The sequence below is a fragment of the Acidimicrobiales bacterium genome (genome assembly GCA_040219515.1).
Taxonomy (GTDB): domain Bacteria; phylum Actinomycetota; class Acidimicrobiia; order Acidimicrobiales; family Aldehydirespiratoraceae; genus JAJRXC01.
On sequence record JAVJSI010000009.1, the window covers coordinates 114,345 to 171,766 of the forward strand.

Sequence of the window (57,422 nt, forward strand, 5' to 3'; positions counted from 1 at the left end):
GGTGGAGCCGGTGGTGTCACAGAAGGGGGTGTCGGCATTGGGAGCGAACTTCGCACAGAGGATGTTCTCGGTGCCGATCCAGACGAACTCCCACGGCTCGGGGACCGGCCCGACCGGCGACGAACCCTCCGGGTAGCTCGGGATCCACCCGTGAAGTTTGGCATTGGCGAAGTTGTCCGCCGCCAACCACTGGTAGGTCCCCGAGTTGCGGAACGCGAAACCGCTCGCACTGGCCGACCTCACATCGACGGCGTAGCCGGTGTGGTGCTTCGAGTAACCGGGCACCGCCACAGTGCGCAACACCGTGTCGATGGAGCCGTCGCTCGTGCCCCCGAGCCGGCTGAGGAAGATGCCGACCTGGCTGGACTGGCTGCGATACGCGGACGTGAGCTGAAGCGAGTGACCGGCGGCGTTGGCGGCCGCCTGGAGGGACTCCCACGCGGCGGCCGCGCCGGCCTGGAGCTGGCGCCCGTCGACCGCGACCAGGCCCACGTTCGCCTGGGCTCGGCGCTTGTAGCCACGCCCTTCGCCGATGCCACGAATCCGCGCGTCGACCTCGGCGTTGCCGGTGATCGACGGTGGGGCGCCGATCGGACCCAGACCGGAGAGTTCGGCATTGTCGAACGCGGCGAGGAACTCGTCGGGCGTGAAGTTCGTCGCTCGAACCGCGGCGGCAACCTCGTCGACGTCGACGGCGGCGGCGGGCGAGGCCGCCATGAGGCTCGCCACCACGAGCACACTCAGCATCACTCCACTCAACCTGCGCACTGCTGTTCCTCCGTCGTCGACGGCGCCACGCTACTGGGGCTGCCGCCGAGCCGGTGAGATCCAGTCTTGCCACTGCCGCACTCGCCCTGCGATCCTCACGCATGCCCATCGACATCCGCAACCGCCTCGAGACCACCGGCGTGTGGTTCTTCACCGACACCCTGACGACCGAGCAGTCGCGCGAAACCGCGGCTCGGATCGAATCACTCGGCTATTCGACACTGTGGATCCCCGACACCCTCGGCCGCGATCCGTTCGTCAACGCCGCCACCCTGCTCGATGCCACGACCGAACTGCTCGTGGCCACCGGCATCGCCAACATCCACATGCGTCACCCCGGGATGATGAAGCAGGGAGCGTTCGCGCTCGCCGAGTTCTCCGGGGGCCGCTTCGTACTCGGACTCGGTGTGTCCCACGCGCCGATGGTCGAAGGACTCCGACAACTCCCCTACGAGAAGCCACTGTCGACCATGCGCACCTATGTCGACGCCATGAACGCCTCGATGTACATGGCCACACCACCGGCCGAGGAGCCGACCGTCGTACTCGCCGCCCTCGGACCCAAGATGCTCGCCATGGCGGCCGAGAAGACCGCCGGCGCCCACCCCTACTGGACCACCCCCGATCACACTGCCCAGGCCCGCGAGATCATGGGCCCCGACGCCCTGTTGTGCGTCGAGCAGAAGTGCGTGCTCACCACCGACAAGGAGGTGGCCCACCAGGCCACCAGGGACCAGCTGGGTCTCTACGCCGACCTGCCGAATTATCGCAACAACTGGCTCCGCCTCGGCTTCACCGAGGACGAGATCGAGTCCCGCGATCCCCGATTCCTCGATGCCGTGATGGCCTGGGGCGACGAATCCACCATCGCCGCTCGCGTGCAGGCCCACTACGACGCCGGCGCGACCCACGTGTGCATCCAGCCGGTCAACCCGGTTGACCGAACGCAGCCGGACTGGCGCCTCCTCGAGGCATTGAGCCCGAAGGGCTGACGAGGATGGACGCGCCGCGCGGCATCGATGCCGGTCCCGTCACCGCCTGGATCCTCGACCGACGACCCGATCTCACCACGCCGCTCACCTTCGAGATGATCACCGGGGGCGCGTCGAACCTGACGTTCCGGGTGACCGATGCGAAGGGAGTCCGGCTCGTGCTGCGCCGCCCGCCGACCGGGCACGTGCTCGCCAGCGCGCACGACATGGCCCGCGAGCACCGGATCATGGATGCCCTCCGCTCCACCGCAGTTCCCGTCCCATCGATGATCGGTCTCTGCCAGGACGACGCCGTCAACGGGGCCGACTTCTACGTGATGGATTTCGTCGAGGGTTCGATCGTGTTCGACCGGGCCGACGGCGAGGCCGTGGCGCCCGATCTTCGGCCGGTGATGACCAACTCGCTGACCGACACGCTGGCCGCCCTCCACGCCGTCGACCCCGACGAGGTCGGGCTCGGCGACCTCGGCCGCAAGGAGGATTACTGCGCCCGCCAGCTCCGCCGGTGGAAACGTCAGATCGACGAGGGATCCGACCGCGAGATGCCGCTCTTCCAGGATCTGCACGACCGCTTCGTCGCCGCGATCCCACCCCAGCAGGGTGCCGGCATCGTCCACGGCGACTATCGCATGGACAACTGCATGATGGCGGCCGACGGCCGAGTGGCCGCCGTGCTCGACTGGGAACTGTGCACCCTGGGCGACGTGCTCGCCGACGTGGCCGGCATGGCCATGTGGTGGGGTGACGACCCCGCCGCGTCCGGACGCCTGGCCGACGTGCCCACCCGGGCCGAGGGCTTCGGTACCCGCGTCGACATGCTCGAGCGCTACGCCACACACTCGGCGCGCGATGTCTCCGATCTGCCCTGGTACGTGGCCTTCCAGCACTGGCGTCTCGCGGCCATCAGCGAGGGCGTCCGGGTGCGATTCGCCGCCGGCGCGATGGGCGATCAGGTGGGCACGGCCGAGGCCGACGCCCGTGTCGCCGTCGACCGGCTGGTCGAGATGGCCGACCGCATCCTGCGGGCCGGCACACTGTGAGTCACTGGTCGTCGCGCCCTGAGGCGCCGACGCTCACAGCGACGCGGGAAGTCGCTTCACGCCGTTGATGAAGCTGCTGCGCAGCACGGCCGGCTCCGCCGTGGCGTGGATCGTGGGCACCTGGGTGAACAATTCGCGGAAGGCAACCGTGATCTCGCGACGAGCGAGATGGGCACCGAGGCAGAAGTGGGGACCTGGTGCCCCGAAACCGACATGCTCGTTGGGCGTCCGGGCGAGGTCGAAACGCAGCGGGTCGGTGAACACGGCCTCGTCGCGGTTCGCGGCCCAGTAGCTCAGGATCAGCTTGTCGCCCTCGTTCCAGGTGCGGCCACCGAGCTCGGCGCCGTCGCGGGTGACGGTGCGGCGCATCGAGATGACCGGCGACGCGAGACGGACGATCTCCTCGACCGCCGCCGGCGCCTTCGCGTCGAACTCGGCCATCCACGCATCTCGCTGGTCGGGGTTCTCGGTGAGGAAATGGAGGCCCCAGCTGATCGCATTGCGGGTGGTCTCGTTGCCGGCCACGAGCAACAGGATGAAGAACGACGCCAGCTCCTGTTCGGTGAGACGTTCGCCGTCGAGTTCGGCCGACATGAGGGCGGTGGTGAGGTCGTCGGTGGGATTCTCGACCCGGGCGGCGCCGAGCTCGCCCATCAGCTGCGAGAGCCCCAGCCCAGCACCCAGGATGAGCCCGAGGAAGTCGTCGCCTTCGGACGCAAAGTCGGGATCGCTGGCCCCGAGGATCAGGTTCGACTGCTCGAGCACGAAGCCGTACTGGCTCTCGGGAATGCCCATCATCTGGCAGATGATGCGCAGCGGTAGCGGCGCCGCGAAGTCGGCGACGAAGTCGAACTCCCCCTTGTCGCGCAGATCGGCGGCGAGTTCGATGCCGACCTGCTCGACGGCGTGCATGGCCCGTTCGAGCTGGCGGGGCGTGAACCCGGCCGCGACGAGTCCGCGTAGGCGCTTGTGTCGCGGATCGTCCATGTTGATCATCGAGCCGAAGAAGTCGTTGACCTCCGGCGACTGATCGAGTGGACCGGTGGCGCCCTTGCCACTGCAGAACAGCTCGGGGTTCTTGCTCGCCGCCACCACGTCGGAGTGGCGGGTGAGCACGTAGTAACCCGGTCCGTTGGGCCCCAGTGGGTTGTCGGGCTCCTCGAAGAACGGGAACGGGTTCTCGGTCCGGAAGCGACGGAAGACCTCGGCCCGCGTGCCCTGGTCGAGATCCCAGAACTCGAGCGTGGACAGGTCGATCTCGTCGAGGGGCGGAATCGTCGTCATCCCGTCAGGCTAACCGAGCGCGCTGATCGCGGCCGAGTAGTCGGGCTCCTGGGCGATCTCGGGTACGAGCTCGGCGTGGGCGACGTAGCCGTCGGCGCCGATGACGACGACCGCACGGGCCGCGAGGCCTTCGAGCTTGCCGTCGATGATGCGGACGCCGTAGTCGTCGAGCATCTCGGGGTTCTTGAAGGTGGACCCGGTCGACACGTTCTCGATGCCCTCGGCACCACAGAAGCGACCGGCTGCGGGAGGGAGGTCGGCCGACACGCAGAGCACGGTGGCGTCGAGGCCGGCCGCCTGCTCGTTGAAGGTGCGCACGCTCGTGGCGCACGTCGGCGTGTCGATCGACGGGAAGATGTTGAGGATGACCGGGCCACCGGCGAGATCGGTCGACGACACCGAGCTGAAGTCGGCCTTGGTGAGGGTGAAGGCCGGCGCCGGGGATCCGACCGCGGGCAGATCGCCGCTGGTGTGGACGGGGTTGCCTCCGAGTGTGATCTCAGCCATGGGGTGTACTCCTGGGGTCTTGGTGATCGAGCGTTCGTGCGTGAACCCGGCTCACGTTACCCACACCGGGTCGTCGACTTGGCAGGATGAGGAGATGACGCCGGCCATCGAGATGCTCCGTGAGCTCGGCATCGCCCACACCATCGCGGCGTACGACCACGATCCGGCCCGCGGCTCGTACGGCGACGAAGCAGTCGAGGCGCTGGGACTCGACCCCGAATCGGTCTTCAAGACCCTGATGGTCACGCTCGACGACGGCTCGTTTGCGATCGGCGTCGTCCCCGTCGGCGCACAACTCGATCTGAAGGCCATCGCCGCGGCCGCCGGTGCGAAGAAGGCGGTGATGACCGACTCGGCCGAGGCGCAGCGACGTTCCGGCTATGTGCTCGGCGGCATCAGCCCGTTCGGCCAGAAGCGACCCGCTCGGACCTTCGTCGACGAGTGGGCCGGTGCTCTCGCCATCGTGCACTGCAGCGGCGGTCGGCGGGGCCTCGAGATCGGCGTGGCACCGTCGGCCTTCGTCGACGCACTCGGTGCGACCTTCGCGGCGATCGCCGCGTGGTGAGCCGCTACCCTCGACGTATGGCCCATCGGATCGAAATCACCTATTGCGTCCCTTGAGACTATTCGAGCCGCGCCGTGAGCGCGACCGCTGATCTCCTGTCGAACTATCAGCACGTGATCGAGTCGTTGACACTGCGCACGGGCACCGCCGGGGTCTACGACGTGCGGGTCGACGATCAACTGATCTACTCGAAAGCCGAGACGGGACGCCACGCCGAACCCGGCGAAGTCCTCGAGCTGTTCACCGCCCTCGTTGGCGACATCCGTCGCTACGGCGAGACCTGATCACCGCACGACCCGCTCGCTGACCCGACGGACCGAACTGACTCAGCGGGGAGTGGCCGCCCGCAGCCGCCCGGCCAGACGCTCGATCTGGAGATCCTGATCGGCGGATTGGGGACCCGCCGCCGGGCGGGCCAGCCGCAGGTCGCGCAGCGCCATGTCGATCTCGGCGCCGGCCGCGCACATCACGAGGACGGCGATGACTCCCGCTCTCCCCCATCCGGCCCCGCAATGTACGATCACCCGCTCCCCGGTGCGCAACCGACGGTGGATGTCGACGACCAGTTCCCTCACCTCGGTGTCGGCGGCGACCAGATGGTCGGCTGTGGGCAGCCGCAACGCGGTGTGGGGCGCGGGGGCGGCCAGCCAGTCCACATAGGCAGGGAAACGGCGGCGCAGCTCCTCGTCGGTCTGGAGGCAGACGACCGTGTCGCCTTCGACCTTCGTCAGCAAGCCGACGGGATCGGGGCCGATCGCGTCGAGCCCACAGAGGACGAGTGTTCCTTCGACGCGTGCGACGGGCACCGCATGTACGCCACCCGTAGCGCGGTATTTATCGCCACCAATGTCCATGAGTTGCACAGAGTAGTCACGTCGGTCACGCAAGGTGGGGACTGCACTCGGGTGTGCGCGCCCGGGTCCGCCGGTCCAGACTGACGACATGCGCCTCGGAGAAACCGTCAACCCTCAGGACCCCGACCAGCCGAGCCCCCTCGCCGGGATACGGATCCTCGCGGCCGAGCAGATGGCGGCACTCCCGTACGCGACCCAGTTGTTGGCCCGGCTCGGCGCCGAGGTCGTCAAGGTCGAGCATCCCACCATGGGCGACAGCGGACGCGGCTCGGTTCCCTTCATCGAAGACCCGCAGGGGCGCAAGGTGGGCGCGACGTTCCTGCGCAACAACTTCAACAAGCGCAGCGTCGCACTGGACCTCAAGGCCCCCGAGGGGGTCGAGATCTTCCTCGACCTGTCGACCCGTTTCGACATCGTGTGCGAGAACTTCAAGGCCGGCACCGCCGACCGGCTCGGGATCGGCTACGACGCAGTGGCCGCCCGTCACCCCGAGGTCGTCTATCTCTCGGTCTCGGGCTTCGGCAACGACCCACGGTCGCCCTACATGCATCGCGCCGCCTACGCCGCGGTGGTCGAGGGAATGTCGGGCATCTACGAGTACAAGCGCCGCCCCGGTCGCCGCCCCACGGCCAATCCGGTCGGCGCACTGGGCGACATCAGCAGCGCGCTGTTCGGCGTGATCGGCATCCTCGCGGCGCTGCGCCATCGCGACCTCACGGGCCGAGGTCAGCACATCGACATCGCCATGCTCGACGCCACCATGGCGATGACCGACATCGTCTCCAACTTCTATTCGATGGGCATTCCCGACGAACAGTCGTCCGGCGTGGGCATCGTCGAGACGTTCTCCGCGGGCGAGGGCAGCTTCGTGCTCCAGATCGTCCGTGAGCCCCACTTCGAGAAGGTCGCCCGACTCACCGGCAACGAGGACTGGCTCACCGACGAACGCTTCGAGTCCCGCGCCGGTTGGCAGGAGCACTTCGACGACGTGATCCGGCCGGGAGTCGAGCGCTGGGCCGCGGACAAGACCAACCGCGAGGCGGTGGCGATCCTCTCCGGCGAGGGCATCGCCGCCGGCGAGTCCAACACCAGCAAGGACATCGTGGAGGACGAACACGTCGCCGTGCGCAACATGTTGGTCGAGGTTCCTCGCGCCGACGGCGGCGACCCGGTGCTGGTGCCCGGCAACCCGGTGAAGATGTCGCGCACCCAGGAGGGCCCCGAGACCCGTTTCCCGTGGCTGGGCGAGCACACCGACGAGGTGCTGGCCGAGGAACTCGGCCTCTCCCCCGACCGCCTCGCTGCCCTCCGGGACGCCGGCACCACCTCCTGACCGCTCGGTTGCGGATCGCATCGGGAGGTGTGCGTAGAATCTGACGGTCCGTCAGATCTGCAAGAGGCACCGACACATGGATTTCGAGTTCACCCCCGAGCAACAGCAGTTCGCGATCGATGTGCGGGAGTTCCTCGACGCCAACGACGACCCCGACGTCTTCGACGTCACCCGGGAGAACATGGCGCAGATCGTCGACACGCCGAAGCGCCGAGCGTTCATGAAGTCGCTCGGCCACAAGGGCTGGCTGGGCATCACCTGGCCCGAGGAGTACGGCGGCACCGACGGTGAGGGCGTCTACGAATACATCCTCAACGAGCAGTTGGCGGGCCGTGGCGGCCCCCAGATCGGCAAGGGCGTCGGCATCATCGGCAAGACGTTGATCGCCCACGGCTCCGATCACCTCAAGGCCGAGTTCCTCCCCCAGATCCTCGAGAACGACGTCGAGTTCGCGGTCGGCTACTCCGAACCCAACGCCGGGTCCGACGCCGCCTCGATGCGGCTCAAAGGGGAGCGCGTCACCAGCGATGCCGGCGAAGACGGCTGGCTCCTCAACGGCCAGAAGACCTGGACCACCTCGGCCCACTTCGCCGAGTGGTACTGGGTCGGCGTCCGCACCGATCCCGACAACAAACACATGGGCATCACCCTCATGCTCGTTCCCCTCGATCAGGAGGGCATCACCATCAACGGCATCTGGACGATGGGCGACGAGCGCACCAACGAGGTCTGGTTCGACGACGTCTTCGTCCCCGACGCCTATGTCGTCGGCCAGGTCAACTACGGCTTCCGCTACATCAGCCAGGCGCTCGACCTCGAGCGGTTCACCATGTTCACCATGTCGCCGATCCTCCAGCGTCTCGACCTGCTGACCGACTACGTGAAGACCGCGGTGCGAGACGGCGAGCCGCTGAGGGACGACCCGAAGATCCGGGCCCGTCTCGCCCAGCTCCACACCGACGCCGAAGTGGCCCGGGTCATGGGCCTCAAGTTCGTGGCCGAGGCCGTCAAGGTCGAGTACCTGGTGAAGGCGGGCAAGCCGTATCAGCCGCCCACCGTGGAGGCGTCGGAGTACAAGCTCTTCGCCACCGAGCTGTCGAAGCGCCTCGCCGACGCCGCGATGGACATCGGCGGCCCCGGTTCGCAGCTCCGGGTCAAGACCGAGGACGCGCCGATGAAGGGACGCTCCGAGTCGACCTACCGCTACACCGTCATCGACACCATCGGCGGCGGTTCCTCGGAGATCCAGAAGAACATCATCTCCCGCCGGGCCATGGGCCTTCCGAAGAACTTCTGAGCGCCCTAACTGTGTTGGTTCAGCGATGACTCCTGCCCTCGACGGCATCCGTGTACTCGACTTCGCGTCGGTCGGACCCGGCGCTCGCGCGTCGCGCATGCTGTCGGACTATGGCGCAGAGGTCATCAAGCTCGGCCCCACGCCGAAGGACGGCGGCAAACTGCTCGTGCCGCCGTACTACGCCTACAGCGGTCATCGTCTCATGCGCCGTGGCCTGCTCGATCTTAAGGCCGATGCCGGTCGCGAGGCGTACCTCGCCCTGGCCCGGACCGCCGACGTCGTGCTCGAGAGCTTCCGGCCCGGCGTGGTCGACCGCCTCGGCATCGGCTACGAGGCAACCCGCGCGGTGAACGACCGCATCGTGTACTGCTCGACCAGCGGTTTCGGCCAGACCGGTCCCCAGTCGGCGTGGGCCGGTCACGACGTGAACTATCTCGCCGTCTCGGGCTATCTCGACTGCACCGGCCGGCGGGCCGACGGCTCCCCTCCCCTGCCCGGGGCCACGGTGGCGGACATCGCCGCCGGCGGCATGCACGCGGTCATGGCGATCATGGCCGGCCTCCTGCGCCGTGAGCGCACGGGAACCGGCGAGTTCCTCGATGTCTCGATCGCCGACGGCGCCTTCGGGCTCATGTCGCTCTATGTCGACGAGTACCTCGCCACCGGTACGGAACCCGGCCCGGGGCACTACATCCTCACCGGGAAGTACGCCTGCTACGACATCTACACCTGCGCCGACGGCCGCCACCTCTCGGTGGGCGCGATCGAGCCGGCGTTCTGGCGCAACCTGTGCCGTGAGCTCGATCTCGAGCAGTACACGGCCGCGCAGATGGACGACGATCTCCAGGACGAGGTCCGCGCCGCCTTCGCCGCCGTCTTCGCCACGAAGACCCGCGACGAGTGGGCCGACCAACTCGGTCCGGCCGACTGTTGCGTCGCCCCGGTCAACACCGTGGCCGAGGCGGTCGACGACCAGCAGTACGCGGCCCGGGGCATGGTGGTCGAGGCCGACCACGCCACCGAAGGCATCTTCCGCCAGACCGGACCCGTCTGGGCCGGCACCACCCGGCCCGACGGCCCCTACCCGGTCCGCGCGGGAACGGTCACCGACACCGCCGACCTGCTCGCAGAAGCGGGCTACGAGCGGACGACCATCGACGGACTTCTCGAGAACGGAGTGATCGCGTGAGCGACCTTCCCCCGTCCATTGCCGAGCTCATCGACAAGCCCCAGTACCCGGTCACCGCCAACTTCCCGGTCGAGCTCGGCTACAGCTTCAACACGCTCGCCGCCACCGAGAACGGCAACCCGCTCTACTGGGACCCCGCGGTGGCCGACGAGCTCACCGGCGGCATGACGGTGCCGCCCACCACACTGTCGCTGTGGATGCGCCCCCACCGCTGGGAGCCGGGCGCCGAAGAGGAACTCGTCGCCCTCAAGGTCCACTTCGACCTGAAGGAGATGCTCGAACTCCCTGAGGCGATCATGAGCGACAACACGCTGATCCTCCACGAGCCGGTGCGCCCCGGCGACGTGATCAGCCACCACCAGGTACTCCGCTCGGTGAGCGACGAGAAGACCACCAAGCTCGGCTCCGGCCGTTTCTGGTCGATCGACATCGTCTACACCAACCAGGACGACGAGCTCGTCGGCATCGAGAGCTACACCGGTTTCGGATACTCCAAATCGCTGCGAGATCGCGACGCCTCCGGCGTCGCTCTTGCGCAGACTCCCTCTCCGGCAGCTCGTCCCTCGCCGCCTCCCGACGGCGAACGTCTACCCGAGCTGATCTACGACGTCACCGCGACCACGGTGGTGCTCGGTGCGCTGGCCAGCCGCGACTGGCGGCCGATGCACCACGACTTCAAGTTCGCCACCGAACGCAACGGCACCCAGGACATCTTCCTCAACACACCCAACCTCGCCGCCTGGTTCGAGCGCTACATCACCGACTGGACCGGCCCTCGCGGCCGCATCGGCCGCATGACGTTCCGCATGCGCGACTCGATCTTCCCCGACGACCGCATGGTGTTCACCGGCACCGTGACCGGCGTGACCACCGACGACCAGGGCTGCGCCTGGGCCGAGCTCGACATCACCGTCGCCGTGCGCAACGACGGCGAGCCCGAACGGCTCTGCTGCACCTGCAACGCCCGAGTGGCGATCCCGACCGACGAATCTGACAACCCGTGGGCCCGCAAGGGCCAGAACTGGACTCCCTGATGCTGAATCTCGATTTCTCCGAAGAACAGGAAATGCTGCGCGACATGGTGCGCGGCGTCTGCGCGCAGCACGCGCCGTTCGAGAAGGTACGCGAGCTCGAGGACGACCCCGACGGCATCGCCACCGAGCTGTGGGACCAGCTGGGCGAGCTGGGTGTCACCGGGCTGATGCTGCCCGAGGAGTACGGCGGGTCGGGCATGAGCCTCATCGAAGGCGTCATCGTCTACGAGGAGCTCGGCCGTTCGCTGGCGCCGGTGCCCCACTTCGTGAGCAGTGTCCTCAGCGCCGGCGCGATCCTGCGCGGCGGGACCGACGAGCAGAAGTCGAGCCTGCTCCCCGAGCTCGCCGCCGGGTCCACCATCATCACCCCCGCCTGGCTGGAGCCCGACAACGGCTACTCGCCGAAGGGCGTCCAGCTGACCGCGACCGTCGATGGCGACCACGCGGTGCTCAACGGTTCGAAGATGCACGTCTACTTCGCCCGGGCCGCCGACCAGATGCTCGTGCTCGCCCGTACCGGCGACGCCCCGACCGACATCGACCTCTTCCTCGTGCCCACCGACACCACCGGCGTCACCCTCGAGCAACGAATGTCGATCTCGTCCGACACCCAGTACCGGGTCGAGTTCGCCGACGTTTCCGTGCCCGTGGCCAACCGCATCGGCGCAGCCGGCACCGGTTGGGCCACATGGGACGACGTGATGCTCGAAGCCGTGATCCTCGCCTCGGCCCAGGCCATGGGCGGCGCCGACTACGCCCTGGAGATCACCGCCCAGTACTCGAAGGACCGTGAGCAGTTCGACAAGGCCCTCGCCGAGTTCCAGGCGATCTCGCATGGCCTGGCCGATGCCCGCACCGAGCTCGACGGCGGCAAGATCCTGGTCTACGAAGCCGCGTGGGCCCAGTCGCAGGGCAAGGACATCAGCCGCCTCGCACCGATGGCCAAGCTCTTCACCGGCACGGTCTACCGCGACCTCACCGCCATGGCGCAGCAGATCTTCGGCGGCGTCGGCTTCACCCTCGAGTACGACATCCAGCTCTACTTCCGCCGGGCCAAGCAGCTCCAGATCAGCTGGTGGGACAAGGCCACCTGCGAAGAGCGCGTCGCCGAGAGCGTGCTGGGCTAGAGCTCGTCGCCGGCGCCGAGCGTCCACCCCGCGGTGGCGGCGCGGCCGCCATGGGCCCACGCGGCCTGCACACAGGCCCCCGTGGCGACGGTCTCGTCGTCGTGGGGCACGACGACCGATCCGTCGAACAGGTCGGCTACGACCCCTCGATAGGCGCGGCTCTGCGCGCCGCCACCGACCAGGTGCAATCGTCCATCGGTCGCCGCGCCCGCGGCAGTCAGCGCGTCGAGTCCGTGGAGAAGTCCCCGAACCACCCCCTCGTGGGCGGCGCGAGCGAGGTCGGCCGGGACGGTCGAATTGCGGAGCCCCTCGAAGGTGCCGGTGGCGTGGGGTAGGTCCGGGGTGCGCTCGCCGTCGAAATAGGGCGTGAGCGAGACCCCGTTGGCCCCCGACGGCGCGGTGAGGGCCAATCGGGCGAACTGGTCGCGATCGACGCCCAGCCAGGACGCCACCGTGTCGGTCACCCGGGTCGCGTTGAGTGTGCACACCAGCGGCAGATGGTTCCCGGTTGCGTCGCAGAACCCGGCCACCGCTCCTGACCGGTCGCAGGTGGGCGTCGTCGAGACGGCGTAGACCGTGCCGGAGGTGCCCAGTGACATTGCGATGTCACCCGGCCGCAGATCGAGGCCGAGGGCGCCGGCCATGTTGTCGCCGGTGCCCGGCCCCACCACGATCCCGGGGCGGAGGCCGAGCGCGTCGGCCGCGGCCGGCAGCAGTGGGCCGGCCGGTTCCTCGGGGCGGAGGACCCGCGGCAGCAGGTGGGCCCAGTCGTCGCGCCCGCCGACCAACGCGAGCAGGTCGTCCCGGTAGGCGCCGGTGGCGCGATCGAACCATCCCCCACCCGACGCGTCGCCCCGATCCGTGACCGCTGCGCCGGTGAGCCGCCAGGTCAGGTAGTCGTGGGGCAGGAGCAGCCGGGCGATCCGGGGAACGAGCGTCGGTTCGGTCTCGACCAGCCACCTGAGCTTGGTGATGGTGAAGGACGCGACCGGCACGGAACCGCACGCATCTGCCCACGCGTCGGCGCCGATGGCGGCGACCAGTCGGGTCGCCTGGTCCGCCGACTCGGTGTCGTTCCAGAGCTTGGCCGGGCGCAACGGCTCGCCGTCGTCACCCAACACCACGAGGCCGTGTTGTTGCCCGGCGACCGAGACCGCCACCACCTCGTCGCGATGGGCGCCGGTTGCCGAGAACGCCTCGATCAGGGCGTCCCACCAGGCGCGCGGGTCCTGCTCACTGCGCGGCGGCGCGGTGGGCGGGTGCGAGGCCCGGCCGGTGGCGACGACGTCACCGGTGTCGAGGTCGCGCAGTTCGACCTTGGTGGACTGGGTCGACGAGTCGATCCCGGCGACCAGCGGCATCAGGCGACACGCTCGATGTAGCGGTTGACGAGGTCCTCGAGCGCTTCCTGCGCCCCCGACACCGGCGCCGGGTCGAGGTCGGCGGCCGTCACCCGGGTGCGCAGATCCTCCAGGGTGCGCTGGCCGTCGAGGATCGCGCGGCCTTCGTCGCCGGCCCACCCGGCGTAGCGAGCGGAGCGCAGATCCTCGAGGGCACCGTCGTCGACCATCGCGTGGGCGACCAGGAATGCCTTGGCGAGTGTGTCGATGCCGCCCACGTGGCCGTGGAAGAGGTCACTGCGATCGATCGACGTGCGCCGGAGCTTGGTGTCGAACATGAAGCCGCCGGTCTCGAAGCCGCCGCCGCGAATGATCTCGTAGACCGCGGGCACCAGCGAGTCGACCGAGTTCGGGAACTGGTCGGTGTCCCAGCCCAGGCGATCGTCGCCCCGGTTGGCGTCGACCGATCCGAAGATGCCGTGCGACTGGGCCACGGCCACCTCGTGGGCGAAGTCGTGGCCCGACAGGGTGGCGTGGTTGACCTCGATGTTGACCTTGATCTCGTTCTCGAGCCCGTACTTCTGGAGGAATCCGAACACCGTCGCCGAGTCGTAGTCGTACTGATGTTTGGTGGGTTCCTGGGGCTTGGGCTCGATCAGCAGGGTCCCCTGGAAACCGATCTGGTGCTTGTGCTCGACGACCATCGAGAGGAACCGTCCGAGCTGGTCCATCTCGCGAGGCAGGTCCGTGTTGAGCAGCGTCTCGTAGCCTTCACGACCGCCCCAGAGCACATAATTGGCACCCCCCATCTCGTGCGTGACATCCAGGCAGTTCGCCACCTGGGCGGCGGCCCGGGCGAACACGTCGGGATCGGGGTTGGTGGCGGCCCCGGCCAGGTAGCGCGGGTGGTGGAAGAGCCGGGCCGTGCCCCACAGCAGCTTGATCCCGGTGCGATCCATGTGGGCCATCGCCTCGTCGGCCAGCTCGTGCAGCGCCGCGGTCTCCTCGGCGAAGGTTCCGCCGTAGGGCGCCATGTCGTGGTCGTGGAACGAGAAGAACGGCACCCCGAGCTTCTCGATGAACTCGAACGCAGCCGCCATCTTCGTGCGGGCCGCCGTCATCGGATCGAGCGACGGGTCGAGCCATGGGCGGTCGAAGGTGCCGTCGCCGAACACGTCGTTGCCGGGCCAGTTGAACGAGTGCCAGTAGCAGACGGCCAGCCGCAGATGCTCGGCCAGGGTCTTGTCGCCCACCACTCGGTCCTTGTCGTACCAGCGGTACGTGAGCGGATCGTCGCTGGCGGGCCCGGCGTAGGTGATCGCGTCGACATCGGTGAAGAACTCGGCCATGGCCAGAACCTAGCCCCGCCGCCGGCACCGATCAGTTGCCGTTGCAACGGGGATCTGACCCCAACTGCAACGGGGGTCTGACCCCAACTGCAACGGTTATTCGACGATGACGAGGTCGGAGCCGGATCGGCCGAAGACCTCGGGGGCGTAGATCTCCTCGGCTCGAGCCGGCGGCACGACGAAGGTGCCGGGCGTGGTCGCCCGGGCGACGTAGGAGTACTCGTGGGTGCCCGCGTTCAGGTAGCCGGAGAAGGCTTCGGCCCGGTCGTCGCGCAGGTTCTGGTGGTCGTACCAGGGGCCCCACCACCAGGAGTCGTCGAACGACACCGAACGGCCGATCGAGTCGTCCGCCGAATCGTCGGAGAACTCTTCCTCCTGCTCGGGTGCCGCCGCGGTCACTGCCAGGTCGGGGTTCGACGGTTCGAGACCGGCCGGCAACGGATCGAGCAGCGCCATGTTGGTGCGGCGGCTGTCGTTCACCATCGTGAGGTTGACCCGCACCTCGGCGCCGGCCTTCACGTGCCAGACCCCATCGTCGTCGAGCCACACGTCGCCGTCGTCGCCGACGGCCTCGTAGGTCCGCTCGACCACGAACCCTCGATCGAGGGGGTCGAGATCGAAGTCGTCGGGGGCGTAGCGCAGGCCGAGGCGGTAGTAGAGGCGACCCTCGCCCTCCTTGGCGAGCACCAGGTCGGTGTCGCCCGTGTCGATCAGGTCCTGCATCGGGACCACCGTCTCCTGGCTGTCGACGCTGCGGCCCTCGAAGGCGTGCTCGGCCGCATAGAGATCGCCGAGCCACACCCGGGCCACGAAGTCGGGGGTGATGGCCTCGAACGTGTCGAAGTAGTTGTTGAGGGCCAACAGGATGAAGGCGTTCTCCTGGCTGTTGTTCCAACGGCCCTGGCGCTGGTTGCCGATCAGTCCGGTGACGATCTTGGGGATCAGATCGTTGCCCGGATCCATCAGCATCATCGCGTCGAGGACGATGCCGTCGGTGCGCCGGTCGGATTGCAGGAGGAGGTAGGCCTCCTCGCCGTAGTCGGTCGTGAACGTCGCCGCGCTCGGGGTCTCGGTCACCCGGTTCGAGAAGTTGCGGCCGATCTCGGTGGCGATCGCCTCGTCGTCGATGACGGGCCACAGCCACGCGAGTGCGTCGAGACCGAAGTCGAGACCATGGCGACGCCAGACCTCGTCGGCCTTGCCCGAGTCGAGGTCGCCGTCGAGACGCCGGACGAACAGCGAGTAGGCGATGAGCGTGTCCCGCGCGTCGGTGCCCCAGGTCTGGGGGATGTAGCTCTCGACGTTGCGGATGAACTGACGCCCCTGGTCGAGCATCGTGGCGGGCACGTCGTAGCCGTTGGCCTCGGCCTCGTAGAGCGCGTGCATCACGTGGACCGAGCGGTACGGCGACGTGTCGTAGTTCCGACGCCACGTCGACCAGCCGCCGTTGGAGTTCTGGAGCGCGGCCAGCGCGGCGAGGTCGTCGGCCACGATCCGGTCGAACTCGGCCGGCGTGGGGATGCCCTCGGCCTCGAAGGCCTCGAGCACATCACGCAGCGCCGCGATGGCCAGGATGCGCGACGCGTAGGCATCGGCACTCGAATATTCGTACTCGGTCAGATAGAGCACCGCGTCGGTGAGCGCCTGCACCGCGGTGGACGAGGTGGTCACCTCGAGCCCACCGAACTGTGGCACGACACCCTCGGGGGCCAGCAGCGGCTGGATCGTCGCACCGGCATCGACGACGCCGTAGGTGGCGAACGCCTCGGCCGTGGCCGGGGTGTAGACGGGCAACGAGACGGTCGCCGCGTCGGCATGATCGGTGCTCACGGCGACCGCTCGGAAGCGAGCGGTGCCGGCCGACTCGGTGGTGACCGGAAAGCGCACCTCGACCCGGTTGTTGGCGGGAACGGTGACCATCTGGCCGGCCGGGCCGTTCATGGTGAGATTCGAGGTCTGCAGCACGACCTCGACGTCCATGTCGTCGTCGGTCTGGTTCTGCACGACGACCGGAAGCTCGAAGTCGTCGCCGAAGTTCAGGAAACGGGGGGCCGACGGGCGCACCTGCAACGGCAGACGGGCGGTGAGGTTCGACTCGGTCGAGCCGAAACGATCGACGCCGTCGACGGCCACCACCATCACCCGGTAGCGGGTGAGGGAATCGGGCAGATCGAAGTCGATCGTGGCGCGGCCCTCGGCATCGGTGGTGACCTCGGGATCCCACAACGCGAGGGCGTCGAAGTTCGACCGCACCTCGATCGGCGCATCGCCGCCGATGGCCTGGTTGTAGGCGGAGCGGCCCGAGAACGCCTCATCCTCGCCTGCGCCGTCGGACTCGGCCATGTCGTCGGCCGACGTGTCGGAATCATCCGGAGAGGGTGCTGCCCCTGGCGACGTGGTGGTTGCCTGGATCGACTCCTCGATCTGTCGGGCCAGGTCGACCAGTGCCTGAGGGTCGGCCAGCTGGATCGACGAGCGACCCCGGAAGTCGAGGCCCCGCTCGCCGAACGAGCGGTAGAAGACCTCGATCGGATCGAGCAGTTCGTAACCCGTCAGCGCGAGCACGGCCTCGTCGACCGCGATCACCAGCATCTCGGCGTCGGCCACCGGCGCCCCGGTGGCGTCGTTCACCTCGACGGTGACCGCGGTGGCGGCCCCGGGCTCGACGAATTCGTCGGCCGGCACGGCCTCGACCGACAGCGTGCGCGAGGCGGGCGGTACGCGCAGCTCGGTGCCACCCGTGGCGAACGCCGGCCGGGGGGCCACATCGGGCAGCACGGTGCCGTCGTCGGCCGCCCGGTCGGTGATACCGACCAGTTCGATGCCGATGGTGAGGCCGGGCACGTGTTCGTCGACGATGTCGACCTCGAGGATGGTGTCGGCCCCTTCGATCTCGAACGCCTCGACCGCCACGATGCCGTTGCGTTCGATCGTCATCAGTCCGTGCGCGGGCCCGAACGGCGAGGCGACGAAGATCTCCGCCGTGTCGCCGGCTGCATAGTCGGTGGCGTCGGGAATGACCGTCGCCTCCTGGAGCTCGAGCCGACGGCTCGGCAGCGAATCGCCCCCGCTGACCCACACCGTCATCTCGGTGCGGTTCTCGCGACCGCGGTCATCGACGACGGTGCCCGTGACGCGGTAGCGCCCGCCCTCGGCCATCGCGAACGTGCAGGTCTCTGCCTCACCGCTGGAGCTGACCTCGCACGACTCCGAATCGAGAACGACGTCGGTCCACTCGCCGTCGACGTACTCCGACCGCAACCGCTCGGCCACCACCTCGGCCGCCCGGTCCGGCACCGCGTTGCCGTCGATGTCGGTGACGATCACCTCGACCGGCAGCGGGTCGCCCGCCTTCACGAACGGACGCGTGGCCTGGAGCCCCACGTAGAGGTCGGCCGAGTGGACCAGCAGATCGGTGGTCGACGACCACGTCTGCCGATTCACGTCGGTCACCGACGCAGTGGCGGTCACCGAGGTCGCGCGCCCTTCGCCGTCGCCGTCGAAGGCCATCTCCAGATAGTTGCTGCCGCTCGCATCGGTCGTGCTCGAGAACGTCTCGGTCGTCGTCTCCGGCTCGTAGGGGCCGAACCCGTCGTCGCCGAAGCCACCCCGGCTCCACCACGGAATCCAGACACCGAACGCGAAGCCGTCCCAGCCTGGAGGCGCATACGACGTGGGTCGGGTGGTGACCCACCAGTCGACCGGCGCGTCGGGCAGCGGACCACCCGAGAAGTAGGTGGCGTCGACGGCCACGGTCGCCGGATCGTCCACGAGGTAGGGACCCGGGGTCTCGGCGCGGGCCGTGACCTCGAACTCGGGCCGCCGGAACTCCTCGATGCCGAACGAGTGGGTGTGGTTGAAACGCGGCTCGGTCGGGTGGCGGAATTCGATCCATGCGCCGCCGAGATTCGCACCGAGGGGGATGTCGACCGTGAAGTCGAAGCCGCCGGTGTCGCTCAGGGTCACCTCGCCGGCAGAGATCTCGTTGCCGAACGAGTCGTTGACCGAATAGGTGAAGGTCGACCCGTCGGGGAACGCCTCGATCGTGGCATCGCCGGAGAGTTCCAGGCGCCGGACCCAACCCTTGACGCTCATCGTCTCGCCGGGCCGGTAGAGGCCGCGATCGTCGATGACGTACCAGAGGCCCTGATCGACCCGCTCGCTCGCGTCGGCCCAGCCGTCGGTGAGGGCGACGTCGTCGCCGGACGACACCACGACCGGACCCGTCGGCGTCAGGCTGGGCGGGAGGGTGAACCTGGTCAGGCCGTCGGGCCCGGTTGCGTCGATGGCCTGCACGCCCTCCATGGCCACGGTTGCCCCCTCGACCGGCGCGCCCGTGGCGAGATCGGTCACCCACACATAGCCGTCGGTGCTGTCGGCGAACAGATCACCGGCGAGCGAGGTGGACTGCACCCACTGGACCACCGGCTGGTTCTCCCAGCCGCGCTCGCTCTGCCTGCTGATGTCGGCGAACTCGCCGACACCCTCGATGACGACGACGGCCATGCCCGGCTCACCGGCGAACACCGGTTCCAGGTCGATGCGGGCCTCGAACCGTTGGTTCTCCGGTGCGCCGGTGGGTTGCACCTCGTCGTAGATCTCCGTGAACGGCGGTGGCGAGAGCCGGTCCTCGTCCCAGCGGCGGTCCCAGTACGTCGCGAACGCACCCCAGTCCGACGGCTCGACGGCATACGCCCGTACCCGCACCTCGTCGTGGTTGCGAAGTTGCAGCGGCAGCGTCTGGGAGTCGACGAGGGGATCGAGCGTGACGAGACGACCGCGATCGCCGTCGAGGAACGGGTAGGCGTCGTCGACATGGAACTCGATCACTTCGTCCGCGCCCAGGGTCTGCCCGAACGTGTCGCTGAGACCGGCGGGCACGGTCATCTCGTAGACGGTGCCACCCACGATCGGGCCCTCGACCTGGATGCCGTTGCCCTGCACGCGTATGAACGCGCCGGGCAGTTCCGGCGAGAATCCGAGGTCATCGGCCGCCAGTGATTCGGCATCGAGCTCGTTGTTGAACGACACCCAGAAACCCCACTCGGGCTGACAATCGTCGCCGGGCTGACACGATTGGCTCTCGACCCGGAGCGGTGCGTAGGTGCGGGCCGACTCCCGGAACACCTCGTCGGTGGTGTTCGGGCCCTCCTGCGACGGGACCTCGGGGCCGATGGCGATCCGGATCGGCGTGTCGGGCGCGAAGGCGTCGACCGCCCGGAAGGCGACCCAGGTGCCGTCGAGTGCCTGGTCGACCACTCGGGCGATGTTCTCGTCGCCCTCGATCTCGTTGTCGGTGGCGAGCCGAACCGACACTTCCCGGTCGCCCGCCTCGATGGTGGTGACGGCGAGGACGGCGTCGGGGTCGACCCGCTGGTCGAAGGTGGCCACGAAGACCGGCTCGAGATCGAGCGAGTCGCTGGTCGGGGTGAGCCACTGCAACGACGGCGACGGCGTCTCGAACGTGAACGTCTCGGCCGTCTCGAGCACCCCACCGGATGCCGACTCGGTGCCGGCCGGCACTTCCACGGAATAGGTCGTCGCCATCGGCAGTCGGTCGAAGATGTCGGGATCGTGCTCGAAGCGCAGTGTGCGGGTGCCGATCCACTGCCAGCGGCCAGGCAGTTCGGGGGTCATCACCACGGGGATGTCGGCCGCGTCGCTCTGGTCGACGGTGCCGAGGGCGATCATCGGCTGACTGAACGTGACGCTGAAGAACGGGGCCAGGCCGACCTCGCCGTCGGGTTGGTGGCGCAGCACTTCGAGCGGACCATCGTCGACCTCGGGCTGCGGGTCGTCGGTCTCAGCGGGGAACGCAACATCGATCGTGTCACCGGAGATCGGCGGCGAGAGCGATTCGGTGGGCCGGTTGAAGTCGACCCTGTCGCCGTCGGCCTCCGCCCACTCGGGCAGGCGGTCGAGCACATCCTCGACGGCCGGGGCCTCGAGCGGGGTGCCCTCGACGAAGGTCGCGGGCGCGGCGGTCGCCCCGTCGTCGGGTTGTCCGGCGCTCAGCGAGACACCGACCGGTCCCGGTTCGCGATCGCCGGCGGGAGCCGGCGCGGCCCCAACCTCGTCGTCCTCGTCGCCGTCGTCGGGAGTCGCAGGGTCGTCGGATCCCGCGTCGTCACCAGAACACGACCCCGCCACCATGGCCAGAACCAGCAGCAGCAAGATCAGTCTGTGTCGCATTCTCGGCGAACCTCCCCGGGTGGTGACGAGACTACGACGTCGCGAACCCCCGCTCCGGTTCCCGAGAACGCGGGTACTCGCCTACCCCGCGGCGAGCGAACGGCCCAGGGCGGCGAGATGTTCTTCGCCGTTGCCGAGGGTCAGTTCCATCTGGCGGGCCATCAGGAAGTAGCGGTGCAGCGGATAGTCGCGGTCGACACCGACGCCGCCGTGCACGTGCACGGCCGCGTGGACCACGCGGAAGCCGCCGTCGGCCGCCCACCACTTGGCGATGGCCACGGCATCATCGGCCGGGAGTCCCTGGTCGATCCGCCATGCCGCCTGCCAGGCCGTGAGGGTGATCGCTTCGGTGTCGATGTAGCTGTCCCCGGCCCGGGTGCTCACCGCCTGGAACGTGGCGATCGGCCGGTCGAACTGCTGGCGCTCCTTGGTGTAGGCCGCGGCCAACTCGATCGACGAGCGGGCCGCGCCCGCCATGATCATGCACATCGCTGCTTGGGCGCGGAGTTCGATCCACTGCACGATCTCGGCACCACCGGTCCCGCCGTCACCGAGCAGGGCATCGGCGGGCACCTGCACACCGGCGAGGTCGACGCGAGCGACGGGGCGCCGGGTGGTGACCTCGACGCGGGTGAGCGACAGGCCGTCGGTGTCGGCGGACACCAGGAACACGCCGCAGGAACCGTCGGGCAGGGCGGCCGGCACCACGAACAGACCGGCGTCGAGTCCCGCCTCGACCATCGGCTTGACCCCGTCGAGGCGATAGCCGTCGCCGTCGGCCACCGCGATCGTGGTCGGTTCGGAAGGGGTCGTGCCCTCTTCGTAGAGAGCGGCCGCGACGATGAGCGAGCCATCGGCGATCGAGGGAAGGTAGGCCGCCTGCTGGGCATCGGTGCCGAACTCGGCGATGGGCATGGCGCCCATGACCGCGGTGGACAGCAGGGGCACGGGGGAGGCCGTTGCCCCGACCTGCTGGAGGGCCATGGCCGTGGCCAGGAAACCGAGTCCGATGCCACCGTGGGCCTCGGGCACGGCGGCCCCGAGCACGCCGGCCTCGGCCAGCGCGGCCCAGGCCTCGGCATCGACACGGTCGTCGTCGGCCGTCAGCTGACGCAGCCGCTCGTGGGTGGACTTGTCGCCCAGGATCTGGCCGGCAAGATCGTAGATCGCCTGCTCTTCGTCGTTCAGGTCGAAGTCCATCAGCGGTCCGCCTTGGGGTAGCCGAGTCCGAATTGGGAGACGAGGTCGCGCTGCATCTCGTTGGTTCCGCCGCCGAAGGTGAGGATCACCGTGGAGCGGTACTGCATCTCGAGCCGGGTCAGGTGGCCGATCTGGCCCTTGCTGATCGCGGCCTGGGGTCCGTAGACCTCCATCAGCTTCCGGTAGGCGCGGGTGTAGAACTCGGTGCCGTAGACCTTCACGCCGGACGAATCGGCGATGAAGCCCGTCATGGTGTCCATGTCGGGTTGCTGATCGTCGATCTTGGTGGCGACGGTCCAGGCGACCTTCCAGTTGGCGAGCCGGAGATATTCGAGTCCGGCCTTCACCTCGGCGAGGTTGCGTTGCACCCACGGCTGATCGATCACCCGGGTGCCGTCGGCTCGCTTGGTGTTCTTCGCGAAGTCGATCGTCTCCTGAAGGGCGGTGGTGACCATACCCGAGGAACAGATCGTGACCCGCTCTCGGTTGAGCTGGCTGGTGATGAGCCCCCAACCACCGTTCTCCTCGCCGATCATCGTCGAGGCCGGCACCCGCACGTCGTCGAAGAACGTGTGGTTGATGTTGTGGCTCGACAGCAGGTCGAGCGGTTCGATCGACAGGCCCGGCGTGTCCATCGGGATGCAGAAGAGCGAGATGCCCTTGTGCTTCTTGACCTCGGTGTTGGTGCGGGCGGCGAGCCAGATGTAGTCGGCGTCCTTGGCCAACGACGTCCAGGTCTTCTGGCCGTTGATGACGTATTCGTCGCCGTCCTTCACCGCGCGGCACTGAAGGGCGGCGAGATCGGTACCGGCATCGGGTTCGGAGTAGCCGATGCAGAAGGTGATCTCGCCCTTGGAGATCTTCGGCAGGAAGAAGTTCTTCTGCTCCTCGGTGCCGTACTGCATCAGCGTCGGGCCGACGGTGTTGATGGTGAGCATCGGGATCGGGGCGCCGATGCCGACCGACTCGTCGAACATCACGAACTGCTCGACCGCGCTGTAGCCGCGGCCGCCGTATTCCTCGGGCCAACCCACCGTGAGCCAGCCGTCGCTGCCCATCTTCCCCACGATCTCGCGGTGGACGGGGCCGCAGCCGTCCTCCTCGCCGAGGGCCTCCCGGACCTCGTCGGTCAGCAGGTCGGTGTAGTAGGCGCGGAGCTCGGCTCGCAGCGCTTCCTGGTTCTCGTCGTACCCGATGTACATGTCACCGTTTCTAACGCAATCGCCCGGGTGAGTGGTAACCGCGGCTGGGTGCATTTCCGGCGGTGCGAATAGCATTGTCCACCCGACCGACTGGAAGCACCGATGGCACCGGCAATCACGAGACGCGTGTCGCCGGGCGAACTCGTGCGGACCACCTGGAACCTGGGCCTGTTCGACCCCACCACGGCGTGGGCCGTGGCCGGTGGGATGGTCCGCTCCGGGCCGTCGTTGGCCCTTCCCTACGCCGCCGCGGCGTTGCGGTTTCCCCGGCGGGTCGCGATCGCCGACGACCACGGCACCATCACGTATGCCCAGTTGTCACGACGAATCGAACGGCTGGCCGGATCACTGGGCCGGGCCGGTGTCCTCCCCGGTGATCGCGTGGGCCTGCTGTGCCGAAATCATCGTGGCTTCGTCGAACTCAACGCCGCCATCAGCCGCGCTCGTGCGGTTCCCGTCTACCTGAACACCGGATTCGGCGTCGACCAGCTCGCCGAGGTTGTCGCCCGCGAGGGGGTGGTCGCCGTCTTCCACGACGAGGAGTTCTCCGACGTCGTGGCCAGAGCCCGCACCGACTCCTACCTGGTCGCGCCCGAGCGGGACACCGACTGGAGCGTGCCGGGAATGCCACCCGCGTCGACCCGCTGGAACCCACCCGTCCTGGCCCCGTCGGTGGCCAGCGTGGTGATGACCTCGGGCACCACCGGCACCCCGAAGGGCGCACAGCGGGCCGGGGCCAACGTCGGACTCGCCGCCCTCGGGCCCCTGTTCGCGCTCCGGCACCGGCGGGGCGCCCGCACCAACATCGCCGCTCCCCTCTTTCATGCGTGGGGGCTCAGCCAGCTCGGCATCGCCGCCGTGTATGCCCAGACGGTGCATCTGCGTCGGGAGTTCGACGCCTCGCGTCTGGTCGCCGACCTCGGTCATCAGCGGACGGAGATCCTCGTCGCCGTGCCGGTGATGCTCGAGCGGATCCTCGACGCTGCCCCTGACGGGGACGCCTTCGTCGCCCGCCATCTGCGCATGACGGCCACGAGTGGGTCCGCGCTCGCCGGGGGGCTCGCCACCCGGTGGATGGACGCATTCGGCGACAACCTCCACAACTTCTACGGGTCCACCGAGGTCGGTCAGGTCGCCGTCGCCTCCCCCGCCGACCTCCGGCGCTCACCCGACAGCGCAGGGCGGCCCACGCCGGGCACCGTCGTCCGCATCGTCGACGACACCGGCCGCGATGCCGAACCCCGGGTCACCGGCCGCATCGTGGTGCGCAACGGCGCGCACTTCGACGGCTACACCGGCGGCGGCTCGAAGCCGATGATCGACGGGTTCATGGAGACGGGCGATCTCGGTTGCTTCGACGCCGACGGATTGCTCCATGTCACCGGCCGGGTCGACGACATGATCATCAGCGGCGGCGAGAACCTCTTTCCCGGCGAGGTCGAGGAGTACCTGCTGGCCATCGACGGCGTGGCCGACGCGGCTGCCGTGGGCCTCGACGATCCCGACTTCGGACAGGTCGTGGGTGCGATCGTCGTCACCGAACCCGGCAGCACGGTCGATGTGGCGTCGATCCGCAAGGCGGTGAAGGACGGGTTGGCGAGCTTCAAGGCTCCGAAGCACCTTCGTCTCGTCGACGAGATCCCCCGCAACCCGGCCGGGAAGATCATTCGTCGGGAGGTCGTCGCCCTCCTCGGCCCCGTCAGGTAGCCCGAACGGTTCATCGACCCGATGCGGCAAACCCACTACCGTGAGTGATCGTGGGGCGATTCCTGTTGAGGGCGAGCAGCATGCGTAAGGGCGATCATGCGTAGGGGCGATCATGCGTGAAGGCGATGACGGACGGCTGCCGATCCCGGCCGGGCACCGGGTGCTCCTTCCCGGTCGCGGCACCACCTTCGTGCGCGAGCTGAACGAGGTGGGCGACGGGCCCTCGGTGCTGCTCGTCCACGGATGGGTGGCGTCGGGCGGACTCAACTGGCTGACGGCCTTCGAGCCCCTCGGGCGCGACTTCCACGTCCTGGCCGCCGACAACCGGGGCCATGGCCGGGGCATCCAGTCCCGCCGTCGCTTCACCATCGCCGACGCAGCCGACGATCTGGCCGCCCTGCTCGACGTGCTCGGCATCGAGAACGTCGTGGTCGTGGGCTACTCGCTGGGCGGTCCGATCGCCCAGATGTTGTGGCGACGCCACCCCGAGCGGGTGGCCGGGCTCGTTTTCTGTGCCACCGGCTTCGACCTCATCGAAGGAGGCGGCACCCGCATGGCGATGGCCGGCGCGGCGACGATGCTGGCCGCCGGGCTCCGGGCCGGCGCCCTCCCCTCGTCGTTCCCGAGTGCGCTGGCCCGTCAGGTCACCCGCGAGGCCCGCGGCGCGAACCGTCCCCAGACGTTGTCCAAATGGGCCCGCGCCGAGATGCAACGCCACTCCTGGCGGATGGTCTCCGAGGCGGGCCTGGCCATCGGCACCTACTCGTCTCGCGCGTGGGTCGGTGAGATCGACGTCCCGACGTCGGTGATCGTCACCCAGCGCGACCGCGCCGTGCCGCCGCAGGCCCAGTACGGGCTGGCATCCCACATCCCCGGCGCCCGCATCCACCGCTACGACGGCGGACATGTCAGCTGCCTCGAACCCGAGTTCGGCGAGACGGTTCGTGACGCGGTCACCGGCGTCGTCGACCGAGCCGGCACTGCGCCGGCGCTCGACGTGACCGTCGACGGACTCCCCCCGACCGACGTGATCGATCTGCGCACGAAGCGACGAGCCGCCGTCCGCACCGCCTCGTGACACCGGCGCTCTTCGCGATCGTCGCCGGCGCGGCCCTGTTGGCGTCGGTCATCGCCAATGTCCGCCCACGGCCGGTGATCATCGGGTTGCCCACGACGATCATCGGTTTCTTCACCGCCGAACTCGCGCGTGTGCATCTCGTCTTCCAGGTGCTGGCCACGATCGTGTGGATCGCTCTCGGGGCACTGGCCGAGCCGGTCGGACTCGTCGGTGTCGTCATGGCGGCCGCCAGCGTGGCCCTGCTCGAGATCGCGCACCGTCGAGGGGTCGCGGCGCGAGACGTCATCCGCGCGGCCCTCCCGGCTGCGCTCGAGGCCACGAGCCCGACGCCGTTGATCGGCGTCTCCCGACCGGACTTCGAGGGCATCGAGATCCGCCGGGACCTCGAGTACGGTCCCCACAAGCGCAACCGCGCCGACCTCTACCTTCCGGCCGAACGGCGAGGTGCGCCCATCGTCCTGCAGGTCCACGGTGGCGGCTGGGTGATCGGCAACAACCGCCAGCAGGGCCAACCGCTGCTCGCCCACTTCGCCCAGGCAGGCTGGATCGGGGTGGCCATCAACTATCGGCTGGGTCCCACGCATCGTCTGCCCGCCGCGATCCACGACACGAAGCAGGCGATCGCCTGGGTCAGGGCCAACGCGGGCGAATGGGGCGGCGATCCCGACCGGATCCTGCTCACCGGGGGCAGCGCCGGCGGGCACCTGACCGCGCTCTGCGCCCTGACCGCCGACGACGCGTCGCTGCAGCCCGGGTTCGAGGAGGCCGACTGCTCGGTCGCCGCCGCCGCGCCGATGTACGGCGTGTTCGACCTGACCGACCGCAACCGTCGGCGCGGCCGCTCGGCCATGACGCCGTTCCTGCATGCACTGGTGATGGGCACCAAGCTCGGCGACGACGCCGAAGGCTGGGACGCGCTGTCACCCATCGCCCGGGTCCGGCCCGACGCACCCCCCATGCTGATCGTGAACGGCACCTACGACACTCTCGTCCCGATCGAGGAGGCGCGCGACTTCGCCGACGCGATGAGCGCCGTCTCGCCTGCGGCCACGTTCGTCGAGCTCCCCCACGCCCACCACGCCTTCGACGTCATCAACAGCCCGCGTACCCGAGCAGTGATCGAGGCCCTCGAGGGCTGGGCCGGCGCGGCGATGGGGAACCGTGTCTGATCGGGTCGAGGATCGGGTCGAACTCGTCCACGGCTACGGACTCCGTGTCGTCTCCCGGGGATCGGGTGACCCGTTCGTCTGGGCCCACGACACGTTCCTCAGCATCGACGACGACGACGTCCACTCCGTCATCGACTTCGCGCGGCTGGCGCCCTCGCGCCGACTGATCCGCTACGACGCGGTCGGGCACGGTCGGTCACCGGGTGTCGCCCACCCCGGTGATCACACCTGGGACTCCCGCGCCGACGACCTGCTCCAGCTCTGCGAGCGCATGCGGCTGCCGTCCGCCACCCTCGGCGGGTTCTCCACCGGGGCGGCCACCGCACTCTGGGCCGCACACATGGCGCCCGAACGCGTCGACCGCCTCGTGCTGGCCGCGCTGCCCAACGGCTGGACCTGGAGGGCACCGGCCGCCGGTATCCAGGGGCTGCTCGGGGCCAGCGCCCTCATCGGGGCCACCGAACCCCTGCGCTACCTGTCCCGCTGTCTCCGCCTCCCGCATCGGCCCGCCGGCACGATCGGCGCTTACCACATCGCCCACTACCGGCGAATCGTCAGCACACCGCGGCAGCGCTACGTCGCCGCGCTCGTGGGCGCGGCACGCAGCAATCTTCCTTCGCCCGACGAACTCCGGGCGCTCGACATCCCGACGCTGATCCTCGCCTATCCGGGCGACGTCCTCCGGCCGATCGGCACCGCGGTGCGGGTGGCCGACGCGCTGCCCCGCGCCGAACTCGTCGTCGCCCAGAGCTGGGATGAGGTCGCCACGTGGACCGATCTGATCCGCGACTTCACGGCCGGGTGAAGCCCAGCGGGTCCTCGACCACCGACGGATCACCCAACCCGGCCGCCGTCATGAGTTCGGCCAGCGCCACCGGGAATCCCTCGGCGATGTCCCCGACGTCGGGTACGAGCAGCGGGTCGACGTGCAGGCCGAAATCGAGCCGATCCATGTAGCTGAAGAGCGTGATGTTCAGGCCCATCCCCTCGACGATCACGCTCGAAGAGAAGATGCCGGTCACCCGTGCACCCGAGAAGTACAGCGGGAACGGTGGACCCGGTACGTTCGAGATCAGCGTGTTCATCACTGTCGGCATGTGGGCGATCAGCCCCGTCGCCGCCATGGTGCGCAGCGCCGTGTTGAGCAGGGCCGGCGGTGCGATCTCTCCCACCGAGGGAATCCGGGTCGTCCGCACGGCGGCCGTCACCTCCTTGGCCCCCTGGCTGCTCGCGTGGATCGCGATGAGGCGCTCGCCTGCGTCGTCGACATCGGTCGCAAGGGAGACGATCATGCTGGCGAGCTTGTTCTCCTGACTCTCGTCGCCCGCCGCCCGGGTCGACACCGGAACACCCGTGATCAGGGACCCGGCGGGAAGCGCATCCCGGTCCAGCAGATAGTTGCGAAGCGCCCCGCTGCAGATGGCGAGGACGACATCGTTGACCTTGACGCCGTAGTGGGCCTTGACCGCTTTCACGTCGTCCATGGCCACCGAGGCGAACGCCATCCGCCGCTTGGGGCCGATCGAGCCGTTGAAGATGGTGGACGGCACCGAACGCGGGACCACGCCCTTTCCCTCACGGGCCATGGCCACCACGGTCGCGCCCCGTTGTGCGGCCCGGCCGACGTAGTCCGCCACCCGCATCACAGTGGTGACAGTGGGCACCACGGCCCGAGCCATCAGCTCGAAGTCACTCGGCGCGGGGCCGGCCATCTCGACGGTGTCGGGCAGGTCGGGCGGCGGTGCGTCGGCGGCGAAGTCGAACATGACCGCCGCGAGGCTGGCGCTCGCCATGCCGTCGAGCAGGCAGTGGTGATACTTCAGGAGCAACGCGACACGGTCGTTGGGGAGCCCCTCGATGAACCACATCTCCCACAACGGCCGTCGTCGATTCAGCTGGCGGCCGAGGATGTCACCGACGAGGTCGGCCAGTTCGTTCGGTCCGCCCGGCGCCGGCAGCGCCACATGGAAGAGATGCCGGTCGATGTCGAAATGCGGGTCGTCGACCCACACGGCCCGGTCGAGACGCAGCGGCACCTCCTTGAGGCGCCACATGAACTTCGGGGTCAGCGGCAGCCGGTGCACCATCGACGCCCGCATCGACAGGAACGTGCAGTCCGGGGCATCGCTGCGATCGAGGATGGTGAGACCGCCGATGTGCTGATGCCAGTTCGGTTGCTCCATCGAGAGGAACAGCGCATCGGTGCCGGAAAGACGCTTCATGTCGGGGGACACTAGATCCGCTCGGTCGGAGGTGCGCCCGTACGGTCCCGTCTCACGGTCGCGCCCCGACCGCTACTGTCAGAGGCCCGACGGGAGAAAGCGGACACCATGGGACTCACACAGCTCTCGGGACTCGACGCCAGCTTCCTGTATCTGGAGACGGGCCGGAGCTTCGGCCACGTCAGCAGCATTCTCATCCTCGATCGGCCCGACGACCCGGACTTCGATCCCTACTCGGAGTACCGGGCCCGCATCGAACGCGCCGTCGTCGACTTCGTGCCCTTGCGTCGTCGCCTCGTCGAGGTGCCGTTCGGACTCGACCACCCGTACTGGGCCGATGACCCGGACTTCGATCTCGACTTCCACGTGCGCCACGTCGCGGTGCCGCCCCCCGGTGGCGCCGCCGAACTCGACGCGCTGATCTCACGGTCGATCGGACGGCCCCTCGATCGCAGCAAGCCGTTGTGGGAGGCCTATGTCATCGAGGGGCTCGAGAACGACCGGTTCGCCATCTTCACGAAGATGCACCACTCGACCATCGACGGCGTCGCGGGGGCGATGCTGACCCAGCAGGTCTTCAGCGAGAGCGCCGTGGTCGATCTGCGCGAGGCGGCGCCCTCTCTCCCCCACGCCGACCCGATTCCCCGTGCCAACGAGGTGCTCAACAAGGCCATGTTCGATCTGGCCCGACGACCACGGCGAATGCTGCGATGGCAGCGCCGACTGGCCGGCGAGCTCCTGCGGGTCGGCCGGTCGGAGCATCGCCGGGACCTGACCGCCGGCCTGCACGGGGTGCCGCGCACGCCATTCAATGCCTCGATCAGCCCGAATCGTCGCTTCACCTGGAGGGCCATCCCTCTCGCCGAGGTGAAGGCCGTCAAGGCGGCACTGGGCTGCACCGTCAACGACGTCGTCATGGCGATGTGTGCAGGTGCGCTGCGCAACTATCTGCTCGAACACGATGCACTCCCCGATGATCCGTTGGTCGCCATGATCCCGGTGTCGATTCGCACCGGCGACGAGGCCGACCCGTGGACCAATCGCGTGTCGAGCCTCTTCGTCACCATCCCCACCGACCTCGACGACCCGACCTCCCGTATCGCCGCCATCGGGGCCACGATGGCCGAGGGCAAGCAGCGCCACGATCTCCTGTCCGCCGACCTCATCGTGGAGGCGGCGTCGCTGGCGCCCGGGCTGATCGCCCAGCAGGCCGCCCGCATCGCCATGAATCCGCGTATCACCAACAACGGCCTCACCCCTGCCAACGTCACCATCAGCAACGTGCCGGGTCCCCGCGACCTCCTGTCGCTCGGCGGTGCGCCCGTGCGCCACTATGTGCCGGTGTCCACCGTGGTCGACGGCCAGGGGCTCAACATCACCGTCCAGAGCTATCGCGACACGCTCGACCTGGGGCTGGTCTCCTGCCGGGAGCTGGTGCCGGATCTCGACCGGCTCGCCGATCTCCACACCGAAGAGTTCGCCGCGCTCAAGGCACTCGCCGGAATCGACTCGCCCACCGGCTGATGAGCGCGCTGCGCGACGAGCTCGTCGCCCGGCTCGAGGCGGTGGCCGATCCCGGGCGGGCGTCCGGCCAACAGGACTACATGAAGTCGGAGATGCCGTTCCACGGCGTCGCGATGCCCGACGTACGGCGCATCACCGCGTCTCTCGCCCGCGATTTTCCTTTCGCCGATCGTGCGAACTGGGAAGCGACGGTGCTCGAGGTCTGGAGACACGCCACTCATCGCGAGCAGATGTACGTCGCCACCCAACTCGCCGCCCACCGGCCGTATCGACGTTGGCTCGACGGCGGGTGCCTGCCGATGATCGAGGAGATGATCGTCACCGGCGCCTGGTGGGACCACGTCGATGCACTGGCCTCGGACCACATGGGGGCGATGCTGGCGAGCGATCCCGACACCGTGCACCCCGTGATGTGGCAGTGGGCCACCGACGACCTCGAACGCGACGGGGCGATGTGGCGACGGCGGACTTCGATCATCTGCCAGTTGTCCTTCAAGGATGACACCGACCTCGACCTGCTCTTCCACGCGATCGAGGCGTCGATGGACTCCAAGGAGTTCTTCCTTCGCAAGGCCATCGGGTGGGCCTTGCGCCAGTACGCCCGCACCGACGCCGACGAGGTCATCGCCTTCGTCGACCGCTTCGAGGATCGACTGTCGGGCCTCTCGAAACGCGAGGCGCTCAAACACCTTCACTCGGGGAAGTGACAGGCGACGGGGTGCCCGGCCCCACGATCGATGAGCGCCGGGACCTCGTGAGCGCACTTCTCCTGCGCCTTCCAGCAGCGGGTGCGGAAGCGGCAGCCCGACGGCGGATCGGCGGGCGACGGCACGTCGCCCTCGAGCATGCGAAACCGGCGGCTGGAAACGGTGTCGCGACGCCTCGTGGGCCATCCGGGTCGGACCGTTGCGAGTCGGCGTCCGGCACGATACCCCCACTCGGTCGCCGCCTCCCGCAGAATCAAGCCGAAAAGGGCGGGTCGACACGGCGTCGTCCACGCGGGACCGCTCGCGCCCGTACCGATTTCGGAACGGAAAGAAAATCTCCGGTGAACGGCGGGTGGCGGGCTATTCGTAGCGGGTTCCCGTTTCCTTCATGTAGCTCAGGAAACGGCTGCCGGCGTCGGCTGCCAGCTCGCCCGGCACGTAGGTCGCGCCGTGAAGGGTTCCCGTGTAGGCGAACACCCCGTGGCGTCGGTACACGTCCCAGCTCACGGGCGACCGCCGATCGATCCCGACATCGATGCCCTCGAACGGCGCCATCGCCATGAGCACCGGAAGATCGAGGGCCTCGCCGACCTCGGTGTCGCCCATCGTCAACCGGGCGTTCCATCGGAAGTTGCCGGCGACCTCCATGTGGAGGGCCACCCGCTCGGTGCCGATGGCGACCGGCCCACCCTCGACCACGGTCATGTCGCCGTACGCGTTGAAGGCGAAGAAGAGCGTGCCGTGCTCGATGTACATCGCATAGCCGCCGCCCTGATCGCCGTGGGCGAACAACATGCCCTCGTCACCGTCGGCGTAGTCGAGGTCGACCAGCACGTCGAAGCTTCGAGAGAACGTCAGCTGCAGCGACCGCCACCGTTCGAGCGTGGGGGTTCGCGGGCGAATGCGCACGTCGGCGACGAACTCCTCGTCACTCGGTGGTTTCTCGACCATCTTCACGTAGTTGCCCTCGTCGAGGGGATACACCTGGTTCGCCCAGGCGGCATCGTCGAACGCCTCGACCAGTTCGGCCAGCTTCTCGGGATGATCGGCCGCGAGATCACGCGACTCCGACGGGTCCTCGGCGAGATGATGGAGCTCCCATTCCTCCTCCGAGAACGGGGTGGCCACCTGGCGCAGGGTCACCGCCGACCAGCCGTCACGATAGAAGCCACGGTTGCCGATCATCTCGTAGTACTGCTCGCGATGGGTCGACTCGGCGTGGGCTTCGGTAAGGCTGTCGATGAAGCTCGCGCCGGCCGGCGCCGGTACCGGTCGCCCGTGCTTGTCGGTCGGGACCGTCACCCCGGTCATGTCGGCGAGGGTCGGCAGCAGGTCGGTGATGTGCTGATACTGGGTGCGGATCTCGCCCTCGGTCGCCAACCCCTCGGGCCAGTGGACGATGAACGGCACCTGGTGGCCACCCTGATGGGTGTTGATCTTGTACATCCGCAGCGGAGTGTTGGACACCATCGCCCAGCCCAGGGGATAGTGCGGCAGCGTCTGCGGGCCGCCCATGATGTCGAGCCGCCCGTGGTCGATCTCGATGGCCTCCATGCCGCTGTCCCGGGTCTGCATGAGCAGGGTGCGGAAGTACTGCGACGTGCCGTCGTACTGCCCTTCCCGCGAGCCGCCGTTGTCAGAGGTGAACACGATGATGGTGTTCTCCCACTCCCCGATCGCCTCGAGGTGGGCCCGCAGTCGGCCGACACTCTGGTCGACCGAGTCGACCATGCCCGCGAAGATCTCCATGTAGCGAGCAAAGGTCTCGCGCTGCATGTCGGAGAGGTCGTCCCACGCGGTGACCGCATGGTTCTCCTCGTGGTTGCGTGGCGGCAGCACCGTGTCGGCCGGCACCACGCCGAGCTCGAGCTGACGAGCGAAACGCTGCTCGCGGATCTCGTCCCAGCCCGCGTCGTACATGCCCCGGTACTTCTCCATGTCCTCCTGCTTCGCCTGGAGCGGCGCGTGCACCGCGCCGTGCGCGTAGTAGAGGAAGAAGGGCTTTGTGGGGTGCGACGACCGCACCTCGTCGATCATCGTGATCGCGTGGTCGGTCAGGTCGTCGGTGAAGTAGTAGTCGTCGGGGTACTGGTCGACCTGGACGTGGTGGTTGTCCTCGTAGAGCCGATGGGGCTGGTGGAAGTTGGTGAAGCCGTCGAGGATGCCGTAGTAGCGCTCGAACCCCTTCTGTAACGGCCAGCTGTGGCGGGGCCCCGCCTCGCTCAGGTTCGAGTCCTTGCACAGGTGCCATTTCCCGACCATCAGCGAGGCCCACCCCTGGTCGCGATAGATCTCGGCCATCGTCACCGCATCGTCGCGGATCTCGTGGGCGTAGCCGGGAAACCCCGGGTCGCTGTGGGCGACGTGACCCATGCCCGCCATGTGGTGGTTGAGCCCGGTCAGCATCGAGGCCCGCGTCGGTGAACACATCGGGTTGACGTGGAAGTTCGTGTAGCGGACACCCCCGGCCGCCAGCGCGTCGAGCTCGGGCGTGTCGATCTCGCTGCCGTAGCAACCGAGGTCGGCGAAGCCGAGGTCGTCGGCCAGCATCACGATGATGTTGGGGGCCCCGGCCGGTGCGGTCGGCTTCAACGGCCAGTCGGGCTCGGAGGTGGAGAAGATCTTCCCCACCTTGCCGCCGAATCCGGCGTAGGGGGCAGTGGGGTCATCGTGGGGGGAGGGCTCGTTCGTCACGTCGCCAGTATTAGCCCGGACACGACGATGGCGCCTCCCGTGGGAAGCGCCATCGACGTCCGATCCCCCAATCGGAGTGAGGTGGTCAGACTACCGCAGTCCGCGGTTTCTTCACTTCTTGAAGAACGCGGGGCTCGTCGCCTTCTTCGGGATCTCGGCCAACGGGGTGGCCACCGTCTCGGCGGTGGGCCCGTGCTCGGCGGCGATCGGTGCCAGCGCATCGAGGTCGAAGCGGTAGACCTCGGCCGCGTTCTGGCTGAGCACCTTGCGCATGTCGTCCTCGCTCCACTCGTGGAACGCGCGCTGCAGCGACTCGACCGAGTACGGATACGTGCCCTCGTGATGGGGGTAATCGGAACCCCACATCACCTTGTGCACGCCGAGCGACCTGATCGCCTCGGCCTCCGCGGGCGACGGGAACGACGCGCCGATCCAGACGTTGCGATCGAAGTACTCGCTGGGCTTCATCGGCAGGACGATGTCGGCCGAGAAGCCGAGTTCACCGACACGGCCACCCGAGATCTGCATGTGGTACATGTCCATCCGGTGGAGCTCGTCGACGGCCCACGCCGTGCCCTGCTCGGTCATCACGTACTTCAGGTTCGGGAAGCGCTCGAAGACACCGCTCATGATGAGGTGCGACAGGTTGCGGTGGGCGAAGAACGGCACCTCCATCAAGAAGATGAGGCCCGACGCCGGGTCGCTGCCGTAGTTCGGGGTGCCGTTGCCACCGTGCTGGGTCATCACGAGGTCGAGGTCCTGCACCGCCGCCCACAGCCGGTCCCAGTGCGGCGACCAGAGACCGGGAAGGTCCACGTCGGGTGCGACGTGGGGCATCATGAACGAGCGGAAACCCTCGGCGGCCGCCCACTCCAGCGTGGTGATCGCGTCGTCGATGTCCTCGAGGAAGATCTGGGGCAGACCGCAGCGTTGAGCCGGGTACTCGCCACACCAGTCCTTGAGCCAACGGTTGTGGGCGTCGATGCCGGCCCGGCGCCGCTGATACTCCTCGTCGTTCTTCGGCGGATACGCGATGAGCATGCCGGTCGGGTAGAAGGGCGGCACGGTGTTGGGAAACGTGATCTCCGCGACCACGCCGTCGTCGTACTGCTCCTGCACACGCCGCTCGTTGTCCCAGTTGCGGGTGCGGCCGTCGTCCTGGAGATCCCGGTAGGGGTTCTTGTAGGCCCCGCGCCATTCGTGGAATGCGTCCTTCCACTCGTCGGCCAGATACTCCTCGTACATGGCCATGTTGCCACCGGCGTGGCTGTCGGCGGAGATGATCGTGTAGCGCTCGGACACTGTTTGTTCGGACACGGCTTGTTCAGACACGGTTGCCTCGTTCTCGGGAGGGTACCTAAGTATCTTAGGCATAGACCTATGGGAATTCAACAGCTAGGGTCGTCTCATGGCCCGACGACGAGGAATCGACCGCGACGACGTGATCGCCGCGGCGCTGGCGATCGTGGACCGCGACGGACTCGACGCACTGTCGCTGCGGGCGGTGGCCGACGCGCTCGAGGTGCAGTCGCCGTCGCTCTACAGCCATGTCGACGGTCTCAACGGACTGCTCGATGCACTTGCGGTGGCGGTGACGGCCGAGTTCGGAGAAACGCTGCGCGACTCCGTGGTCGGCGTGGCCGGTGACGAGGCCGTCGCCGCCTTCGCTCGCGCCTACCGGCGCTGGGCCACGTCCCGGCCCGGGCGCTACGAGCTGTCGTTGCGCAAGGTGGGCTCGGCCGAGAAGCGCAGCGCCGGCCGCGGCGCGATCGAGACGATGGACCGGGTCCTCGCCGCCTACGGACTCACCGGCGCCGAGGCGACGGCCGCGGGACGAACGCTGCGGGCCGCGCTGCACGGGTTCAGCACCCTCGAGGCCGCGGACGCCCTGGGCCGGGGTCGCAACGACGAGAGTTTCGAGTACCTCGTGGATCTGTATCTGCGCGGCATCCGGGCGGGAAGCCTCGGTCGGACTGGCTGACATCGCGACCACGGACAAGGATGCAGCCATGTCGCAGACCGTGTCCCGTCGCCGCATTGCCGTCATCGTCCTGATGGTCCTGAGCCTCGTCGCCGCTGCGTGCGGCGACGACGCGGCCAGTACGAACGACGAAACCACGACGACCACGGCGGAGCCCGATGCCACGACGACCGAGCCGGGCGAATCCTCGACCACCACGCCACCCGAGACGACCGGATCCGTCCCGCTGACGGCATCGTTTCGCGGCGTCACCGAGGACACGATCAAGGTCGGTGTGATGGCCTACGACTTCGACCGACTCGCCGACATCGGCGTCGACCTCGGCGTCTCCAACAGCGGCGATCTCTACGTGGCGGCGCTCGAGGCGATCAACGACCGTGGCGGGATCCACGGGCGCATGCTGGAGGCCGTCATCACCGAGTTCCTCCCCGTCGGATCGACCGAAGCCGACGAAGCCTGCGTGCGCCTGACCGAGGACGAGGAGGTGTTCGTCGTCGTCGGCACCACGCTCAACGAACAGATCCTTTGCGTCACCGATCTCCACGAGACCGCTGCCGTCGTCGCCGCAGGGATGAACGAGGAACGCCTCTCCCGGGCCCGAGCGCCCTACGTCACCGTGGGGGCGACACAGGCGGACCGCGCCGCGATGTTCCTCGACCTGATGACGGACGCCGGCATTCTCGACGGCCAGAACGTGGGGGTGATCGGCTCGGTCGACGTGAGTGAGACGAACTTCCGCACGATCGTCGAGGCGTTCCGCACCGCCGGCTACGACCCGGTCGAGGGGCTCATCGGCGGCAACGCCGAGGACCTCACCGAGTCCGCTCGCGAGCAGGGCATCATCTACCAGCGCATGGACGAGGCCGGAGTGGAGATCGCCGTCTCGACCACCGGGATACCGCTCGAGATCGCCAACGCCTACGACGCCGGGTACGAGCCCGAACAGTGGCTGCTCGCCACGTCGATGAGTGGTCGCGGTCTCACCAGCGAGGGAGTGCCGCACGACTACCTCGACGGGGCCTACTCGGTCAACGACACCCCCGTCGGAACCACGGGCCAACCCACGATGGACGACGATCCACTCGTCGCCACGTGCATCGACGACCTGCGAGAGCGCACCGACCACGAACTCCCCTACTCGCTCGACGTGCCGGTCAACAACATCTTGTCGGCGCTCTACGCGTGTTCGATCGCCACCATTCTCGAGACGGCGATGACCGCCGCCGGACCCGACCTCACCAACGACTCGTTCCAGGCCGGGCTCGAAACGATGGGCGCGTTCCAGCTCCCCGGTTTCGGCGACGCGACGCTCGGCCCTGACGACTACGGCGCATCCACGAGTCTGACCCCGGTCCGATTCGATGCCTCGACCGGTACCTGGGTGCCGCTCGACGGCTGACCCGAGCCGACGACTCCCTCACGAGCCGGCATTGCCTACCGATGGGTAGGCCATGACCTGTCGAGCCGCGATCGTTCTTGCCCGCACCGGCCTGCTCGCGTTCGCGCTGTTCGCGGCCGGTTGTGCCGGCGGAGCCGCGCCCGCACCCTCCGACGACGGCGCCCCTCGCGTCGTCGACGACTCGGGCGATCCGGCGACCTCACCCGCCACCACCGGCGATGCGACCGACAGCGACAACACCGACGGCAGCACCCCTGGAGCCGAGCTCACTGCCTCGTTCCGTGGGGTCACCCCCGAGGTCATCAGAGTGGGTATCACCACCGTGGACTGGGACACGCTTGCCGCCGCCGGGGTGGACTTCGGACGGACCAACGACCTCGATCTCTGGCAGGCCGCCCTCGAGGACATCAACTCCCGCGGCGGCATTCACGGTCGACAGATCGAGGTCCACGGTCGGGAGTTCCTGCCTCTGGGCAGCGAGCAGTTCGACCAGGCCTGCGTGGAACTCACCGAGGACGAAGAGGTGTTCGTGGCCATCGGCCAGGCGCTCGAGGATCAGGTCCTCTGCTTCACGGAGGCGAACGACACCGCAGCGGTCATGGTGTCCGGTATGACCGAGTCGCTCCTCACCCGCAGCACGGCGCCCTACGCCACGTTGTGGGCGTCCTTCGAGACCCAGGCCGCCAACATGGTCGCCCTGGCCGAGGAAGAGGGAGTGCTCGACGGTGCCACGATCGGTGTCGTCGGTTCGGCCGATGTCGGCGTTCTCGAGTACCAGAGCATCGTGGACGCGTTCGGTGACGCCGGCTACGACGTGGTCGAGGGCCTCATCGGGGCCAACGACACCGACCTCGCCGAGACCGCCCGCGACCAGGCCATCGTCTTCGAGCGCATGCGTGAGGCCGGCGTGGACCTGACGGTGTCCACCACCGGCGTGCCGCTGGAGATCTTCAACGCCCAGTCGGAGGGATACGAGAGCGAGCAGTGGTTGCTCAACGTCGCCATGACGCCGTCGGCGCTCGCCGATGCCGGGGTCGATCTCGCCTATCTCGACGGCGCCCTCGCGATCGTCAACACCCCCGTGGGCACCACCCAGCAGGAAGCCATGGCCGATGATCCGGCGGTGTCCGCCTGTGTCGACATGCTCGAGGCGGGCAGCGACCACGAGCTGTCCTACGCACTCGACGCCGAGGCGAACGATCTCGCGTCGGCCCTCTACGCCTGTGCGATCACCTCGATTCTCGAGACCGCGCTGACGGCGGCGGGTCCCGACCTCACCAACGACTCGTTCGCCGCGGCCCTCGGTGCGATCGGCCCGATCGATCTCGCCGGCTACTTCGGCGCCTCGCTCGAGTCCGACGACCTCGGTGCGGCGAAGACGCTGCGGATGGCCAGCTTCGACAGCGCCGCCGGCGGCTGGGAACTCCTCGACTGAGCGCCGCCGCGGGTGGCCTACTCGGACAGCAGCGCGATCAGCGCGCTCGTGTCGAGACGGCCGTGGCCCTGGCGCTGGAGCCGCGAGTAGAACTGGTCGACCAACGCGGTCACCGGCAGCGAGGCGCCGACCCGGTCGCCTTCACGCAGACAGATGCCGAGATCCTTGCGCATCCAGTCGAGCGCAAAACCGAAGTCGAACTCCCCCTTTGCCATGGTCGTCGCCCGATTCTCCATCTGCCACGAACCGGCTGCGCCCTTGGAGATCGTGTCGACCACCCGCTCCACGTCGAGTCCGGCCCGTCCTGCGAAGTCGATCGCTTCGGCGAGGCCCTGGAGCAGTCCGGCGATGGCGATCTGGTTCACCATCTTGCAGAGCTGACCGGCGCCCGAGTCGCCGAGGAGGGTGCAGGCCCGGGCGTAGGCGTTGATCACCGGCGCCGCCCGGTCGAAGTCCTCGGCGTCGCCGCCGCACATGACCGTGAGCACGCCGTTCTGCGCTCCCGCCTGGCCGCCGGAGATGGGCGCATCGACGAAGCCGACGCCGAGCGCACGCGCCGCGGCATGGACCTCACGGGCCACATCGGCCGACGCGGTGGTGTGGTCGACGAGGACGGTGCCGGCCGCCATCGTCTCCAGCACTCCCCCGTCGCCCGTGGTGACCGCTCGCACATCGGGGTCGTCGCCCACGCAGAGGAACACCATGTCGGCGCCGACGGCCGCGGTGGCCGGGCTGTCGGCCCGTCGGCCGCCGTGTGCAGCCACCCACGCGTCCGCTCTCGCGCCGGTGCGATTGAAGACGGTCATCTCGTGACCTGCCTCGGCGAGATGACCCGCCATCGGATATCCCATGACTCCGAGCCCGACGAATGCACATTTCATGACGCTGATTGTGGCCTGAATTCGTCGGTAGGGTCGAAGTATGCACGACCCCGTCCGCATCGTCGCCTGGTCCGACTTCCTTTGACCGTGGTGCTACGTCGGGACAGTTCGTCTCGATGAACTGAAACGCCGCTTCGGCGATCAGATCGACGTGTCGTGGAAGGCCTTCCTCCTGCGCACCGAGTCCAAGGCCACCGACCAGGAGAAGTTCGTCGCCTACACCCGGTCGTGGTTGCGGGCGGCGCAGGTCGAGCCGGCCGCGGTGTTCAACGTGTGGTCGACCGACGAGGCCCAACCGACCAGCAGCGTCCCCGCCCACGTCGCGGCCAGATCGCTCGCTCTGCTCGAACCGGCAGCGAGCGATGCGTTCCACCATCGCCTGCTGACGGCGTACTTCACCGAGAACCGCACGATCTCGGACTGGGCGGTGCTCGCCGACCTGGCCGCCGACGTGGGCATCGACCGCAACGAGTTCCTCAGCATCACGGCCGAGCGAGAACGCGCCCTCGCGGAAGAGGTGATCGCGGAACACAACGAGGCGATCCAGCAGGGCGTCACCGCCGTACCGACCATGGTCATCGACGAGGTTCTCCCGGTGCAGGGCGCCCAGGAGGTCGACACCATCTCGCGATGGATCGAGCGACTTCTCGAACGACGCCTCGGCGGTGCCTGACACGTCGCCGCCGACCCGCGTCCCCACCTTGGTGGCGCTCGTCGCGGTTCTCGTGCTCGTGGCCGTCGCACTCATCGCAAGCTGGGCCGTCTTCGCCCCCGCGGGAAACGACGACGCCGTGAGACCGACGCGGTTCGTGGTGCGGTCGGTCACCGTGGAACTCGATGGGGAGGTCGTGCGGCTCTACGGCACCGCCCCGTCCGACGAGGCGACGCAGGAACTCGTCGACGCGCTGTTCGCCCGCGACGACATCGCAGTGGTGATCAGCGCGCTGGTCGCCGATGCGACAGCACCGGCAGTCGCCATCTCGACCATCGACACCACCATCGACATCGCGCGAGAGACCGGGAACTAGCCCGCGTCACCGCGCCGGCGGGTGCGACAGACCACGACGCCCTGAACCTCGCTCGCCCCCGCTGCTCGCAACAGTGCAGCGAGGTGGCGCACCGTGGTCCCGGTCAGGATGACGTCGTCGACCAACAGCACCCGCTGCGCCGTCACGTCACCGGTGACGTGATACCCCGCGGCGTCGACCATCCGCGGTCGGTCGGCGACCGGCGTGTCGCGAAGCCGGGGGGTGTCGTGGCGACGCCCGGCGGCGGCCACCGGGACGCCGATGGAGGCCGCCACGGCGCCGGCGAGCGCCGGTACCGGGTGGGCCTCGCGGCGTGGTCCGGGCGGCACTGCGACCACGAGGGTCGGCGCCCAGTCGAGCGTGCGAGCGAACTCGGCGAACGTGCCGCAGAGCGTCGAGAGGGCTTCGCCGTCCCGGCGGTCCTTCGCCGCCGCGAACAGGAGACCCAGCTCGGACGGCGAGTCGTCGTCCCGCCAGTACTCGCCCATCACGTGGAGGGCACTCAACACCGGTGCGCACTTTTGTTAGCGAAAATGGTTGACATCGATTCGATGCTAGTTATAGTAAGCACATCCGACGACGCCAGTGCGCAGTCGGCCCGAATCCCCCGAGATTTCCCCCGAACCCATCAGGAGTCGAACAATGACTGCAGTACTCGATCAGGTCAAGGACGCTGCGTACGCCGCGGTTGGCGTCAACCTTCTCGTCACCGACGCCATCGTCGGCCACGAGGTCACCACCCCGGACTTCGTCGGTGAACACTCCGCCATCGCCCGCAAGCAGGCCACCGAGGCCCTGACCGGCTTCCGTGCCCGCACCGAGCCCCAGGCCGTGAAGTTCGAAGGCCGCCTCCCCGGCCAGGTCGCCGAGGTCATGGCCACCAACCGCACCAAGGCGTGGAGCTTCATCGGCATCGACGCTCCCAAGGCCGCGGCTCCCAAGGCCGCGGCTCCCAAGAGCAGCGCTTCCAAGACCAGTGCCAAGAAGCGCACCGCCAAGCGGACCACCCGCAAGGCCACGACCACGTCGTGATTCGTCGGGGAATCCCCCATTCCCCGATCCCGCGCTACCCGTTCCCCCCAAATGCGACCGGGTCACCCATTGGTGGCCCGGTCGCTTCGCGTCCACACTGGAGTGTGATGGTTGAAAAGGACCCCCGCGAGGCATGGTCGGAGCTCGGCGACTACATCCGCGAGCAACGACGCCAGGCCGAGCTCAGCGTGCGCAAGCTCGCGGATCTCGCCAACGTCTCCAACCCCTACCTCTCGCAGATCGAACGCGGTCTCAAGCGGCCGTCGGCGGAGATCCTCCAGCAGATCGCGCGCGCCCTCGAGGTCTCGTCCGAATCGCTGTACGTGCGAGCCGGCATCCTCGACGAGGATCGGGAGAGCGATCTGATGGCCACCATCCGGGCCCAGTCGGATCTCAGCACCGATCAGAAACAGGTGCTGATCCGCATCTACGAATCCTTCCTGCTGGAGAACGACAACTCCTGATCAGCGGCCGCCGATGGCGATCCGCAACACCGACCTCGTGCTCTCCGTACCGAGGTCGACGAGCAGCTTCGTCATGTCCACCGGCACGTCGGTGGCCGTCACCCGACCCGTCGCCACCAGGTCGTCGCCGTCGGACTCGATGCCGATGATCTGCACCTCGGTCGGGAGCCACGGTGCGGGACGAACGACATCTCGTTGCCAGCGCGGCGGCAGAGGGACCGTGCGGCCGAACGCCGTGAGGTGCCGGGGCCTGACCACGACCGTCTGATCTCGAGCGGTGACCGCCACGGTCACCCAGACCCAGCGTTCGAGCCGCCGGTCACTCACCTCGAGCATGCCCTCGCGCACCCGGACCCGCCGCTCCCCGGCGATCGCCTCGGCCCAGCGGACCACTTCCCCCGGCTTCACGGTGGCGGTGAAGTCGGCGCCGCCGATACGGATCGCCTTGGCCGCTGCACCGACGAGTCGGATGTCGTGGACATCGAGTGTGGCGCGGGCCAACCGCCATTCACCGAGCTCGATCCGCTGCAGTCGAACCCGTACCCGTTCCCACATCGGCACCTCGACGGCACCGGTGGGCACCGCGGCGAGGGGGGCCGGCGGCCGAGCCTCGTCGACGCCGGCCACGGTTGCGGTGATCTTCACGCCTGCATCGACGCTGACGGTGCGACCCACCAGTCGCCGCGCCATCGTGGTGGCGATCACCTCGGCCGACTGACCGGCGGGGCCCTGGCCTCGCAAGGCGTTCGTGAACAGTGTGAACGGGTCGAGCCGGCTGCCCCGAATGCCCAACGGGTCGAACCAATCCCTGCTCACCTTGCGACCCTACTTCGAGACCCTCCTTCCGGCGGCGGTTCGTCGGCCGAGCGCCGACCTCCCTAAGCTCGCCGGATGATCGAGGTCACCAACGACGGCCGGGTCCGCATCATCACGTTGCAGCGACCCGAAGCGAAGAACGCGATGAACACGGCCATGTGGGACGGCACCGCCGCCGCGTTGCTCGACGCACAGGACGATCCGACCGTGGCGGTGGTCGTGCTGACCGGCAGCGGCGATTCGTTCTCGGCCGGCCAGGACGTGATCGAGATGGGCCGCCTCGCCATGGGCGAGTCGATCGAGTCCACCCACGGCTTCGCCGGACTCACCCGCGTTCTCATCGACTTTGCGAAGCCTCTGATCCTCGCGGTCAACGGCATGGGCCTCGGGTTCGGCGCCACCGTCCTGGGCGTGGCCGATCTCGTGTTCATGGCCTCGACGGCCCGACTCAAGTGCCCGTTCACCACCCTCGGTGTGGCGCCGGAACTGGCCAGCAGCGCGACGTTCCCGGCGCTCATCGGCCGCCAGAACGCCACCTGGGCACTGATGAGCGCCGAATGGCTCACGGCCGACGAGTGCAAGGAGATGGGCCTCGCATTCAAGGTCTGCGCACCCGAGCTCCTCATGGACGTCACCATGCAACACGCCCGCACACTGGCGTCGCGACCGATCAGCTCGCTGATGGCCTGCAAGCGGACGATCGTCGAGCCGATCCGCCCACTGCTCCACGAAGCGCACGAACGAGAGAACGGCGAGTTCGCCGTGCTCATGGGCGCGCCGGCCAACATCGAAGCGATGACCGCCTTCGCCGAGAAGCGCCCCGCCGACTTCAGCAACATCGATTGAGAGAGGACCGACTGATGGCCGACGCCTTCATCATCGACGCCTGCCGAACCCCTCGCGGGATCGGCAAGCAGGGCAAGGGGGCGCTCTCGCACCTCCACCCCCAACATCTCGGACGCACGGTGCTCGAAGCCCTGCGCGACCGCAACGGTTTCGACACCCCAGATGTCGACGACGTCGTGTGGGGCACCAGTTCACAGGTGTCCGAGCAGTCGGGCGACCTCGGCCGCATGGCGGCCCTCGATGCCGGGTACGACGTGACCGCGAGCGGGGTCACTCTCGATCGATTCTGCGGATCGGGCATCACCGCCGCCAACTTCGCCGCCAACGCCATCATGGCCGGGATGGAGGACCTCGTGGTCGCCGGCGGCACCGAGATGATGTCCCTGCCGAAGAAGGGGTTGCTGCCGATGGGCGCCAACAACGCCCACCTCCAGGAGCTGCATCCCCAGAGCCATCAGGGCGTGTGTGCCGATGCCATCGCCACCATCGAGGGCATCGGCCGCGAGGCGCTCGACGTCCACGCCGCCGAGTCACAGAGGCGGGCCGACATCGCCATCCGCGAGGGCCGCTTCGACCGGAGCCTGATTCCCGTCCGCAACCTGGATGGCTCGATCGCCCTCGACCACGAGGAGTTTCCGCGGCCCGGCACCACGGCCGAATCGCTCGCGGCGCTCGCCCCGAGCTTCACCGCCGTCGCCGACTACCGCCACACCGACGACGCGATGACGTTCCGGGAGCTGATCAACCAGAAGTACCCCGACGTCGACATCGCCCACGTGCACCACGCGGGCAACTCCTCGGGCGTGGTCGACGGCGCCGCCGCCATCCTCATGGCCGGTTCCGACTACGCCAGGGCCCACGGGCTGACGCCACGGGCCCGGGTCGTTGCCACTGCGAACATGGGTGACGATCCCACCCTGATGCTCAATGCCCCCGTGCCCGCGGCACGAAAGGTGCTCGAACGAGCCGGCATGACGTTGACCGACATCGATCTCTTCGAGGTCAACGAAGCGTTCGCCGTCGTGTCCGAGAAATTCCAACGCGACCTCGACCTCGACCGCGACAAGGTCAACGTGAACGGCGGGGCCATGGCCCTCGGCCATCCCATCGGGGCGACCGGCGCAATCCTCATCGGCACCGTGCTCGACGAGCTCGAGCGTCGCGATCAGCAGGTCGGGCTCATCACCATGTGCGCGGGCGGCGGAATGGCCCCCGCGATCATCATCGAACGGGTGTGACGTGGCCGGGCCGTCGACAGCGCCGATCGCCCGTAACGAATTTGTAACATTTCGCCGGGTTGGGAGCACCGAGAGTGGGTAGACCGACCTCTGCGCCCACCAATCGGAGTCCTGTGACCACTCGCCTCGAGCCCTCTGCGACCACCGCAACGGTGCCCCCGTGCCGTGCCGAGGCCGCCTTCATGGACTCGATTTCCATGGCAGCCATGCCGCATGGGCGCTGGTAGCAGTGCCGCACACCGTCACGCTGCTCCACCGAACCTTCGCCCTGTCATCGGCGGCTGTCACCGAAGCCCGCCTGGCGGTGGTCGACGCGCTGCGGCGCCAAGGCGTCAGCGCGGAACTGGTCGACGTCGTCGCCCTGGCCACCAGCGAGTTGTGTGCCAATGCGGTGCAGGCCGGAAAGGGCTCGACCTTCGACGTGCAGGCCCACGCATCCGAGGACGGTTCACGGGTTGCGATGCAAGTGCGCAGCGCCGGGGTGCTCGACGACATTCCCGATCGTTCGACCTGGAAGTCCGAGGATCCACTCGCTCATCGAGGGCGTGGTCTGGCCATCGTCGACACGATCGCCGAAACCCTCGATTTCGACAGCGACCACGAGGGGCTCACGGTCAGCGCCACATTCGGTGACGACCGATGAACGTCGCTCTTGGCACCGGCCGACGGCGACGTGGGAGGCTGCGCCCATGACGATTACGGGCGCATCCGCGCAGGTGACCCTCGGCATCCCGGCGGCAACCCGACACATTCGGGTCGCTCGCACGGTCGCGGCGACCATCGCCGCCGACCTCGATTTCTCCGCCGACCAGATCGAAGAACTCCGCATCGCCGTCGACGAAGTGGTCTCGCTGCTGGTCGACGGCGCCCGGGCCGACGGCGAAGTCACGATCCGCTTCGGAATCGTCGACGACCGCTGCATCGAGATGCACGCGGCGATCGAGCACGGTTCGATCGCCGACGTGCCGGCATTGACCGAGCAGATCATCCGTGCCGTGGTCGACGACGTTCGTCTCGACGAGCGCACCGGTTGGTTCTCCATGCAACGGGCCCAGTGACCGACACCCGCGACGAGGACGAGACCGCGGCGCGCTTCGAGGAATTCGCCGAGACCCGGTCGAAGTCACTGCGCAATCGGCTGGTCGAGGACCACATGGGCCTCGCGGTGTACCTGGCGCGTCGCTTCGTGAACCGTGGCGTGAACGACGACGATCTTCGGCAGGTGGCGATGGTCGCGCTGGTGAAGGCCGTGGACCGCTTCGATCCGACCAACGGCGCGGCGTTCTCGACCTTCGCCGGCCGCACGATCGAGGGCGAGATCAAGCGTCACTTCCGTGACAAGACCTGGGCCGTGCGGGTGCCCCGATCATTGAAGGAGATCCACCTCCACGTCCGGTCGGCGGTCGACGAGCTCGGCCAGGAGCTCGGTCGCTCCCCGACCCCGAAGGAGATCGCGGCGCACCTCGATGTCGATCTCGACACCGTGATCGGCGCCCTCTCCGCCTCGGCCGCACACACCGCCAACAGCCTCGACACGCGCATCGATCCCGACATGCCCACCGATCGAACGGCGGCGCTCAGCCAGGACGATCGCGGCTACGTCGAGACGGAAGCCCGACTCGCAGTGGCGGAGCTGCTCGAGCAGCTCCCTGAGCGCGAGCAGGAGATCGTGCGGCTCCGGTTCATGGAGGGCAAGACCCAAACCGAGATCGCCGAGGTCGTCGGGATCAGCCAGATGCACGTCTCCCGCCTGCTCCGGCGGGCGATCGAGGCGATGCGCACAGACGCCGTCAGCTAGATACAGACGCCGTCAGCTGACGGCGCTACGGGCCTCGTTCATCTCGTTCTCGTAGGCGGAGGCGAGGCTGGTCTTCTGGTCGTCGGAAAGCACCTTCCCGGCCATCTGGAAGACCTCGCGCTCCTCCTCCTCGAGGTGATGGCGCAGCCGGTGGGCCATCTCTTCGGCGGTGATCAGCCATTGCGGCGCGGCGAGGTCGTAGCCCTCGAGCTGCTCGACGAAGTCGTCGAGTTCCTTGTGCTCGGCCACACTGTGACGGGCCTTCTCCTGGGTGAGGTCGTCACCCATCAGCGGTACGTAGAAATGTCGTTCCTCCGCCATTGCGTGCGCCTGAAGCTCCGCGGTGAGTTCCTCGAACAGTTCACGGCGATCGCCGTCGCCGCCCGTCGTGTCGAGGAGCGCATCGAGGAGTCGGCGCTGGCGCTCGTGGTCGGCTCGGAGTGCTTCGAAGATGTTCTGCATGGGCAGTGCTCTACCCATCGGAGACCGAGCCAAACGTCGCCGAACCACGGACCCGTCGCGCACCGTCGTCGGGCGCATATGATTGTGGGATGACAGAGCTCCCGGCCCGCCTCGACATCGAGGTGATCGAACCACGGCGCCTCGCGTTGCACGGTGACCTCGATGCCCACACGGCCTCGGTACTGGAAACAGAGCTCGATCAGCTGGGCACTTCGAGCCCGGTGCACCTGATGATGGCCGGCGTCACGTTCATGGATTCGACCGGCATCCGCGGCGTGGTCTCCGCCCATGGCCGCCACGCCGAAGCCGGTTCCTGCCTGCTTCTCGTCGACCCGAGCGACGCGGTGCTGCGAATCCTCGAGATCACCGGTCTGACCGACGTTCTGACCCTCGAGCGCTGAATCCCGGTTTAGCGCGCCAGCGGGCCGGGAACGTACTGCCCGATGCCGAACGACGAGATCATCGATGCCGTCGGAAAGGTCACCGAGGCCCTCGAGACCATCGAGCGTGCGCGCGGTCGCCTCTACGACTTCCACCAGCTCACCGGCCATGCCGACGCCCAGTTGGGTGAGGCCGCCGACCGTCTCGAAGATGCAGGGGCAACCGACCTGGCCGAGGAACTCCGAGAGTCGATCGTGGGCCGCAACGTGATCGAGGGGCGGTGGACGTTCCAGATCGTCGAGGAGTACGACGAGACCTACTGGGAGGAAGTGCGGGCGTTCGAACGGCGGACCCGCGACGAACTCCTCGACGGCACGCCGCATCTCCACGAGTCGAACATGAAGGAGCGCCGCCGCACCCACGGTCGGCGACATCACGAAGCGCAACCCGGTCCCGGACACTGAGTTCCTTGGAGATACTGAGTTGTGCGGGCCCGGCGTGGTCAGCGCCGTACCGAACCACCCGGCGTCACTTCGACGTCGCCGCTGAGGGCGGCCTTGAAGCTCGGCGTCGCCTGCAGCGCCACGATGTCGGCCGGCATCTCGATGCCGTTCTCGTCGAGCGCGCGTTTCGCAGCGATGATCGCCCGGTCGAGCATGCGGCGCGTGTCGAGTTGGCGCGTGGAGGTCCAGAACCGGGCTTCGATGTCCACCGTGGACACGCCGAGTTCGCGTACCAGGGCCTCGGGCGCCGGATCGGCGGCGATTCCCTCCACCCCCTCGAGCGCAGACACGATGAGTCCCGCCGCCTCGTCGGGATCGTTCTCGTAGGCGATGCCCACCGTGAACGCCACGCGATGGATGTCGTAGTGGGTCTGCACGAGCAGCGCGCTCTTGTAGACGTCACGATTGGGGATCAGCACGAGTTCACCGTCGAACGTCGTGATTCTCGTCTCGCGGATGGTGATGGCATCGACGGTGCCGCGCCACTCCCCGACCCTGATCTGGTCGCCGCTGGCGAAGGGTTGACGAAACAGCAGGAGTACACCGGAGAAGCTGTTCTCGAGGATGTCCTGGAACGCGAAGCCGATGGCCAACGAGAAGAAGCCGAGGCCGGCCAGGAGGTCGACCGGCTTCACGGACGGGAAGGCGGCGGCCATTGCGGCCAGCACGCTCAGGAAGAGCAGGATCCAGCCGCCGACCTTGCTCATGACGCGCACGAAGCTGGGCGTCTGACGACGGGCCAGGATCCGGGCGAGAACCGCCCGCAACACGCGGGAGGCGCCATAGCCCACCACGATGATGATGAGCGCCGCCCCGAGACGGGGTAGCGCATCGCCGATGGATTCGACGATCGATCCGGTCGATTCGGTGACGGCGTCGGCGACGGACTGAGAGCCGTCGTCCGGTTCCGCGCCGAGGATCATGCGGACGCCGGGCTCTGGTCTGCTGCGTTGGTGACGGCCTCCCAGTCACCGGAGTTGCCGGTGGTGGGAAAGCCACCCGCATCGCGAAGGAGCCGTGCGGTGTGCATCAGATTCCACGCCATGATCGTCGTGTTCTTGTTGGTGAACTCGCTGTCGTAGCCGGCCGGAGACTCCTGGCCGTCGACATCATCGCCGTAGCTGGGCCCCGGACCGATCTCACCCAGCCAGCCGCAGTCGGGGCCGGGAGGGATCGTGTAGCCGATGTGGGCCAGGGCGTAGAGGACATCGCGAGCACACGCCTTCACGCCGTCCTCGTTGCCGGTGACCACGCACCCGGCGGCTTTGCCGTAGTACTTGTACTGGCCCTTGTCGTTGGTCTCGGCGCTGCCTGCATAGAGACGCTCGATGGCCATCGTGGCCACGCTCGACTTGGCGCCGAGCCAGATCGGTGTGCCGATCACGAGAATGTCGGCGGCGTCGACGACAGCCTGGATCTGGGGCCATTCGTCGACCTCCGCTCCGTGCTCGGTCATGTCGGCGCGCATCCCGAACGCGATGTCGTGGTCGCGAGCGTGGATGACGTCGACCGACACGCCCTCGGTTTCCATGATCCCGGCCGCCCGCCGCAGCAGCCGCATCGTGTGCGACTGCGTACGGTCGGCGGTCAGGGAACAGTTGAGGAACACGGCACGCAGGCCGTCGAATCGGGTGGTCATGGGCAGCCTGGATCAGGTGATGACGCCGCGCCAGGCGCCGGACGCGAGCGTCCGATCCTGGACGAGGGTGGCGAAGCGTGCCATGTCGCCCTCGACGCGACGGCTCACGAAGCCGAGTTTCTCGGCGACGTTCTCGAGGAAGCCTTCCGGATCGAAGTCCATCTGGAGCGTCACACGACTGCGATCGTCGTCGATCCGGTGGAACGTGACGACACCGGAGTGTGTCGGACCGGTCTCGGTGGCCCACGCGATCCGGTGATCGGGCGTCTGCTCGGTGATCACCGTGTCGAACTCCCGGGTGACGCCGCCGATCTCGACGACCCACGAGAGCCGATCGTCGGCAACCTGGGTCACCGACTCGACGCCCTCCATGAAGCGAGGAAAATCCTCGAACTGGGTCCACTGGTTGTAGGCGACGCGCACCGGCGCGTCGACCTCGACCGTGTGCGTGTGGTCGTTGGGCTCGCTCACGACAGCTTCTTCTTCACGGCGTCGACCGTGTCGTCGACCTTGTCCTTCACCACGCCGACGGCGTCCTTCACGGAACCGGCGGCCTTGTCAGCCCGGCCTTCGTTCTCGAGCTCTTCGTCGTCGGTGATCTCGCCGGCAGCCTTCTTCAGGCTGCCCTTGATCTTGTCCTTCTCTCCACTCATGAGTGCTCCTCGGCTCGTCGGGTGTACCAGACGTACCCGTCCCCCACGACCGGCAAACCTCAGCGTGGAATGAGGACCATCACCGCGACGTCGTCGCTTCCATTGCCGCGCGGCAGCGCCGCCAGCAGGTGATTGCACAACCACGCGGCCGACTCAGGACGATCGATCTCGCTCAGCACGTGGGCCAGGTTGTCGAGGCTCTCGTCGATGTTCTCACCCCGCCGCTCGACGAGACCGTCGGTGTAGAACACGACGATGTCGCCGGCGTCCAACGACACGGTGTGCACCGCCCGCGCCTCGGAGGGCACGAGACCGAGCGGGAGGTCGCCAGTGGGAACCATGTCGACACGACCGTCGGTTCGACGGATCATCACCGGGAGATGGCCGGCCGTGACGATGTTCAGCTCGCTTGCGTCGACATCGTACGCGGCGACGACCGCCGTCGTCAGCATCGCACCCTCCAGCTCCGACGCCACGAGATCGATCCCCTCGATCAGGGCGGGGAGTTCCGAGCTGCCGGCGGCAAGTCCGGCGAACGCGTGTCGAAGCTGGGCCATCGTCACCGCGGCATCCAGGCCCTGGCCGACGACGTCACCCATGGCCAACACGAACCGCCCGTCGGGTAGCGGGCGACCGTCGTACCAGTCGCCCCCGACGTCGATGTCGTCGACCGCCGCCTCGTAGCGAGCTGCGAGGTCGGCGCCCGGAATCTGGAGCAGACGTTGGGGCAGCAACACCCGCTGGAGGACTCGAGCGATCTGTCGGTTCCGGTCGGCCACCGCCGCCCGATCGAGCGCCTGGTCGCAGAGTTCGGCGACCGTCTCGAGGGAGTGCAGCGCCGCGTCCTCGAACGACTGGGCGCTTCTCCACGCGAAACCCAGCGCCCCACCCCGGCGGGGGAGCGGCAGTGCGACGAGGGCGGCGAAGCCGGCGGCGGCAGCGTCGGCCGCGCCCGACGGGAACCTCTCCTTCATCGTCGCCGGATCCTCGATCAGCACGCGTGTGCCGTCGAGCGCGGCCGCGCCGAGCGGCGTCTCACGGTCGAGGGGAACCGTCATCCATCGCTTCGCGATCGCGTCGCTCAGATCGGCACCGTGCCAGACATCGAGCGATTCGCCGTCGCGGGTGACGGCGAGATTCGAGAAGTCGGCGCCGACCGCCGCGCCCGCGAACCGGGCGACGGCCGCGGCCACCGAGTCGAACCCGGAACTCGTGGCCAGCGCCTGCGTGAGCGCGAACATCGACTCGGCTTCGGTGCGCCGGAGTGCCTCGATGTAGGAGAGCTTCTCGAGCGCGGTGTTGAGCGACTCTCGGCTCCGGATCATCTCCAACAGCTCGATCTCGGACATGACCGATGCGCTGAGCTTCTCGAGCAGATCGGTCTCGGCCTCCGTCCAACGCCGGGTGACGTGATCCATCACGCAGAAGCTCCCGAGTACGTTGCCGCCGGCATCGACGAGAGGAACGCCCAGGTACGACCGAGCGCGCAGATCGCGAATGGCGAGATTGTCGACAAGTCGGGGGTCGAGGGTCGTGTCCTCGATTCGCAGCGGCTCGGCCGACACGAGCGCGTGCTGACAGATCGAGTGCGACAGCGGGGTCTCGCGCTCGGTCGCGACCGGTTCGGGCAGGCCCGCAGCGCCGGGGAGGAACTGACGATCGGGCTCCACCAGGGAGACCAGCGCCAGTGGCGCGTCCAGTACGCGGCACGCCATCGCACAGAGGCGATCGAAGGGCTCGGCGGTAGCCGAGTCGGACAGCTCGGTCCGCCGCACCGCGTCGACACGAGCCGGATCGGTGAGCGGATCGACCACGTTGTCGGGCACGGCCACAGACGATATCAGTGCGCGTCAGTCCAGCCGCTGGCGACGAAAGGTGACCATGTCGTACACGCCGGCGCAGAAGAGGCCGATGGCGGTCACCCACAGCAGCGCCGCGCCCCACGGGGCCTCACGTAGCGATCGCAACGCGTCGTCGAGGCCGGCTGCCTTCTCGGGATCACGGCCGATGGCGGCATCGACGAACAACAGGCCCACCACGGCGAGAGCGATCGCACGAGCGGTGAACCCGGCCAGACCGAGCGCAGTCAGGCCCGCGCGTTCCCGCTCGTCCAGATCGCCGGTGTCGATGTCGTCGAGAAACTCCCGGCGAAGTCCCTTCTGCAGGTGGTAGCCGGCCACGGCCAGGGTCCCGATGCCCACCGCGGCGACGAGCCACGGGCCGAGCGGCCAATCGAGCAGCCGCGCGCTGATCTCGTCGGGACTCGAAGCCGACTCGTCACCGGCCGAGCGATCGGCACGGCCCTTGACGGCAATACGGAAAGCCGTCACCGCCAGCAGTCCGTAAGCAAGGCCGAGGCCGAAGGACCCCACCCGCTTCAGAACATCCAACACGTCGACCTCGTCGCTGAGCAACGCGGAGGCGATCTGCCAGAGCGCGAAGAGTCCGAGGCCGATGGAGACGACGAGAACCAGAACGCGACCGAACGGCTGTTGCACGAGATTTGCGAGCGCGCCGCGCTGGTCAGCGTCCTCTCCGCCGGCACCGCTGCCTCTCGCGACCTGCAGCGCGAGCAGTCCGATGATCACGAACAACAGTCCCTTGGCCAGCCAGCCGGCCCGGGTGACACGCTCCGGCACCAGCGTCGACGTCCACGAGCTCACGGTCCTTTCGGCCCGATCGTGCCGGTGTCCGACGGGGGGTCGTCGACAGACGGTGATTCGTCCTTCTCGAACGGGAGTTCCGGCCGGGATACCTCGATGCTGCCCTGAGCCATGGTCAGCAGATCGAGCTCCGCCTCGAGGACCGACGCATCGATGTCGTGGCGACGGGCGACGAGGTCGACGATGGACTCGCCCGATGCCTGCGCTCGATGATGGGCATCGGCCGCGGCGTCGTAGCCGATCAGGGGGGCGAGCGCCGTCACCAGGGCCGCCGAGTCGGCGGCGTAGGCACGGCAGCGCTCGACGTCGGGCTGGAGCGGCGCCACGCATTTCGACGCGAGCAGGTCGGCGGCGGCGGTCAGGAGTTGCAGCGAATCCAGCAGGTCATGGGCGATCACGGGGAGATACGTGTTGAGCTCCAGGATCCCCTGCGTGCCGGCGAACGCGATCGTGGCATCGTTGCCGATCACCCGAGCGACGACCTGATTCACCACTTCGATCACCACCGGATTCACCTTGCCGGGCATGATCGACGAGCCGGGTTGGAGCGCAGGGATGCGCAGTTCCCCGAGCCCCGCGGTGGGACCACTCGCCATGAGGCGGATGTCGTTGCTGATCTTCTGCATCGCCACGGCGACCGTCCGCGCCCGCGCCGAGAGGTCCACGAGGTCGTCGTGGGACCCCTGGACGGCGAACCGGTCGGGGGCCGGCGTCAGGTGCAGGCCCGTGGCGTCGGCCAACGCCTCGATCGCGCGATCGGCGAAACCGGGGGGCGCGTTCAGCCCGTTGCCGACGGCGGTGCCGCCGAGCGGCAACCGGCCCACGGCAGGCACGATCTCCTCGATTCGGGCGCCGGCGTCGGCGATTTGTTGTCGGTAGCCACCGAACTCCTGGCCGAGCGTGACGGGAACGGCGTCCTGGAGGTGGGTGCGACCGGCTTTCACGACGTGCTTCAGATTCCGTTCCTGGAGGCCCAGTTCTCGTTCCAGGCGCAACAGCGCCGAGCGGAGTCCGACCGCCGCGACGACCGCGGCCAACCGCACCGCGCTCGGCATCACGTCGTTGCTCGACTGTCCGAGGTTCACATGGTCGTTCGGGTGAACCGACGTGCCGGGGAGCAGTTCCTCGGCTCGTGCCGCCAGCACCTCGTTGACGTTCATGTGGCTCGACGTCGCCGAGCCGGTCTGGAAGACGTCGACCACGAACTGGTCGTCCCACTTGCCGTCCAACACTTCGTCGGTGGCCCGCTCTATCGCGCGCGCCATCTCGCCGGGCAGCCGATCGGGTACGAGGTCGGTCAGCACGAGTGCCGCAGCCTTCTTGATCCTGGCCACCTCGTGGATCACGGCCAAGGGGAACCGGACCCCGGATATCGGGAAGTTCTCGACCGCGAGCCGCGTCTGGTCGCCGAAGAGCTCCGCCGCTCCGGCGTTCATCGGCTCGCTTCCTGCGCGACGTCCTCCACGGCAGCAGGGTAGCGACCCGACCAGACCGGCGTAGTCCTCCAGTCGGGTTGGACGTCGCCATGTTCGGTGTCGAACACGGCGCGGCCGTCGACGATGTCGAGCAGTGGCGCGAGCCGCAGTGGCACGCCGGGACCGGAACCGGTTCTCGCCAGCGCGTCGGGGAAGTAGGCGAGCAGGCCCTCCACGACATCGCGCTGCTGGGCTGCGAGCCCACACCGAGCGCCCTCCGTGACGGTGCCGGCCCGGCGGGCGAGTGCCGCCGCCGCATCCGCGGCGTGGTCTCCTGCGCCACCATCGGGATTCGCGAGGTCGACGAGGATCTCGCTGATCGCCAACCCGTCCGACTTGCACGGCTCACACTGTCCGCAGCTCTCCGTGCTCAGGAAGCGAGCGGCCGCCGCGGCGATCGAGCGCGGATCGGTCGCTGCGGAGAAGGCCTGGAAGGCGCCGGCGCCGATCGGAATGCTCTCGTCGGGCTCTCCGCCGGGAAGGAGCGGAAGGTCGAACCGATCCGGATCGATGATGGGGTAGGTCACGCCGTTGAGGACCGCAGCGGCCGCGTCGGCGTCGTCGCCGAGGACATCCCGCATCGAGACGCCGATCGGAATCTCGACCACGCGTGTCCGCTCGACATCGCCGGAGACCGTCGCGAGAAACGTGCGAGCGACCATGCCGGGCGAGTCGGGCTGCCGGACGATGTGCGCCGCACGCGCCAGTGTCTCCACGTTCTGGACCAGCGCCGGCGGTGGGAGTTGCCCGCCGTCCTCCATCCCCTCGGTCCTTCCCTCGCCCGACAGCGCGGTGGACGCAGGAGCGCCGCGACTGCCGAGATCGAGCGCGCCATGGCGCCATGGCGGACTCAATCGCGGGAAGGGCGGACGGCCCGCGACGACCTCCAGCAACGCCGACTCCTCGCCGAAGAGATAGCGATCCGGTCCTTCCACGACTTCGAAGGCGGGCATCGGCACCGTCGTAGTCGATCGAACCGATCGCAGCGCGGCTTGCAGCGAGGCGATCTCCGTGCGAGCGCGACGTTTGACGGCGAACACGACGGTGTCCGCGCCGATCACGCCTGCGGCTATCACCGCACCCTCGATGACCGAGTACGGGTCACGGCGCAGGAGCCATCGGTCCTTGAACGATCCCGGTTCTCCTTCGGCGGCGTTGACGACGAGGGTGGGCGTGGTGTCGGCACCGGCGAATCGGCGCGTCGTGCGCCACTTGGTCGCCGTCGGGAACCAGGCGCCGCCGCGGCCGCGGAGGTCGGCGGTCTCGATGATCGAGAGAATCCCGTCGGCTCCCAGCGTCGACGACACGGCCAACGCGTCGCCGCCTCGGGCCTCGCGGTGGTGTGCGTAGGAACTGACGTTGCGGTCCGGGAGGACGAGAGATTGGTCCATGGCGGGGACGTACCCTCCACGCCACAGCATCAAACTCCCGCGGGGTTTGCCGGCGCCGCGTTCGGGGAACGTTCATCTCGAAGGAATCCACGAGTAGTGAACGAGGAGTCGATGATGGCCAACGGCACGGGGACCACGACACCGCAGAGACTCGAGCCTCCCGCGGCCGGCGCCATCATCTTCTACAGCAACATCGGGTGCCCGTACGCGCACGCAGCCCTCCATCGCCTGCTCGAGATTCGACGTGACCACGGCGTCGACTCACTCGTCGCAATCGACCATCGCCCGCTCCACAGCACCTCGATCCGCCTTCTGCGCAACGGTGACATCGATCGGTGGGCGGCAACCGTGGATGCCCAGGCCCGCGAGGAGCCGGGTGCAGGCTGGGCGGCCCATGCCCCCGCGCACCGTCCCGAGACACAGCTCGCCCACGAGATGGTGCAGTCGGCCAAGGCCCAAGGGGCCGAAGCGAGCGTCGAACTCGACCGTCGACTCCGCGTCGGCTTCTTCAGGGATCATCTCGACCTCGACACCGTGGCCGCAGTCATGTCCGTCGCTGCCGATGTCGACGGGCTCGACCCCGACGAACTCGAGACAGAGTTCGCCAGCGGACGCGGCGCCACCGAGGTCGACCATCACACCGAGGTGGCTCGCGAAGCCGGCATCGTGAGCGGACCCGCCCTCGCCACCGCCGCCGGCGAGGTGGTTGCGGCGCTCGACGTCGACACTCTCGAGGACCTCGTGTGCCGTGCCGCGGCATCGAGTCCGGCCGAATGATCAACCGAACCCGACCGGTTCGCTGACGGGTTTGTCGGGGACCGGGGCCGGGTAGGTCCACTTCGTGGTCGTCCCCGCGGCCGCACGACTCGAAAAGGGACACCGTGAAATGAAGATCTTGCTCGCAGTAGACGACGATGCCGCCAGCTACGAAGCTGCGTTGGTGGTTGCCGACTGGTTCGACGA

General features: G+C 68.2%; 54 protein-coding genes and 2 pseudogenes (2 of these 56 cut by a window edge). 31 read left to right on the top strand and 25 right to left on the bottom strand.

Annotation, left to right across the window (positions count from 1 at the left end; translation table 11 throughout):
• On the bottom strand, positions 1-747 hold the 5' portion of the coding sequence (locus tag RIB98_07195; GenBank protein ID MEQ8840751.1) for an S-layer homology domain-containing protein. The gene continues 552 nt to the left of window position 1, outside the view; 747 of the gene's 1,299 nt are visible here — the first part of the coding sequence; the start codon lies at positions 745-747; its stop codon lies off the left edge, out of view.
• Positions 748-869: 122 nt separating this feature from the next.
• On the opposite strand from RIB98_07195, the gene RIB98_07200 reads away from it, so the two are divergent.
• Positions 870-1,760: a TIGR03620 family F420-dependent LLM class oxidoreductase gene (locus tag RIB98_07200; protein ID MEQ8840752.1), complete on the top strand. Its 891-nt coding sequence runs from the start codon at positions 870-872 to the stop codon at positions 1,758-1,760.
• A 5-nt stretch (positions 1,761-1,765) separates the two neighbouring features.
• Positions 1,766-2,800, top strand: coding sequence for a phosphotransferase family protein (locus RIB98_07205; GenBank protein MEQ8840753.1), 1,035 nt, complete (start codon positions 1,766-1,768; stop codon positions 2,798-2,800).
• Positions 2,801-2,833: 33 nt separating this feature from the next.
• On the opposite strand, the gene RIB98_07210 is transcribed toward RIB98_07205, so the two are convergent.
• Positions 2,834-4,084: a cytochrome P450 gene (locus tag RIB98_07210; GenBank protein ID MEQ8840754.1), complete on the bottom strand. Its 1,251-nt coding sequence runs from the start codon at positions 4,082-4,084 to the stop codon at positions 2,834-2,836.
• A 9-nt stretch (positions 4,085-4,093) separates the two neighbouring features.
• The gene (tpx, locus tag RIB98_07215; protein MEQ8840755.1) at positions 4,094-4,591 is read right to left on the bottom strand and encodes a thiol peroxidase; all 498 of its coding nucleotides are present in this window, start codon (positions 4,589-4,591) and stop codon (positions 4,094-4,096) included.
• Between the two features lie 94 nt (positions 4,592-4,685).
• Between tpx and ybaK the strand changes: the two genes are divergently transcribed.
• Together ybaK and RIB98_07225 are read left to right on the top strand one after the other, a co-directional pair.
• Positions 4,686-5,156: a Cys-tRNA(Pro) deacylase gene (ybaK, locus tag RIB98_07220; GenBank protein ID MEQ8840756.1), complete on the top strand. Its 471-nt coding sequence runs from the start codon at positions 4,686-4,688 to the stop codon at positions 5,154-5,156.
• A 71-nt stretch (positions 5,157-5,227) separates the two neighbouring features.
• Positions 5,228-5,440, top strand: a pseudogene (locus RIB98_07225) (Rdx family protein).
• Between the two features lie 42 nt (positions 5,441-5,482).
• On the opposite strand, the gene RIB98_07230 reads toward RIB98_07225, so the two are convergent.
• Positions 5,483-5,962, bottom strand: a complete 480-nt coding sequence (locus RIB98_07230) for a tyrosine-protein phosphatase (protein MEQ8840757.1) — start codon at positions 5,960-5,962, stop codon at positions 5,483-5,485.
• A gap of 136 nt (positions 5,963-6,098) precedes the next feature.
• Here RIB98_07230 and RIB98_07235 point away from each other — a divergent pair, with 136 nt between their 5' ends.
• The 5 genes from RIB98_07235 (at position 6,099) to RIB98_07255 (ending at position 11,990) form a co-directional block, all read left to right on the top strand.
• The gene (locus RIB98_07235; GenBank protein ID MEQ8840758.1) at positions 6,099-7,343 is read left to right on the top strand and encodes a CoA transferase; all 1,245 of its coding nucleotides are present in this window, start codon (positions 6,099-6,101) and stop codon (positions 7,341-7,343) included.
• A gap of 76 nt (positions 7,344-7,419) precedes the next feature.
• The gene (locus tag RIB98_07240; GenBank protein MEQ8840759.1) at positions 7,420-8,640 is read left to right on the top strand and encodes an acyl-CoA dehydrogenase family protein; all 1,221 of its coding nucleotides are present in this window, start codon (positions 7,420-7,422) and stop codon (positions 8,638-8,640) included.
• Between the two features lie 25 nt (positions 8,641-8,665).
• A complete protein-coding gene (locus RIB98_07245) occupies positions 8,666-9,829 on the top strand; it encodes a CaiB/BaiF CoA-transferase family protein (protein ID MEQ8840760.1) in 1,164 nt (387 codons plus the stop codon).
• Entirely contained in the window at positions 9,826-10,863 is a 1,038-nt protein-coding gene (locus RIB98_07250; protein MEQ8840761.1) for a MaoC family dehydratase N-terminal domain-containing protein, read from the top strand. Before RIB98_07245 ends, RIB98_07250 begins: the two co-directional genes overlap by 4 nt.
• A complete protein-coding gene (locus RIB98_07255; GenBank protein ID MEQ8840762.1) occupies positions 10,863-11,990 on the top strand; it encodes an acyl-CoA dehydrogenase family protein in 1,128 nt (375 codons plus the stop codon). Before RIB98_07250 ends, RIB98_07255 begins: the two co-directional genes overlap by 1 nt.
• Here the strand turns inward: RIB98_07255 and xylB are convergent.
• From xylB to RIB98_07280, 5 genes are all read right to left on the bottom strand, one after another.
• Positions 11,987-13,351 carry a xylulokinase gene (gene xylB, locus RIB98_07260; GenBank protein MEQ8840763.1) on the bottom strand — a complete coding sequence of 455 codons (1,365 nt, stop codon included), beginning with the start codon at positions 13,349-13,351 and terminating at the stop codon, positions 11,987-11,989. The two genes, RIB98_07255 and xylB, sit on opposite strands and share 4 nt — an antisense overlap.
• A complete protein-coding gene (gene xylA, locus RIB98_07265) occupies positions 13,351-14,679 on the bottom strand; it encodes a xylose isomerase (protein ID MEQ8840764.1) in 1,329 nt (442 codons plus the stop codon). The genes xylB and xylA overlap by 1 nt, the downstream gene beginning before the upstream one ends.
• Positions 14,680-14,775: 96 nt before the next feature.
• Positions 14,776-20,871 (bottom strand): alpha-2-macroglobulin family protein, encoded by a 6,096-nt coding sequence (locus RIB98_07270; protein MEQ8840765.1) that lies wholly within the window; start codon positions 20,869-20,871, stop codon positions 14,776-14,778.
• 81 nt (positions 20,872-20,952) lie between these two features.
• Entirely contained in the window at positions 20,953-22,071 is a 1,119-nt protein-coding gene (locus RIB98_07275; GenBank protein ID MEQ8840766.1) for an acyl-CoA dehydrogenase family protein, read from the bottom strand.
• Positions 22,071-23,273 carry an acyl-CoA dehydrogenase family protein gene (locus tag RIB98_07280; GenBank protein ID MEQ8840767.1) on the bottom strand — a complete coding sequence of 401 codons (1,203 nt, stop codon included), beginning with the start codon at positions 23,271-23,273 and terminating at the stop codon, positions 22,071-22,073. Before RIB98_07280 ends, RIB98_07275 begins: the two co-directional genes overlap by 1 nt.
• A gap of 102 nt (positions 23,274-23,375) precedes the next feature.
• Between RIB98_07280 and RIB98_07285 the strand changes: the two genes are divergently transcribed.
• The 4 genes from RIB98_07285 to RIB98_07300 all read left to right on the top strand — a co-directional run bounded on the left by RIB98_07285 (position 23,376) and on the right by RIB98_07300 (position 28,032).
• Positions 23,376-24,980: an AMP-binding protein gene (locus RIB98_07285; protein MEQ8840768.1), complete on the top strand. Its 1,605-nt coding sequence runs from the start codon at positions 23,376-23,378 to the stop codon at positions 24,978-24,980.
• 112 nt (positions 24,981-25,092) lie between these two features.
• Complete coding sequence (locus RIB98_07290; protein MEQ8840769.1) at positions 25,093-26,058, top strand: alpha/beta hydrolase; 966 nt, start codon at positions 25,093-25,095, stop codon at positions 26,056-26,058.
• A complete protein-coding gene (locus RIB98_07295; protein MEQ8840770.1) occupies positions 26,055-27,227 on the top strand; it encodes an alpha/beta hydrolase in 1,173 nt (390 codons plus the stop codon). The genes RIB98_07290 and RIB98_07295 overlap by 4 nt, the downstream gene beginning before the upstream one ends.
• Positions 27,220-28,032, top strand: a complete 813-nt coding sequence (locus tag RIB98_07300; protein ID MEQ8840771.1) for an alpha/beta fold hydrolase — start codon at positions 27,220-27,222, stop codon at positions 28,030-28,032. Before RIB98_07295 ends, RIB98_07300 begins: the two co-directional genes overlap by 8 nt.
• On the opposite strand, the gene RIB98_07305 is transcribed toward RIB98_07300, so the two are convergent.
• Positions 28,019-29,449: a wax ester/triacylglycerol synthase family O-acyltransferase gene (locus RIB98_07305; protein MEQ8840772.1), complete on the bottom strand. Its 1,431-nt coding sequence runs from the start codon at positions 29,447-29,449 to the stop codon at positions 28,019-28,021. The genes RIB98_07300 and RIB98_07305 overlap by 14 nt on opposite strands.
• 108 nt (positions 29,450-29,557) lie before the next feature.
• On the opposite strand from RIB98_07305, the gene RIB98_07310 reads away from it, so the two are divergent.
• The gene (locus RIB98_07310; GenBank protein MEQ8840773.1) at positions 29,558-30,973 is read left to right on the top strand and encodes a wax ester/triacylglycerol synthase family O-acyltransferase; all 1,416 of its coding nucleotides are present in this window, start codon (positions 29,558-29,560) and stop codon (positions 30,971-30,973) included.
• A complete protein-coding gene (locus tag RIB98_07315; GenBank protein ID MEQ8840774.1) occupies positions 30,973-31,680 on the top strand; it encodes a DNA alkylation repair protein in 708 nt (235 codons plus the stop codon). Before RIB98_07310 ends, RIB98_07315 begins: the two co-directional genes overlap by 1 nt.
• On the opposite strand, the gene RIB98_07320 is transcribed toward RIB98_07315, so the two are convergent.
• The 3 genes from RIB98_07320 to RIB98_07330 form a co-directional block, all read right to left on the bottom strand.
• The gene (locus tag RIB98_07320; protein MEQ8840775.1) at positions 31,665-31,820 is read right to left on the bottom strand and encodes a hypothetical protein; all 156 of its coding nucleotides are present in this window, start codon (positions 31,818-31,820) and stop codon (positions 31,665-31,667) included. The two genes, RIB98_07315 and RIB98_07320, sit on opposite strands and share 16 nt — an antisense overlap.
• Positions 31,821-32,040: 220 nt before the next feature.
• On the bottom strand, positions 32,041-34,374 hold the full coding sequence (locus RIB98_07325; protein MEQ8840776.1) for an arylsulfatase: 2,334 nt from the start codon (positions 34,372-34,374) through the stop codon (positions 32,041-32,043).
• A 111-nt stretch (positions 34,375-34,485) separates the two neighbouring features.
• The gene (locus tag RIB98_07330; GenBank protein MEQ8840777.1) at positions 34,486-35,706 is read right to left on the bottom strand and encodes an amidohydrolase family protein; all 1,221 of its coding nucleotides are present in this window, start codon (positions 35,704-35,706) and stop codon (positions 34,486-34,488) included.
• Between the two features lie 76 nt (positions 35,707-35,782).
• Here RIB98_07330 and RIB98_07335 point away from each other — a divergent pair, with 76 nt between their 5' ends.
• Genes RIB98_07335 through RIB98_07345 form a run of 3 tightly spaced genes read left to right on the top strand, consistent with a single transcriptional unit; the run spans position 35,783 to position 39,189 of the window.
• Positions 35,783-36,355 carry a WHG domain-containing protein gene (locus tag RIB98_07335; GenBank protein ID MEQ8840778.1) on the top strand — a complete coding sequence of 191 codons (573 nt, stop codon included), beginning with the start codon at positions 35,783-35,785 and terminating at the stop codon, positions 36,353-36,355.
• Positions 36,356-36,383: 28 nt separating this feature from the next.
• The gene (locus RIB98_07340) at positions 36,384-37,754 is read left to right on the top strand and encodes an ABC transporter substrate-binding protein (protein MEQ8840779.1); all 1,371 of its coding nucleotides are present in this window, start codon (positions 36,384-36,386) and stop codon (positions 37,752-37,754) included.
• A 52-nt stretch (positions 37,755-37,806) separates the two neighbouring features.
• Positions 37,807-39,189: an ABC transporter substrate-binding protein gene (locus RIB98_07345; GenBank protein ID MEQ8840780.1), complete on the top strand. Its 1,383-nt coding sequence runs from the start codon at positions 37,807-37,809 to the stop codon at positions 39,187-39,189.
• A 17-nt stretch (positions 39,190-39,206) separates the two neighbouring features.
• Here RIB98_07345 and RIB98_07350 read toward each other — a convergent pair whose 3' ends face one another.
• Complete coding sequence (locus RIB98_07350; protein MEQ8840781.1) at positions 39,207-40,070, bottom strand: NAD(P)-dependent oxidoreductase; 864 nt, start codon at positions 40,068-40,070, stop codon at positions 39,207-39,209.
• Positions 40,071-40,167: 97 nt separating this feature from the next.
• On the opposite strand from RIB98_07350, the pseudogene RIB98_07355 reads away from it, so the two are divergent.
• Both RIB98_07355 and RIB98_07360 read left to right on the top strand, forming a co-directional pair.
• Positions 40,168-40,743, top strand: a pseudogene (locus RIB98_07355) (DsbA family protein).
• Positions 40,736-41,098: a hypothetical protein gene (locus tag RIB98_07360; GenBank protein ID MEQ8840782.1), complete on the top strand. Its 363-nt coding sequence runs from the start codon at positions 40,736-40,738 to the stop codon at positions 41,096-41,098. The pseudogene RIB98_07355 and the gene RIB98_07360 overlap by 8 nt, the downstream one beginning before the upstream one ends.
• On the opposite strand, the gene RIB98_07365 is transcribed toward RIB98_07360, so the two are convergent.
• A complete protein-coding gene (locus RIB98_07365) occupies positions 41,095-41,607 on the bottom strand; it encodes a phosphoribosyltransferase family protein (GenBank protein MEQ8840783.1) in 513 nt (170 codons plus the stop codon). The genes RIB98_07360 and RIB98_07365 overlap by 4 nt on opposite strands.
• Before the next feature lie 133 nt (positions 41,608-41,740).
• Between RIB98_07365 and RIB98_07370 the strand changes: the two genes are divergently transcribed.
• Positions 41,741-42,130 (top strand): hypothetical protein, encoded by a 390-nt coding sequence (locus tag RIB98_07370; GenBank protein MEQ8840784.1) that lies wholly within the window; start codon positions 41,741-41,743, stop codon positions 42,128-42,130.
• Positions 42,131-42,237: 107 nt separating this feature from the next.
• On the top strand, positions 42,238-42,594 hold the full coding sequence (locus RIB98_07375; protein MEQ8840785.1) for a helix-turn-helix transcriptional regulator: 357 nt from the start codon (positions 42,238-42,240) through the stop codon (positions 42,592-42,594).
• Here the strand turns inward: RIB98_07375 and RIB98_07380 are convergent, their stop codons facing one another.
• Positions 42,595-43,410 (bottom strand): hypothetical protein, encoded by an 816-nt coding sequence (locus tag RIB98_07380; GenBank protein ID MEQ8840786.1) that lies wholly within the window; start codon positions 43,408-43,410, stop codon positions 42,595-42,597.
• A gap of 75 nt (positions 43,411-43,485) precedes the next feature.
• Here RIB98_07380 and RIB98_07385 point away from each other — a divergent pair, with 75 nt between their 5' ends.
• The 5 genes from RIB98_07385 (at position 43,486) to RIB98_07405 (ending at position 47,292) form a co-directional block, all read left to right on the top strand.
• Entirely contained in the window at positions 43,486-44,256 is a 771-nt protein-coding gene (locus tag RIB98_07385) for an enoyl-CoA hydratase-related protein (protein ID MEQ8840787.1), read from the top strand.
• A gap of 14 nt (positions 44,257-44,270) precedes the next feature.
• Positions 44,271-45,494 (top strand): acetyl-CoA C-acetyltransferase, encoded by a 1,224-nt coding sequence (locus tag RIB98_07390; GenBank protein MEQ8840788.1) that lies wholly within the window; start codon positions 44,271-44,273, stop codon positions 45,492-45,494.
• Between the two features lie 229 nt (positions 45,495-45,723).
• Complete coding sequence (locus tag RIB98_07395; protein MEQ8840789.1) at positions 45,724-46,137, top strand: ATP-binding protein; 414 nt, start codon at positions 45,724-45,726, stop codon at positions 46,135-46,137.
• Between the two features lie 46 nt (positions 46,138-46,183).
• Positions 46,184-46,552 (top strand): hypothetical protein, encoded by a 369-nt coding sequence (locus tag RIB98_07400; protein ID MEQ8840790.1) that lies wholly within the window; start codon positions 46,184-46,186, stop codon positions 46,550-46,552.
• A complete protein-coding gene (locus tag RIB98_07405; protein MEQ8840791.1) occupies positions 46,549-47,292 on the top strand; it encodes a SigB/SigF/SigG family RNA polymerase sigma factor in 744 nt (247 codons plus the stop codon). Before RIB98_07400 ends, RIB98_07405 begins: the two co-directional genes overlap by 4 nt.
• Positions 47,293-47,304: 12 nt before the next feature.
• Here the strand turns inward: RIB98_07405 and RIB98_07410 are convergent, their stop codons facing one another.
• Positions 47,305-47,754: a hemerythrin domain-containing protein gene (locus RIB98_07410; GenBank protein MEQ8840792.1), complete on the bottom strand. Its 450-nt coding sequence runs from the start codon at positions 47,752-47,754 to the stop codon at positions 47,305-47,307.
• 89 nt (positions 47,755-47,843) lie between these two features.
• Between RIB98_07410 and RIB98_07415 the strand changes: the two genes are divergently transcribed.
• The gene (locus RIB98_07415) at positions 47,844-48,155 is read left to right on the top strand and encodes an STAS domain-containing protein (protein ID MEQ8840793.1); all 312 of its coding nucleotides are present in this window, start codon (positions 47,844-47,846) and stop codon (positions 48,153-48,155) included.
• Between the two features lie 42 nt (positions 48,156-48,197).
• Entirely contained in the window at positions 48,198-48,599 is a 402-nt protein-coding gene (locus RIB98_07420; GenBank protein MEQ8840794.1) for a hypothetical protein, read from the top strand.
• A 38-nt stretch (positions 48,600-48,637) separates the two neighbouring features.
• Here the strand turns inward: RIB98_07420 and RIB98_07425 are convergent, their stop codons facing one another.
• The 8 genes from RIB98_07425 to RIB98_07460 are packed head-to-tail and all read right to left on the bottom strand — an operon-like array spanning position 48,638 to position 56,459.
• Positions 48,638-49,561 (bottom strand): mechanosensitive ion channel family protein, encoded by a 924-nt coding sequence (locus RIB98_07425; protein ID MEQ8840795.1) that lies wholly within the window; start codon positions 49,559-49,561, stop codon positions 48,638-48,640.
• Positions 49,558-50,277 (bottom strand): NAD(P)H-dependent oxidoreductase, encoded by a 720-nt coding sequence (locus RIB98_07430; GenBank protein ID MEQ8840796.1) that lies wholly within the window; start codon positions 50,275-50,277, stop codon positions 49,558-49,560. The genes RIB98_07425 and RIB98_07430 overlap by 4 nt, the downstream gene beginning before the upstream one ends.
• A 12-nt stretch (positions 50,278-50,289) precedes the next feature.
• Positions 50,290-50,748: an SRPBCC family protein gene (locus tag RIB98_07435; GenBank protein ID MEQ8840797.1), complete on the bottom strand. Its 459-nt coding sequence runs from the start codon at positions 50,746-50,748 to the stop codon at positions 50,290-50,292.
• Positions 50,745-50,930 carry a CsbD family protein gene (locus tag RIB98_07440; protein MEQ8840798.1) on the bottom strand — a complete coding sequence of 62 codons (186 nt, stop codon included), beginning with the start codon at positions 50,928-50,930 and terminating at the stop codon, positions 50,745-50,747. The genes RIB98_07435 and RIB98_07440 overlap by 4 nt, the downstream gene beginning before the upstream one ends.
• 59 nt (positions 50,931-50,989) lie before the next feature.
• Positions 50,990-52,756 (bottom strand): SpoIIE family protein phosphatase, encoded by a 1,767-nt coding sequence (locus RIB98_07445; protein ID MEQ8840799.1) that lies wholly within the window; start codon positions 52,754-52,756, stop codon positions 50,990-50,992.
• Between the two features lie 24 nt (positions 52,757-52,780).
• Positions 52,781-53,593 carry a DUF1206 domain-containing protein gene (locus RIB98_07450; GenBank protein ID MEQ8840800.1) on the bottom strand — a complete coding sequence of 271 codons (813 nt, stop codon included), beginning with the start codon at positions 53,591-53,593 and terminating at the stop codon, positions 52,781-52,783.
• A complete protein-coding gene (locus RIB98_07455; GenBank protein ID MEQ8840801.1) occupies positions 53,590-55,029 on the bottom strand; it encodes a lyase family protein in 1,440 nt (479 codons plus the stop codon). The genes RIB98_07450 and RIB98_07455 overlap by 4 nt, the downstream gene beginning before the upstream one ends.
• Complete coding sequence (locus RIB98_07460; protein MEQ8840802.1) at positions 55,026-56,459, bottom strand: NADH-ubiquinone oxidoreductase-F iron-sulfur binding region domain-containing protein; 1,434 nt, start codon at positions 56,457-56,459, stop codon at positions 55,026-55,028. The genes RIB98_07455 and RIB98_07460 overlap by 4 nt, the downstream gene beginning before the upstream one ends.
• A gap of 114 nt (positions 56,460-56,573) precedes the next feature.
• Here RIB98_07460 and RIB98_07465 point away from each other — a divergent pair, with 114 nt between their 5' ends.
• The gene (locus RIB98_07465; protein MEQ8840803.1) at positions 56,574-57,236 is read left to right on the top strand and encodes a hypothetical protein; all 663 of its coding nucleotides are present in this window, start codon (positions 56,574-56,576) and stop codon (positions 57,234-57,236) included.
• 109 nt (positions 57,237-57,345) lie between these two features.
• Positions 57,346-57,422: the start of a universal stress protein gene (locus RIB98_07470; protein ID MEQ8840804.1), read on the top strand. The gene runs 394 nt beyond the window's last position; 77 of the gene's 471 nt are visible here — the first part of the coding sequence; its start codon is at positions 57,346-57,348; its stop codon lies off the right edge, out of view.

Coding starts and splice junctions, on each gene's coding strand:
- RIB98_07345 (MEQ8840780.1), top strand. CDS start 37,807: ATGACCTGTCGAGCCGCGATCGTTCTTGCCCGCACCGGCCTGCTCGCG.
- RIB98_07375 (MEQ8840785.1), top strand. CDS start 42,238: ATGGTTGAAAAGGACCCCCGCGAGGCATGGTCGGAGCTCGGCGACTAC.
- RIB98_07370 (MEQ8840784.1), top strand. CDS start 41,741: ATGACTGCAGTACTCGATCAGGTCAAGGACGCTGCGTACGCCGCGGTT.
- RIB98_07350 (MEQ8840781.1), bottom strand. CDS start 40,070: ATGAAATGTGCATTCGTCGGGCTCGGAGTCATGGGATATCCGATGGCG.
- xylA (MEQ8840764.1), bottom strand. CDS start 14,679: ATGGCCGAGTTCTTCACCGATGTCGACGCGATCACCTACGCCGGGCCC.
- RIB98_07255 (MEQ8840762.1), top strand. CDS start 10,863: ATGCTGAATCTCGATTTCTCCGAAGAACAGGAAATGCTGCGCGACATG.
- RIB98_07245 (MEQ8840760.1), top strand. CDS start 8,666: ATGACTCCTGCCCTCGACGGCATCCGTGTACTCGACTTCGCGTCGGTC.
- RIB98_07315 (MEQ8840774.1), top strand. CDS start 30,973: ATGAGCGCGCTGCGCGACGAGCTCGTCGCCCGGCTCGAGGCGGTGGCC.
- RIB98_07310 (MEQ8840773.1), top strand. CDS start 29,558: ATGGGACTCACACAGCTCTCGGGACTCGACGCCAGCTTCCTGTATCTG.
- RIB98_07415 (MEQ8840793.1), top strand. CDS start 47,844: ATGACAGAGCTCCCGGCCCGCCTCGACATCGAGGTGATCGAACCACGG.
- RIB98_07385 (MEQ8840787.1), top strand. CDS start 43,486: ATGATCGAGGTCACCAACGACGGCCGGGTCCGCATCATCACGTTGCAG.
- RIB98_07305 (MEQ8840772.1), bottom strand. CDS start 29,449: ATGAAGCGTCTTTCCGGCACCGATGCGCTGTTCCTCTCGATGGAGCAA.
- RIB98_07390 (MEQ8840788.1), top strand. CDS start 44,271: ATGGCCGACGCCTTCATCATCGACGCCTGCCGAACCCCTCGCGGGATC.
- RIB98_07240 (MEQ8840759.1), top strand. CDS start 7,420: ATGGATTTCGAGTTCACCCCCGAGCAACAGCAGTTCGCGATCGATGTG.
- RIB98_07205 (MEQ8840753.1), top strand. CDS start 1,766: ATGGACGCGCCGCGCGGCATCGATGCCGGTCCCGTCACCGCCTGGATC.
- ybaK (MEQ8840756.1), top strand. CDS start 4,686: ATGACGCCGGCCATCGAGATGCTCCGTGAGCTCGGCATCGCCCACACC.
- RIB98_07285 (MEQ8840768.1), top strand. CDS start 23,376: ATGGCACCGGCAATCACGAGACGCGTGTCGCCGGGCGAACTCGTGCGG.
- RIB98_07455 (MEQ8840801.1), bottom strand. CDS start 55,029: ATGAACGCCGGAGCGGCGGAGCTCTTCGGCGACCAGACGCGGCTCGCG.
- RIB98_07280 (MEQ8840767.1), bottom strand. CDS start 23,273: ATGTACATCGGGTACGACGAGAACCAGGAAGCGCTGCGAGCCGAGCTC.
- RIB98_07430 (MEQ8840796.1), bottom strand. CDS start 50,277: ATGACCACCCGATTCGACGGCCTGCGTGCCGTGTTCCTCAACTGTTCC.
- RIB98_07200 (MEQ8840752.1), top strand. CDS start 870: ATGCCCATCGACATCCGCAACCGCCTCGAGACCACCGGCGTGTGGTTC.
- RIB98_07335 (MEQ8840778.1), top strand. CDS start 35,783: ATGGCCCGACGACGAGGAATCGACCGCGACGACGTGATCGCCGCGGCG.
- RIB98_07465 (MEQ8840803.1), top strand. CDS start 56,574: ATGGCCAACGGCACGGGGACCACGACACCGCAGAGACTCGAGCCTCCC.
- RIB98_07275 (MEQ8840766.1), bottom strand. CDS start 22,071: ATGGACTTCGACCTGAACGACGAAGAGCAGGCGATCTACGATCTTGCC.
- RIB98_07210 (MEQ8840754.1), bottom strand. CDS start 4,084: ATGACGACGATTCCGCCCCTCGACGAGATCGACCTGTCCACGCTCGAG.
- RIB98_07425 (MEQ8840795.1), bottom strand. CDS start 49,561: ATGATCCTCGGCGCGGAACCGGACGACGGCTCTCAGTCCGTCGCCGAC.
- RIB98_07320 (MEQ8840775.1), bottom strand. CDS start 31,820: ATGCTCGAGGGCGACGTGCCGTCGCCCGCCGATCCGCCGTCGGGCTGC.
- RIB98_07235 (MEQ8840758.1), top strand. CDS start 6,099: ATGCGCCTCGGAGAAACCGTCAACCCTCAGGACCCCGACCAGCCGAGC.
- RIB98_07460 (MEQ8840802.1), bottom strand. CDS start 56,459: ATGGACCAATCTCTCGTCCTCCCGGACCGCAACGTCAGTTCCTACGCA.
- RIB98_07290 (MEQ8840769.1), top strand. CDS start 25,093: ATGCGTGAAGGCGATGACGGACGGCTGCCGATCCCGGCCGGGCACCGG.
- RIB98_07340 (MEQ8840779.1), top strand. CDS start 36,384: ATGTCGCAGACCGTGTCCCGTCGCCGCATTGCCGTCATCGTCCTGATG.
- RIB98_07270 (MEQ8840765.1), bottom strand. CDS start 20,871: ATGCGACACAGACTGATCTTGCTGCTGCTGGTTCTGGCCATGGTGGCG.
- xylB (MEQ8840763.1), bottom strand. CDS start 13,351: ATGCCGCTGGTCGCCGGGATCGACTCGTCGACCCAGTCCACCAAGGTC.
- RIB98_07440 (MEQ8840798.1), bottom strand. CDS start 50,930: ATGAGTGGAGAGAAGGACAAGATCAAGGGCAGCCTGAAGAAGGCTGCC.
- RIB98_07410 (MEQ8840792.1), bottom strand. CDS start 47,754: ATGCAGAACATCTTCGAAGCACTCCGAGCCGACCACGAGCGCCAGCGC.
- tpx (MEQ8840755.1), bottom strand. CDS start 4,591: ATGGCTGAGATCACACTCGGAGGCAACCCCGTCCACACCAGCGGCGAT.
- RIB98_07420 (MEQ8840794.1), top strand. CDS start 48,198: ATGCCGAACGACGAGATCATCGATGCCGTCGGAAAGGTCACCGAGGCC.
- RIB98_07400 (MEQ8840790.1), top strand. CDS start 46,184: ATGACGATTACGGGCGCATCCGCGCAGGTGACCCTCGGCATCCCGGCG.